General features: G+C 73.0%; 43 protein-coding genes and 1 pseudogene. 36 read left to right on the forward strand and 8 right to left on the reverse strand.

Annotated features, from left to right (window positions below):
* Positions 1–107: 107 nt before the first annotated feature.
* From IE311_RS26710 to IE311_RS26720, 3 genes are all read left to right on the forward strand, one after another.
* The gene (locus IE311_RS26710) at positions 108–1370 is read left to right on the forward strand and encodes an MFS transporter (RefSeq protein WP_229902182.1); all 1263 of its coding nucleotides are present in this window, start codon (positions 108–110) and stop codon (positions 1368–1370) included.
* 209 nt (positions 1371–1579) lie between these two features.
* On the forward strand, positions 1580–1987 hold the full coding sequence (locus IE311_RS26715) for a GNAT family N-acetyltransferase (protein WP_373313983.1): 408 nt from the start codon (positions 1580–1582) through the stop codon (positions 1985–1987).
* 117 nt (positions 1988–2104) lie between these two features.
* Positions 2105–2503 (forward strand): VOC family protein, encoded by a 399-nt coding sequence (locus tag IE311_RS26720; RefSeq protein WP_229902183.1) that lies wholly within the window; start codon positions 2105–2107, stop codon positions 2501–2503.
* Between the two features lie 132 nt (positions 2504–2635).
* Here the strand turns inward: IE311_RS26720 and IE311_RS26725 are convergent, their stop codons facing one another.
* Both IE311_RS26725 and IE311_RS26730 read right to left on the reverse strand, forming a co-directional pair.
* A complete protein-coding gene (locus tag IE311_RS26725; protein ID WP_229902184.1) occupies positions 2636–3883 on the reverse strand; it encodes an ATP-binding protein in 1248 nt (415 codons plus the stop codon).
* A 107-nt stretch (positions 3884–3990) separates the two neighbouring features.
* Positions 3991–4650: a response regulator transcription factor gene (locus tag IE311_RS26730; RefSeq protein WP_189834380.1), complete on the reverse strand. Its 660-nt coding sequence runs from the start codon at positions 4648–4650 to the stop codon at positions 3991–3993.
* Between the two features lie 89 nt (positions 4651–4739).
* On the opposite strand from IE311_RS26730, the gene IE311_RS26735 reads away from it, so the two are divergent.
* From IE311_RS26735 to IE311_RS26775, 9 genes are all read left to right on the forward strand, one after another.
* A complete protein-coding gene (locus IE311_RS26735) occupies positions 4740–5255 on the forward strand; it encodes a hypothetical protein (RefSeq protein WP_189834381.1) in 516 nt (171 codons plus the stop codon).
* Positions 5252–6355, forward strand: a complete 1104-nt coding sequence (locus tag IE311_RS26740) for a peptidoglycan-binding protein (protein ID WP_229902185.1) — start codon at positions 5252–5254, stop codon at positions 6353–6355. The genes IE311_RS26735 and IE311_RS26740 overlap by 4 nt, the downstream gene beginning before the upstream one ends.
* Positions 6352–7071 (forward strand): ABC transporter ATP-binding protein, encoded by a 720-nt coding sequence (locus IE311_RS26745; protein WP_189834382.1) that lies wholly within the window; start codon positions 6352–6354, stop codon positions 7069–7071. The genes IE311_RS26740 and IE311_RS26745 overlap by 4 nt, the downstream gene beginning before the upstream one ends.
* A complete protein-coding gene (locus IE311_RS26750) occupies positions 7071–8270 on the forward strand; it encodes an ABC transporter permease (protein WP_189834383.1) in 1200 nt (399 codons plus the stop codon). Before IE311_RS26745 ends, IE311_RS26750 begins: the two co-directional genes overlap by 1 nt.
* Before the next feature lie 191 nt (positions 8271–8461).
* Positions 8462–9457 (forward strand): endonuclease/exonuclease/phosphatase family protein, encoded by a 996-nt coding sequence (locus tag IE311_RS26755; protein ID WP_189834384.1) that lies wholly within the window; start codon positions 8462–8464, stop codon positions 9455–9457.
* Between the two features lie 74 nt (positions 9458–9531).
* The gene (locus IE311_RS26760; protein ID WP_229902186.1) at positions 9532–9966 is read left to right on the forward strand and encodes a DUF6193 family natural product biosynthesis protein; all 435 of its coding nucleotides are present in this window, start codon (positions 9532–9534) and stop codon (positions 9964–9966) included.
* 12 nt (positions 9967–9978) lie between these two features.
* Complete coding sequence (locus IE311_RS26765; protein WP_189834385.1) at positions 9979–10755, forward strand: hypothetical protein; 777 nt, start codon at positions 9979–9981, stop codon at positions 10753–10755.
* Positions 10756–10898: 143 nt separating this feature from the next.
* Positions 10899–11384, forward strand: a complete 486-nt coding sequence (locus IE311_RS26770) for a pyridoxamine 5'-phosphate oxidase family protein (protein WP_189834386.1) — start codon at positions 10899–10901, stop codon at positions 11382–11384.
* A gap of 118 nt (positions 11385–11502) precedes the next feature.
* Positions 11503–12084, forward strand: a complete 582-nt coding sequence (locus IE311_RS26775; protein WP_189834387.1) for an SMI1/KNR4 family protein — start codon at positions 11503–11505, stop codon at positions 12082–12084.
* A 142-nt stretch (positions 12085–12226) separates the two neighbouring features.
* Here the strand turns inward: IE311_RS26775 and IE311_RS26780 are convergent, their stop codons facing one another.
* Positions 12227–13003 carry a GntR family transcriptional regulator gene (locus IE311_RS26780; protein WP_189834388.1) on the reverse strand — a complete coding sequence of 259 codons (777 nt, stop codon included), beginning with the start codon at positions 13001–13003 and terminating at the stop codon, positions 12227–12229.
* 34 nt (positions 13004–13037) lie between these two features.
* Positions 13038–13805, reverse strand: coding sequence for a GntR family transcriptional regulator (locus tag IE311_RS26785; RefSeq protein WP_189834389.1), 768 nt, complete (start codon positions 13803–13805; stop codon positions 13038–13040).
* Between the two features lie 188 nt (positions 13806–13993).
* On the opposite strand from IE311_RS26785, the gene IE311_RS26790 reads away from it, so the two are divergent.
* The 5 genes from IE311_RS26790 to IE311_RS26810 all read left to right on the forward strand — a co-directional run bounded on the left by IE311_RS26790 (position 13994) and on the right by IE311_RS26810 (position 20098).
* A complete protein-coding gene (locus tag IE311_RS26790) occupies positions 13994–15253 on the forward strand; it encodes an extracellular solute-binding protein (protein ID WP_189834390.1) in 1260 nt (419 codons plus the stop codon).
* Positions 15254–15420: 167 nt separating this feature from the next.
* Positions 15421–16281 (forward strand): carbohydrate ABC transporter permease, encoded by an 861-nt coding sequence (locus tag IE311_RS26795; protein ID WP_189834421.1) that lies wholly within the window; start codon positions 15421–15423, stop codon positions 16279–16281.
* On the forward strand, positions 16278–17111 hold the full coding sequence (locus IE311_RS26800; RefSeq protein WP_189834391.1) for a carbohydrate ABC transporter permease: 834 nt from the start codon (positions 16278–16280) through the stop codon (positions 17109–17111). Before IE311_RS26795 ends, IE311_RS26800 begins: the two co-directional genes overlap by 4 nt.
* A gap of 9 nt (positions 17112–17120) precedes the next feature.
* On the forward strand, positions 17121–18626 hold the full coding sequence (locus IE311_RS26805) for a beta-N-acetylhexosaminidase (protein ID WP_189834392.1): 1506 nt from the start codon (positions 17121–17123) through the stop codon (positions 18624–18626).
* A 47-nt stretch (positions 18627–18673) separates the two neighbouring features.
* Complete coding sequence (locus IE311_RS26810) at positions 18674–20098, forward strand: cellulose binding domain-containing protein (protein WP_189834393.1); 1425 nt, start codon at positions 18674–18676, stop codon at positions 20096–20098.
* Positions 20099–20148: 50 nt separating this feature from the next.
* On the opposite strand, the gene IE311_RS26815 is transcribed toward IE311_RS26810, so the two are convergent.
* Positions 20149–21177, reverse strand: a complete 1029-nt coding sequence (locus tag IE311_RS26815; RefSeq protein WP_229902187.1) for an SMP-30/gluconolactonase/LRE family protein — start codon at positions 21175–21177, stop codon at positions 20149–20151.
* Positions 21178–21533: 356 nt separating this feature from the next.
* Between IE311_RS26815 and IE311_RS26820 the strand changes: the two genes are divergently transcribed.
* From IE311_RS26820 to IE311_RS26840, 5 genes are all read left to right on the forward strand, one after another.
* Entirely contained in the window at positions 21534–22400 is an 867-nt protein-coding gene (locus tag IE311_RS26820; RefSeq protein WP_229902188.1) for an ArsR/SmtB family transcription factor, read from the forward strand.
* A 99-nt stretch (positions 22401–22499) separates the two neighbouring features.
* The gene (locus tag IE311_RS26825; RefSeq protein WP_189834394.1) at positions 22500–24605 is read left to right on the forward strand and encodes an FUSC family protein; all 2106 of its coding nucleotides are present in this window, start codon (positions 22500–22502) and stop codon (positions 24603–24605) included.
* 272 nt (positions 24606–24877) lie between these two features.
* A complete protein-coding gene (locus IE311_RS26830) occupies positions 24878–25528 on the forward strand; it encodes a helix-turn-helix transcriptional regulator (RefSeq protein WP_189834395.1) in 651 nt (216 codons plus the stop codon).
* Positions 25528–26184, forward strand: a complete 657-nt coding sequence (locus IE311_RS26835; RefSeq protein ID WP_189834396.1) for a DUF4255 domain-containing protein — start codon at positions 25528–25530, stop codon at positions 26182–26184. Before IE311_RS26830 ends, IE311_RS26835 begins: the two co-directional genes overlap by 1 nt.
* The gene (locus IE311_RS26840; protein ID WP_189834397.1) at positions 26181–28175 is read left to right on the forward strand and encodes an ATP-binding protein; all 1995 of its coding nucleotides are present in this window, start codon (positions 26181–26183) and stop codon (positions 28173–28175) included. Before IE311_RS26835 ends, IE311_RS26840 begins: the two co-directional genes overlap by 4 nt.
* Before the next feature lie 124 nt (positions 28176–28299).
* Here the strand turns inward: IE311_RS26840 and IE311_RS26845 are convergent, their stop codons facing one another.
* Positions 28300–29949, reverse strand: coding sequence for a COG1470 family protein (locus IE311_RS26845; RefSeq protein WP_189834398.1), 1650 nt, complete (start codon positions 29947–29949; stop codon positions 28300–28302).
* Positions 29950–30426: 477 nt separating this feature from the next.
* Between IE311_RS26845 and IE311_RS26850 the strand changes: the two genes are divergently transcribed.
* From IE311_RS26850 to IE311_RS26915, 14 genes are all read left to right on the forward strand, one after another.
* Entirely contained in the window at positions 30427–32007 is a 1581-nt protein-coding gene (locus IE311_RS26850; protein WP_189834399.1) for a phage tail sheath subtilisin-like domain-containing protein, read from the forward strand.
* Between the two features lie 119 nt (positions 32008–32126).
* The gene (locus tag IE311_RS26855; RefSeq protein WP_189834400.1) at positions 32127–32570 is read left to right on the forward strand and encodes a phage tail protein; all 444 of its coding nucleotides are present in this window, start codon (positions 32127–32129) and stop codon (positions 32568–32570) included.
* Positions 32570–32989 (forward strand): hypothetical protein, encoded by a 420-nt coding sequence (locus IE311_RS26860; RefSeq protein WP_189834401.1) that lies wholly within the window; start codon positions 32570–32572, stop codon positions 32987–32989. The genes IE311_RS26855 and IE311_RS26860 overlap by 1 nt, the downstream gene beginning before the upstream one ends.
* A complete protein-coding gene (locus IE311_RS26865) occupies positions 32986–33138 on the forward strand; it encodes a DUF6760 family protein (protein ID WP_189834402.1) in 153 nt (50 codons plus the stop codon). The genes IE311_RS26860 and IE311_RS26865 overlap by 4 nt, the downstream gene beginning before the upstream one ends.
* Positions 33139–35766: 2628 nt before the next feature.
* A complete protein-coding gene (locus tag IE311_RS26870) occupies positions 35767–36165 on the forward strand; it encodes a hypothetical protein (protein ID WP_189834403.1) in 399 nt (132 codons plus the stop codon).
* A gap of 95 nt (positions 36166–36260) precedes the next feature.
* Positions 36261–36698 (forward strand): phage tail protein, encoded by a 438-nt coding sequence (locus IE311_RS26875; protein WP_189834404.1) that lies wholly within the window; start codon positions 36261–36263, stop codon positions 36696–36698.
* Position 36699: 1 nt separating this feature from the next.
* Positions 36700–37440, forward strand: coding sequence for a CIS tube protein (locus IE311_RS26880; RefSeq protein WP_189834405.1), 741 nt, complete (start codon positions 36700–36702; stop codon positions 37438–37440).
* A complete protein-coding gene (locus tag IE311_RS26885) occupies positions 37437–39251 on the forward strand; it encodes a VgrG-related protein (RefSeq protein WP_189834406.1) in 1815 nt (604 codons plus the stop codon). Before IE311_RS26880 ends, IE311_RS26885 begins: the two co-directional genes overlap by 4 nt.
* Positions 39252–39299: 48 nt before the next feature.
* Positions 39300–39698 (forward strand): GPW/gp25 family protein, encoded by a 399-nt coding sequence (locus IE311_RS26890; protein WP_189834407.1) that lies wholly within the window; start codon positions 39300–39302, stop codon positions 39696–39698.
* Between the two features lie 10 nt (positions 39699–39708).
* On the forward strand, positions 39709–41697 hold the full coding sequence (locus IE311_RS26895; protein ID WP_189834408.1) for a putative baseplate assembly protein: 1989 nt from the start codon (positions 39709–39711) through the stop codon (positions 41695–41697).
* Positions 41694–42254 (forward strand): phage tail protein, encoded by a 561-nt coding sequence (locus IE311_RS26900; protein ID WP_189834409.1) that lies wholly within the window; start codon positions 41694–41696, stop codon positions 42252–42254. The genes IE311_RS26895 and IE311_RS26900 overlap by 4 nt, the downstream gene beginning before the upstream one ends.
* Positions 42255–42397: 143 nt before the next feature.
* Positions 42398–43711 carry an NADase-type glycan-binding domain-containing protein gene (locus IE311_RS26905; RefSeq protein ID WP_189834410.1) on the forward strand — a complete coding sequence of 438 codons (1314 nt, stop codon included), beginning with the start codon at positions 42398–42400 and terminating at the stop codon, positions 43709–43711.
* A 244-nt stretch (positions 43712–43955) separates the two neighbouring features.
* Positions 43956–45080, forward strand: a complete 1125-nt coding sequence (locus IE311_RS26910) for a phosphotransferase enzyme family protein (protein WP_189834411.1) — start codon at positions 43956–43958, stop codon at positions 45078–45080.
* The gene (locus IE311_RS26915) at positions 45080–45829 is read left to right on the forward strand and encodes an NUDIX domain-containing protein (protein WP_189834412.1); all 750 of its coding nucleotides are present in this window, start codon (positions 45080–45082) and stop codon (positions 45827–45829) included. Before IE311_RS26910 ends, IE311_RS26915 begins: the two co-directional genes overlap by 1 nt.
* A gap of 19 nt (positions 45830–45848) precedes the next feature.
* Here IE311_RS26915 and IE311_RS26920 read toward each other — a convergent pair whose 3' ends face one another.
* Together IE311_RS26920 and IE311_RS37435 are read right to left on the reverse strand one after the other, a co-directional pair.
* A complete protein-coding gene (locus IE311_RS26920; RefSeq protein WP_189834413.1) occupies positions 45849–46319 on the reverse strand; it encodes a hypothetical protein in 471 nt (156 codons plus the stop codon).
* Positions 46320–46753: 434 nt separating this feature from the next.
* Positions 46754–47232, reverse strand: a pseudogene (locus IE311_RS37435) (serine/threonine-protein kinase); the annotation flags it as partial.
* Positions 47233–47725 lie beyond the last annotated feature (493 nt).

Below are 47725 nucleotides of genomic sequence, written 5' to 3' on the forward strand. Positions count from 1 at the left end.
GGGCAGGAGTGCCGCGTTCGAAGGGTACTGTAATGGCAATCATTTTCATTAACGACCCCGGGGGCGGTTCCACGACCCGCCTCCCACCTCCGAGGAGCGACCCCAACGTGTCCACCACACCCACGTCGGCGACACCCGAGTCCCCCGCCCCACCCACGCGTTCGGTCCTCCGTGACCCCGCGTTCCTGCGGCTGTGGGCGGGCACCACCGCCTCGGGCCTCGCGACCTGGGCGCTGCCCTTCGTCCTCGGGCTCGCCGTACTCCACCGCGATCTCGGCGCCGCCGGCCTCGGCCTGGTCCTCGCCGCCCGCACCGCCGGCTTCCTCGCCGCCGTCGCCGTCGGAGGCGTGCTGGCCGACCGGCACTCCCGCCGTGCCGTCGTCCTCTGGTCGGCCCTCGCGGCCGGAGCCGCCGCACCTCTGCTCGCCGCCGGCCTCGGCCGCTCGGTGGTGCTGATGACGGCCGCCGCCGCCCTCGCCGGCGCCGGGCAGGGCGCCTGCCGCCCGGCCTTCCAGGCGCTCACCGCCGAAACCGTCGACCCGGATCGGCGCCAGCAGGCCAACGCCGCCATGACCATGGCGGTACGCGGTTCCACTCTCGGCGGCCCCGCCCTGACCGCACTGCTCGCGGCCTTCCTCGACGTCCGGACCCTGCTGCTCGGCATCGGCCTGCTGTGGCTGATCGCGGCGCTGGTCCCGGGCGGCGGCAGCGCGGCAGCGGACAAGGAGCTCCCCGCCCCGGGCGCCGGCGGATTCCGCGCCGAGTTCATGGAAGGCATACGCGAGGCCCGCCTGCACCCCTGGTTCCTCGCCGGCCTCGCCGCCCTCGTCGCCGTCATCGCGCTCGGCTACTCCGCCACCAGCGTCGCGCTGCCCCTGATCAGCCGGGACCGCTACGGCACCGAGTGGGTGCTGGCCGCGGCGATGACCGCGTACACCGTCGGCGCGCTCGGCGGGGCCCTGGTCATCGCCCGCCGGCGGCCGCGCTCCCAGGGGTGGGCCGCGTTCGCCGGGCTCGCCGCGTACGGCTTCGCACCGCTGAGCCTGATGCTGCCGGTGCACCCGGGCGTGGTCGTCGCCGCGTACGCCGTCGCCGGGATCGGCATCGAGCTCTTCAACGTGCCCTGGTTCACGGCCACTCAGCGCGAGGTGGCGCCGGACAAGCTGGCCCGGGTCTCCTCGCTGGACTTCCTGGTGTCCTACGGCCTCGCGCCCGTCGGCCTCGCCCTGATCGCCCCCGCCATCGACCTCTTCGGCGTCACCGCGGTCCTCGCCGGGTGCGCGGCCGCCTGCTTCCTCGTACCGGCCGCGGCGGCCCTCGTCCCCAGCGCCCGTCACTTCGCCCGGACGGATCCGGCGACGAAGGACTGAGGCCGGGGTCGGTGTCCTGGCCGGACCGGCCGGGTGCGCTCCACACGCCGACGGGTCGCTCCCGCTTCCGTGGGAAGCGGCCCGTCGGCGTGCGGTCCTGAGACAGCGTTCAAATCGTTTGCACGGGGCTCCGTCATCTGCGATCGTCACGCCCCGTGAACAGTGATGATCTTGTCCTTCGGCGTGCGGACGACTCCGACGCCACCGAGATGGCCGATGTGTGGCTGCGTTCCTTCGCGTCCGCGCTTCCGACCGTGCGTCGGGCGCATGACGACGACGCGGTACGGGACTGGTTCTCCTACGTGGTCGTGAAGCAGTACGAGAACTGGGTGGCGGTCGCCGAGAACCGCGTGGTGGGGCTGTTGGTGCTCGACGACGGCGATCTGGAGCAGCTGTACCTCGACCCGTCCTGGCGGGGCAGGGGGCTGGGCGACCGGTTCGTGGAGCTGGCCAAGCGGCAGCGGCCGAGCGGGCTGGGGCTGTGGACGTTCCAGGTCAACGAAGGCGCGCAGCGCTTCTACGAGCGCCACGGCTTCGTCGCGGTCGAGCGGACCGACGGCCTGCGCAACGAGGAGCGCGAGCCGGACGTCCGCTACGTCTGGCAGCCGCAGGAGTAGCGCGGGCAAGCCCAGGGGAAGCCCGGCGATCAGGTCGGCGGTCAGGATGGCGGCCGAATCCGATCGGCCCCTCATCTAGGTCGGAAACCGACCTAGATGAGGGGCAGACTGCTCTGCATGACGAAGACCTTCCGCGGCCTCGCGACCATCCGCTACCACGCCGCCGACCTCGACGCCGCCCGCGCCTGGTACTCCGAAGTCCTCGGCATCGAGCCGTACTTCGAACGCCCCGAGTACATCGAGTTCCGGCTCGGCGACCACCGCCAGGAGCTCGGTATCTCCCGCACCCCCTCCGCCCCGGCCGGGGTCGTCGCGTACTGGCACGTGGACGACGTCGACAGCGAGATGGACCGTCTCCTGAGCCTCGGCGCGAAGGAACACGAACCGCTGCGCGACTACGGGGACTTCCGTGCCGGAGCGGTGCTCGACCCCTTCGGCAACATCCTCGGCATCATGCGCAACCCCCACTACCTGGAGGTGCTGGAGGAGGAGCGGCGGACCGGCTCCGCCGGCTGACGAGCTCCACGGCCGCGGACGGGGGACGACGGCTCCGGACGCCTGATGCGAGGCGCCCGGCGTCCGGCGGCCGGCGCCCGGGAACCGTCGGGCGCCCGGCGTCCGGGACCGTGGGGCGTGGGGCGTCCGATCTCACTCCCCCGCGCCGAACCTCACCCTCACCGTCAGACCCCCGCCCTGCTCGTTCGGATACGCCTCCGTCGTGGCGTCGTGGGCCCGGGCGATCGATTCGACGATCGAGAGGCCCAGGCCGACTCCCTCGCCGGGGCCGTGCGTGCGTGCCGTCAGGCGGCGGAAGGGTTCGAAGAGGAGGGGGACCGTGTCCTCCGGGACCTGGGGGCCGGTGTTCGTCACCTCGATGCCGCCCGGCCCGGTGCGGAGCTCCACACGGCCGTCCGGGACGTTGTGGCGCACCCCGTTCACGAGCAGGTTGTGCACCAGCCGGTCCAGCAGCACCGCGTCCCCGTCGACGGTCAGCGGCGCGGCCCGCACCACCACCGTCACCCCGTGCTCCGCCGCCTCCGCCGCCAGCCCGTCCGCCGCCTGTCGGGCCACTTCGTGGACCGCCACCGGCCGCCGTTCCCGCAGGCCCTGGTCGGAGGCGGCGAGCAGCAGGAGCCCCTCGATGATCCGCTCGCTGTCGTCCGCGACCTCGATCAGCTTCGCCCGGATCCTGGCGACCCGCTCCGGCGACGGCTCCCCCGCGAGCCCGATCTCGGCGGCCGCCCGTTGGACGGCCACCGGCGTCCGCAGCTCGTGTGCCGCGTTCGCCGCGAACCGCTGCTGGGCCGAGACCAGCCCTTCCATCCTTCCCAGCATCCCGTCGAACGTGTCGGCGAGCCGTTTCAGCTCGCCCGGCGGCCCGTCGAGTGCGATCCGCTCGTGCAGGTTCTCGCCGGACAGCCGTCGTGCCGTCTCCGTGATCACGCCCACCGGCCTCAGCACCCGCCCCGCCATCCACCACGCGAGCGCCACCGACAGCACCGCGTACACGACCAGCACGGCGAGCGAGACCGTCAGGAGCCGCTCCAGAGCGGCGGACTCCGCCGCGTCACTCACCGTCCGCGTGATCGCGAGGACCTCGCTGGGCAGCGTCGCCGCCGCGCTCGAGTCGGGGCGGGCGGACGCCGGACTGGCCGGTGCGAAGGTGGGGAGATGCGTCGGGGAGGTGGTCGGCAGCTCCTCCAGCCTGCGGGCGGGTACGGTTCCGGTGACGGCGAGGCTGATCGACGAGTAGAGACCTTCCTTCACCAGGAGGTACACGACGCCCGTCAGCAACGCTCCCGCGAGGAGCAGGAGACCGCCGTACAGGGCGGTCAGGCGGGCCCGCTCCCCCGAGACGACCCCCGTCCGTACCGATCCCGTCGCGGGGCTCGTCACCGGTTCCGCCGGGTCCGTGGCTCCCCGCTTCCGCATCCGACCCCGGCCCCGGCCCCGGCCCCGGCCACGCTCCCCGAACGGCTTCTCGGCTCTCCGCCCGGCTCCCCTCATGACGCGATCCGGTAGCCCGAGCCCGGGACCGTCTCCACCACCGGCGGTTCGCCCAGCTTGGCCCGCAGCTTGCTGAGGGTGACCCGTACCGCGTTCGTGCGGTAGCTGGTGTTCTCCTCCCAGACCTGCTCGATCAGGTCCTCGCCGCTGACCACCGCCCCCTCCGCCCGCAGCAGCGCCTCCAGGACCGCGAACTCCTTCCGCGACAGTTGCAGATGGCGTCCGTCGCGGCTGGCCTGGCGGCGGGCGGTGTCCAGGACGATGCCGGCCCGTTCCAGTACGGGGGGCAGCGCCGGCCGGGCACGCCGGCCGAGGGCCAGCACCCGGGCGAGCAGCTCGTCGTACGCGAAGGGCTTGGCCAGGTAGTCGTCGGCGCCGAGGCCGAGTCCCTCGACCCGGTCCCGTACCGTGCCCGCCGCCGTCAGCATCAGCACCCGGGTCATCAGCCGCTGCTCGACCACACGGCGGCAGACGTCGTCGCCGTGCATCCCGGGCAGATCACGGTCCAGGACGAGGACGTCGTACTCGCCCAGCTGCATCTTCCGGAGCGCTTCGAGGCCGTCGGCCGCGATGTCCACGGCGAGCGCGTCACGGCGCAGCCCCTCGGCGATCATCTCGGCGAGAAACGCCTCGTCCTCCACCACCAGTACGCGCATGACCCCTGTGTATCCGAAAGGGACCTTTCGCCGGTGTAAACGAAACCGCTGAGAGAAACGAAACATCCCTTCGCGGCACGCTCCACGCCATGACGATTCGACGGATCACCCGGGCGGCCGCCGCCACCTCCCTCGCCGCCGCCCTCACTCTTCTCGCCACCGCCTGCTCGGGCTCGGGCTCCGACACCGCCTCCTCCGGGAGCGGAAGCAAGGACGGGAGCGTGAACGAGGAGGGCAAGAAGGCCGACCAGGCCTTCGAGCACCGCAAGTGCCTCCGTGAGCAGGGCCTCGACGTTCCCGAGCCCAAGCCGGGCGAGCAGGGCGTCGGGCTCACCATCGGTGGCGACGGCATGTCGAAGGAGAAGATGGAGAAGGCGTTCAAGGCCTGTCGGGACAAGGCGGGCGGCGCCGGTTTCGGCAAGGAGCCGACACAGGCCGACAAGGACAAGGCCCTCGCATACGCGAAGTGCATGCGGGAGAACGGCTTCAACATGCCCGACCCGAAGTTCGACGGCAGCGCGCAGGCCGCCATGCCGATACCGCAGGGAGCGGAGAAGCAGAAGTTCGACAAGGCCGCCAAGGCGTGCGAGAGCGTGGCCCGATGAGCGGCCACGAGCGCCCGATGGCCCGGCGGCGGCTGGTGCTGACCCTCGCCGCGATCGTCGCCGTCGCGGGCGGCGGCGCCGCCGTCACCGCCGTCACCGCGGTGTCGGCGCCCGACACGTCGCAGGACGGCTCCGGAAGTTCCGCCGGCTCCAAGGGGCTGCCGCCCGCGACCGCCCCCGTCACCCGGGGCGAGCTCAGCGACAGCTCGCAGCAGGACGGCACCCTGGGACACCTCGGCGAAAGGAAGATCAACGCCGGCCCGGCCGGAGTCCTCACCTGGGTCGCGTCGCCCGGCTCGGTCGTCGAGCGGAACGAGCGGCTGTACGAGGTCGAGGGCCGTCCGGTCCGGCTGATGTACGGCGCCGAACCCATGTACCGGACGCTGAAGACCGGCGACGAGGGCAAGGACGTCCGCCAGCTGGAGGAGAACCTCGCCGCCCTCGGGTACATCGGCTTCGACGTCGACGAGGAGTACACGGCGAAGACGGCCGCCGCCGTCAAGCGCTGGCAGAAGTCCCACGACCTGAAGCAGACGGGCACCGTCGGACCGGACCAGATCGCCTTCGCGGGCAGTGCGGTACGGGTCAAGGAGACGGGCGCCACGCCCGGCGACCGGATCGCCCCGGGTGGTCCGGTGCTCACCGTGACCGGGTCCGAGCGGGTCGTACGCTTCAAGGTTCCCGTGTCGGAGGCCCGGTCGGCGAAGACCGGGACCCGGGTGAAGGTCCGGCTGCCGGACGGCACGGAGCTTCCGGGCAGGGTGTCGGCCGTCGGGAAGACCGCCTCGGCGGGCGACGACCCGCAGGACAGGACCCCGAAGATCGCCGTCACCGTCTCCTTCGACGACCCGCGGAAGGTCACGGGCATCGACCAGTCCCCGGTCACCGTCGACCTCACGGGCGAGACGCGCAGGGACATCCTGACCGTCCCCGTCAACGCGCTGCTCGCCCTCCCCGGCGGCGGCTTCGGCGTCGAGGTCGTCGAGAACGGGACCGCCCGCGAGCTGAAGGTCGAGCTCGGCATGTTCGGGCAGGGCCGGGTCGAGGTCAGCGGTGCCGGGCTCCGCGAGGGCATGAAGGTCGGGGTGCCGTCCGCATGACCACGGTCGTACGACTCCGCGGAGTCACCAAGGAGTACGCGGGCGGCGTCCGGGCTCTCGACGGCGTCGACCTCACCGTCGGCGAGGGCGAGTTGCTCGGCATCGTCGGGCCGTCCGGCTCCGGCAAGTCGACGCTGCTGCACATCGTCGGGACCCTCGACCGGCCCAGCTCCGGGACGGTCGAGATCGCCGGCCACGACATCGCCTCGCTGACGGACCGCAGGCTGTCGGCGCTGCGTGCCCGCCGTATCGGCTTCGTCTTCCAGGCCTTCCATCTCGTGCCGGGCGTGGGCGCCCTCGAGAACGTCGCCGAGGGGCTGCTGTACTCCGGACTGCCCCGGTCGCGGCGCCGGAGGATGGCGGCGGAGGCGCTGGCCCGGGTGGGCCTCGCCGACCGGCTGAGGCATCGGCCGCACGAGCTGTCGGGCGGTCAGAAACAGCGTGTCGCCATCGCGCGCGCGGTGGTCGGCGAACCGGCCCTGCTGCTCGCCGACGAGCCGACGGGCGCGCTGGACTCGGCGTCCGGGGAGGCGGTCATGACGCTCCTGCACGAGCTCCACGCGGAGGGCGCGACGATCGCGGTCATCACCCATGACACGGAGATCGCGGGACGGCTGCCGAGGCAGGTACGGATCCGGGACGGGCGGGTGGTGGAGGACACGGGACGGAGGGCCGTCGAGCCCCTGGACTCCGGTGCCGGGGAGGTCGCGGCCTGATGCCCCGTACGAAACTCACCGCCGCCCGGCTCGGCCCGCGTGACGTCCTCCATGTCGGCTCCGCCGGGCTGCGGAGCCGCCCCGTACGCGTGGTGCTGTCCGCGCTGGGCATCGCCATCGGAATCGCCACGATGATCGCCGTGGTGGGTATCTCGGCCTCCAGCCAGGCCCAGTTGCTCCGGCAGCTCGACGCGCTCGGTACGAACATGCTGGTCGCCAAGCCGGGTGAGGGGATGTTCACCGGCCAGGAGGTCGAACTGCCCAAGGACGCCGTGGGCATGGTCGGCCGGATCGCGGGGGTCGAGAAGGCCGCGGGGACCGGCGACCTGAGGAGCTCGGTGCGCCGCTCCGAGAAGATTCCCGCGGCCGAGACCGGCGGGATCGCGGTGAAGGCGGCCACCGAGGGACTTCTCGACGTGCTGCGGGGCGGTCTGGCGTCGGGCACCTGGCTGAACGCCGCCAACGGCCGCTATCCGTCCGTGGTACTCGGCCATGTCTCGGCCGAGCGGCTCGGCATCACACGGCCCGGCCAGCAGGTCTGGATCGACGACCGGTACTTCACGGTCATCGGCGTCCTCGACCCGCTGCCGCTCGCGCCCGAGATCGAACGCTCGGCACTGGTCGGCTGGGAGGGCGCGGGGCGGCTGCTCGGCTTCGACGGGCATCCGACGACGGTGTACGAACGGTCCACGGACGCGTCCGTGGACGAAGTGCAGAAGCTCCTCGCTCCGACGATCGACCCGCGGAACCCGCAGAACGTCTCGGTCGGCGACCCGTCCTCGGCGCTGAAGGCGAAGGCGGCGACGGAGGGCGCGTTCTCCACGCTGCTTCTCGGACTGGGCGGGATCGCGCTCCTGGTCGGCGGGGTCGGCGTCGCCAACACCATGATCATCTCGGTTCTCGAACGACGCCACGAGATCGGTCTGCGCCGGTCCCTGGGCGCGACACGGGGCCAGATCAGGATCCAGTTCGTGACGGAATCCCTGATGCTGTCCGGCCTGGGAGGCCTCGCGGGCGTGGCGCTCGGCGGAGCGGCGACGGGCGTGTACACGTCCACGGGCGGGCTCCCGTGGGTGGTGCCGCTCTGGGCGGTGGGCGGAGGCTTCGCCGCGACGCTCGCGATCGGGACGGTGGCGGGGCTGTACCCGGCGGTCCGCGCGTCACGGCTGTCTCCGACGCTGGCGCTGGCGGCCGCGTAGGGGTGGCGGCGCGTTCGTAGCCCGTGGGCCGCAGTCCGCAGAAGGCCGGCTCCCCGACGGCTCGGCACCGCCGAGCCGTCGGGGAGTTCGGCGTCGCGGGTCGAACTCCCTGCCCGCGGAACGGCAGGCTCCTGAGGGGCCTGTGGCACGATGCGTCACGTCCAGCAATCGATCATGAAAGGTGATGTGCCATGCGTGCGCCACTCAGAGCGTTCTTAGCGACACTCTTCTCCGTCTGTCTGCTCCTCGCGTCGGGCCTCACCACCGCCCGGGCCGACGAAGTGACTCCGACGAACGCGCCCAAGCCGCGCTTCATCACCTACAACGTCTGCGGCGCGTCCAAGACCTGCGACTCCCACCACGACAAGGCCAAGTGGCTGGCCGATGTCACGGGGGCGATCGACCACTGGGAAGCGGATGTCGTCATGCTCCAGGAGGTGTGTTACGAGCAGTGGAAGCTGTTGCGCACCCACTTGGCCGGCCGTTCCGGGACCACGTACGACGCGGTCTGGGGAGCGGCTCTTCCGTCGATCGGCAACTGCGCTCGATGGGACCCCGACCCCAACGACTCGATCGCCCCGGACCTGCGCTTCGGTCTGGCCATCCTCGCGAAGGGCGGCCCGAAGACCATCGACCTGACCTCCCGGACCGTCGACTTCCTTCCGGAGCCCCTCGAAGCGACGGGAACGGCCACCGAGAACCGGATTCTGCTCTGCGCCAAGAGCACGGTGACGGGCCGTACCGTCCGTACCTGCAACACCCACATCGACTGGCACGCCGGGAACAAGACCGCCCAGATCGCCAAGGTCGCGCAGATCACCCGCGGATTCGCCGAAGCGGGCGAGCCGATCGTCCTGGGCGGCGACTTCAACCAGACGCCCGGGCACGCCGACATGAACCCGCTCTACAGCCACGGGGCCGGATCGACGGGGGTGTTCCAAGAGGTCGACGAGAACGACAAGGACGAGTTCCGGGGCGGCGACTGCCCTCAGACCCAGGACCAGTGCCGCAGTGGCGAGAACACCGCGAGCACGGAGTGCTCGCCGCACACCACGGAGAACGCGAAGATCGACTACATCTTCCTGAGCTCCTCGTGGTTCACGACGCTACGGGGCGACGCGGCGGCCTGCTCCGGCGTCGCGGACCATCACCTTCTCCGCGGTGCGGCGGCTTGGGAGAGCCAGTAGCTCCCCTCCGCATCACAGGAGCCGCCGTCACGTGACCTCTGATCACAGGGCCGCGGGACCCGCACAATGACGGCATGACCAACACCGTCGACGCGTCCTGGCACGAGATCCTGCACACCTACGGCGAACCGTCCCGGCCTTCGGAATCACCACTTCTGGCACCGTTCGCCGAGCTGGTGCGGGTCGCACACGCCGAGCCGCTGCTCCGCCGGCTCCGCCCCTGGACCGGGATGTGGGAGCTGCACTTCAGCAGGTGCACGGAGATGGACTACACCTGGGACGTGCCGTACATCGGCACGTTGAGGGACGGCCGGTACTACGTCGAAGGACCGCACCGGAGCAGCCCCCGGATCGCCGAGACCGACAGCGCGCAGGCCGCGGTGGCGATGGTCGTCGATCGTCTGCCGCCCGGCTGCGGTCCCGCGTTCGCCGGCAATGCCACGGAACTGGCCGCTCACGGTCAGCGGTGGCACCGGGAGCCGGACCGTCGGCCGGTGACCCTCCCGTAGGCTGCACCGGCCATGGATACGTACGCCGAACCCGAACCGACCCGGCACGACGCGATCGCTTCCGGTCCGCCGATCCGGAAGCTCTTCCGGGACGTCGTCGCCGATCGCCTGCCGGACCACAGGCCGCCCCAGGCCGCGATGCTGTTCGACGCCGGGGCCGACCCCTGCCGGGACGACCGGAGCTTCCTCGCCGACTTCTACAACGAGATCTTCCACCAGGACACCTGCCGACCCGCCACCGCCGAGGGCCTCGTTCTGCTCGCTGCCCTCGCCGGCGACGACCGGATTCGCGCCCGCCACCGATTCCAGGCCGTTCAGCTGCTTCTCAAGGCCGCCACCGTCGCCGAGCGCCACCTCGCCGACACCTGGCCCGCCACCCCGCGACACGCCGATCCCGGCAGCGAGGTCAGGGCCCGCGACGCGGTCCGGGCCCTCACTCCGGATCTGCTGAGCCGCTGGTCGGCCGAATGCCCCGCGGTTCGCCTCGCCCTCGCCGGCCTCGCGGTCGTCTTCCCGACGGCCCGCACCCTGCCCGCCCTGACACCGCGCCTGGGGACCTTCACGCATCAGCACCCCCGGGGCACCGACATCGGCGACTACGTGCGGTTCGTCCTCGTGCTGGCCGCCCGGGACGAGGATCGGATCCTCACGGCGACGGAGCAACTCACCGACGCCTACTGGACGGGCACGGCGCGCGGAGCGCCGACTCGGGCACGAACCCTCCACCTTCTCGCGCAGATGCTGACCCGGGTCGGAACCGGATTCGACCGGCCACGCGCCCCTCGGTGACGCCTCGCGGACTCGACGGGCGCGGCACGGATACCGTGGACGTGGACGGCGATGCGGCCGCGGATGTCGAGAACGTCGCAGCGGCTCCGTCCCCGGGACAGAGCGGCCACGGACGGCCGCGCGACAGTGGAGGACGACCCACCATGGACCCCGAGCAGATCGCCCAGGAGCTGGCCGACGCCCACGAACTGCTGAGCCGGGCATCCATGGCGCGGCTGGCCTACAACGGGCTCGACGGACTGCCACGCGTCGTCCCGATCGGGATCTTCTGGACCGGTACCGAGATCGTCATGTCCACCGCGGCCACGGCGCCCAAGGTACGAGCACTGTCCGCCCGCCCCGAGATCGCCCTGACCATCGAGGCGGGCGACGGCCCCGGCTCGGCCAGGACGCTGTCGGTGCGCGGGGTCGCGCACCTCACCTTCGTCGACGGGGTGGTTCCGGAGTACCTCGAGGCCGCGCGGAAGAACTTCGACGCCGAGTACGCCGCCGAGTTCGAGCGGAACTGCCGGGCCATGTACGACCGGATGGCGCGTATCGCGGTCGAGCCGCGGTGGGCGCGGTTCTACGACTTCGGCACCGGCCGGGTGCCGCAGTTCCTCGCCGAACTCGCCAAGAAGGCGAGGTGACCCCCTCGCCACGGGAGTCAGGGGGATGACTGACGACCCCGCCCGTCCTCTTCTTGATCACCGCGGCCGCGGCCGACTACCCTGGCCGTCCGGTGGTGACGATCAAGCAGGTGGGCGTATGGCGGGCATGGACGATCTGGTGCGACTGTTCGGCCCGCCCCCGGTCCGGACCCCCTCCCCCGACGACTGGGCCGAGGTCGAGCGTCATGTCGGCTCGGCGCTGCCGGCCGACTTCAAGGCGTTCCTCGACGCCTACGGCACCGGTTCGATCTGCGGAGAGCTGGTGGTGTTCCACCCCCGGGGGTCCAGCCCGCTGCTGGATCGGATGCGGCAGATCCACGATTCGTTCGGCCGGTCCTGGCGACGCGAAGCGGACGCGTACCCCTTCCGGTTCCACCCCGACCCGGGCGGTCTGATCTCCTGGGGGTACGACCACTCCGGCGACGAGCACTTCTTCTGGCCCTGCGACTCGGACCCCGACCGCTGGAAGATCGTCACGAACATCAACGGGGCCGAACCCGAGGTCTTCGAGAAGTCGTTCGTCGACTTCGTGCTCGACTTCGTCATGCGCCTGCGCGACGTGGATCAGTACCACGGGATCGACCCGGACACCCTCGAGTTCCTCGAGCCGGAAGACCTGGACGAACTGGTGGAGCGCGGTGAGATCGGGCCGGTCGAGCCGAGCTTCGAACCGTTCTGATCAGGTTCGGATCAGGTTCGGATCAGGCCCCCTCCGTGGCCGTCGGTCCGGAGCGGGTCCGGGGACTCTTCGCGATCACCTGGTTCGCGAGCCGGATGAGAGCCGCCGGTCGGCCACCCGGGACGAGACCGACCCACGGCGCTCACTCCACCGTCCCCCACCACGTCCCGCCCCTCGCCGCGTCCGCGGCCGCGTCGGCCGCCGGGTCGCCGGTCGTGTCGTCGCCGAGGGCGAGGCGGGAGACGATGCGGTAGCGGTCGCCCCGGTAGAGGGAGCGGACGTACTCGACCGGCCTGCCGTTCGTGTCCGAGGTGGTCCGGTCGAAGAGCAGGGCGGGTGACAGGACCGGCACCTCGAGGAGGGCCGCCTCCTCCTCGCTCAGGACGGTCGGCTCGATCGACTGGACCGCGTGCGCCGTCCGGATGCCGCGCCGCTCCCGCAGATGGGCGTAGAAGCCGCCTTCCATGTCGGCGGCGGTGAGCCCGGGGACGAGGTCGGCCGGGACGTGGAGGTGCTCCAGGGCGATCGGGGCGCCGTCGACGTGCCGGAGGCGGGTCACGTGCACCAGCTCCGCCGCCGGGGAGATCGCGAGTCTGCGGCCGATCCGCGCACCCGCCCGTACGGTGCGGAGCCGAAGCACCGTGCTCGTCCAGTCGCCCCGGCTCCGGGGGGCGTCCGCCGCCCGGTGTTCGGCGACCAGTTCCTGGGTGATCTTGTCGGGTGCGACGAACATGCCCCGGCCGTGCTCCCTGACCAGCAGGCCCGTGGCGACGAGTTCGTCGACGGCGGCACGCAGGGTGGGGCGGGAGACGCCGAGGGTGGCGCAGAGGGTGCGCTCGGACGGGATGGCGTCGCCGGGGCGCCGGCCGTCGATCACGCCCAGCAGGTGCTCCCGTACCCGCTCCCGCTTGAGCTCCATTCCGTGACCTTTCCGCCGCGCCGTCCGCTGCGGGTCAGTATGCATCCCCCTCGGTGGAGGAGGTCACGAGGCCGTCGCGGGTGAAGTCCAGGCGGGAGACGATGCGGTAGCGGTCGCCGCGGTAGACCGAGTGGACGTACTCGACGGGGCGGCCCCCGGTGTCGAGGGTGAGGCGTTCGATCAGCAGGGCGGGCGAGAGGACGGGGACGTCCAGGAGGGCTGCCTCGTCCTCGCTGACGACGGTGGGCTCGATCGACTGGGTGGCCTCCTGGACGTGGACCCGGTGGTGCTCCCGCAGGTGGTCGTAGAGGTCTCCGGCTTCGAGTTCCTCGGGGGTGAGCGCGGCGCCCACCAGGTCCGCCGGGATGTGCAGGTGCTCGATGGCCATGGGTGAGCCGTCGACGAGGCGGAGACGGGCGACGTAGAGGAGTTCGGCGGCGGGCGAGAGGCGGAGCCTGCGGCCGATCCGGGCTCCGGCCCGGATGGTGGCGGACTCCAAAACAGTGCTGGACCAGGTGCCGGAGGCGCGGGGGACGGTGAAGGCCGCGTCGTCCGGGGCGAGGCGCTGGGTGATCTTGGCGGGCGCGACGAACATGCCCCGGCCGTGCTCCCTGACCAGGGCGCCGGTGGCGACGAGTTCGTCGACGGCGGCACGCAGGGTGGGGCGGGAGACGCCGAGGGTGGCGCAGAGGGTGCGCTCGGACGGGATCGGGTCGCCGGGGCCGCCGGCTTCGATCAGGCCCAGCAGATGTTCCCGTACCCGCTCGCGCTTCAGCACTCCGCTGGAGGAGCTGTCCTTCATGCCTCGCCCTTCATGCGGCTCTCCCTGACTGGTCAACTGGTAAATCCGATACTAGCCGGATCACACGTCCTGTCACTGGGTGAACAGCCCATGTTTTTCAAGGGATTGACGGCCACAGCCGTCCGTGCCACCTTCTGGTCACACACCTGACCACTTGACCAATTGGTCAACCACTCCTTGAGGTGCCCGTGAAAACTCGTTCCCTCGCCGGCCCCGTCGCCCTCGCGGCGACCGTCGCCCTCACCGCCACGGCATGCGGCGGAGCGGGCGACCCGGCAACCACCGGCGGGCCGCAGAAGGTCACCGTCTGGATCATGAAGGACAGCGTCACCGACGCCTTCCTCGCCCGCTTCCGCACCGGCTTCGAGGCGGAGCACAAGGACATCGACCTCGACATCCAGATCCAGGAGTGGGACGGCATCGGCGAGAAGGTCACGGCCGCCCTCGCCAGCAAGGACGCCCCGGACGTCATCGAGGTCGGCAACACCCAGGTCGCGCAGTACGCGGCGAGCGGCGGCGTGCGGGACCTCAGCGACAGGACGGCCGAGCTGAACGGCGCCGACTGGCTTCCCGGACTCGCGGAGCCCGGGAAGGTCGACGGCAAGCAGTACGGCATCCCCTGGTACGCGGCCAACCGCGTCGTGATCTACCACAAGGACCTCTTCGCCCGCGCCGGCGTCACCGCTCCCCCGAAGACACAGGCCGAATGGCTCGCCGTCACCGCGAAGCTCAACCGGGGCGCGACACAGGGCATCTACCTCCCCGGGCAGAATTGGTTCACCCTCTCCGGGTTCGTCTGGGAGGCGGGCGGCGACCTCGCCGTCAAGGACGGCGCGGGCTGGAAGGGAGCCCTCGACACCCCGCAGGCCCTCGCCGGCATGGACTTCTACCGCCGGCTCCAGGCCCTCGGCAAGGGGCCGAAGGACGCCGACGAGGCCAAGCCCCCGCAGGCCGAGGCCTTCGCCAAGGGAGACATCGCGCAGATCATCGCCGTACCCGGCGGCGCGAGGATCGTCGAGGAGATCAACCCGGCGCTCAAGGGCAAGCTCGGCTTCTTCCCGGTGCCCGGCAGGACGGCGGACAAGCCGGGTGCCGTCTTCACCGGCGGCTCCGACTTCATCGTGCCGGAGGCCTCGACCCACCCCGAGGCCGCGTACGAGGTCGTCAAGGCGCTGGCCGGCGACACATGGCAGACGGACATGGCGAGAACGATGAGCTACGTCCCCAACCGCACCTCCCTCGCCCGGGTCATCCAGGACGACGAGGGCACGGCCGCCATGGCCGCCGGCGCGGCGCAGGGCCGGGCGACGCCGAACTCCCCGCAGTGGGCCGCCGTCGAGGCCACCAACCCGATCAAGCAGTACATGACGGCGGTGCTCACCGGGACCGATCCCGCACGGGCGGCCGCGAGCGCGTCGCAGAGCATCACCAAGACGCTCGGCTCGTGAGCCGGCAGAGCGGGATCGCGAGACGGCCGTACGGAACCGTGCGCCGGCCCGACAAGCTCGTGAAAGGGGCGACCGGAGCCACGGGGCGGCCGAGTGGGCCCGCGGGCCCGCCGAAGGGGACCGGTCGCCCGGGCAGTCCGAGACGGTCCGCCCTCTGGCCGTACCTCCTGGTCGCCCCCACCGTCCTCGGCGGTGTGCTCCTCCTCGGATATCCCCTCGTCCGCAACCTGCTGATCTCCTTCCAGGAGTACGGCATGGGCGAACTCATCCGCGGCGAGGCCGGTTTCGTGGGGTTCCGGAACTACCGGACCGTGCTGGCCGACCCCGAGTTCTGGGAGGTCGTCCGCCGCACCTTCTGGTGGACCCTGGTCAACGTCGTGCTCATCATGGTGATCGGCACGCTGGTCGCCCTGATGATGCAGCGGCTCGGGCGCCGGATGCGGATCATGGTGACGACCGGTCTCGTCCTCGCGTGGGCCAGCCCGGTGATCGCCACCACGACCGTCTTCCAGTGGCTCTTCGCCTCCCGGCTGGGGGTGGTCAACTGGGTGCTGGTCGAGCTCGGGTTCGAGTCCTTCGAGGGGTACTCCTGGCTGGCCGACGGCCCCGCCGCGTTCACGGTCCTGGTGCTGCTGGTGGTCTGGCAGTCGGTGCCCTTCGCCGCCATCACCCTGCACTCCGCGCTGCTGACCGTCCCCGCCGAGCTGTACGAGTCGGCCCGGCTCGACGGCGCCGGAAGCCTGCGGATCTTCCGCTCGGTCACGCTGCCCCTGCTGCGGCCGATCTTCGGGCTCGTCCTCTGCCTCGAGGTCATCTGGGTCTTCCGCTGCTTCGCCCAGATCTGGGCGGTGACCAAGGGCGGACCCGGCGAGGCGACGACCACGCTGCCCGTCTACGCCTACCGGGTGGCCCAGTCGCTGCACCGCTACGACCTCGGCGCGGCCGTCTCCACCCTCACCGTCCTCCTCCTCGTGGCCGTCCTCATCGCCTACTTCCGCCAGATGCTCCGACAGGAGGCCGACCGGTGACACCGCGCACCCTGCGCCGACTCCCCCTGAACACCGCGGCGGCGCTCGTCTTCGTGCTGGCCGTCTTCCCGGTGTACTGGATGGTCCTCACGGCCTTCCGGCCGACCCGGGACATCCAGTCGGAGACCCCGCGCTTCCTGCCCGGGTCCGTCACCCTGGAGCACTTCAGGAACGCCGTGTCCGCCGACGGCTTCTGGATCTTCTGGCGCAACAGCCTGCTGGTGACCGCCGGGTGCGTCCTGCTCGCCCTCGTGGTGGCGCTCGCGGCCGCGTTCGCCGTCGCCCGGATGCGCTGGCGCGGCCGGCGGGCCTTCATCCTGATGGTCTTCCTCGCCCAGATGGCGCCCTGGGAGGCGCTGTTGATCCCGATGTACGTGATCGCCCGGGACGCGGACCTGCTCGACCGGCTCGCGACCCTCAGCCTCGTCTACTTCATGATCACACTGCCCTTCACCATCGTCACCCTCCGCTCCTTCCTGGCGGCGGTCCCGGCCGAGCTGGAGGAGGCGGCCCAGGTCGACGGCTGCACCCGCGCCGCCGCCTTCCGCCGGGTGACGCTCCCCCTCCTCGCCCCCGGGCTGCTCGCGACCTCGCTCTTCGGGTTCATCACCGCCTGGAACGAGTTCGCCTTCGCCAACATGCTGATCATCAAGAACCAGGACGACCGCACACTGCCCGTCTGGCTCTCCTCCTTCTCCAATGTCTTCGGCACCGACTGGGGCGCCACCATGGCCGCCTCCACCCTCTTCGCCCTGCCCGTCCTCGTCCTCTTCCTGGTCCTGCAGGGCCGGGTCGCCGCCGGAATGACCGGCGGAGCCGTGAAGGGATAACGCACCACGATGCCCCACCCCCGCCTCGTACCCGAACCCACCCATCTCCAGCTCCTGCCCGGCAGGTTCACCTTCGGCGCCTCGACCGCGCTCAAGGTCTCGCCCGGCGCCGAGGGCGCCGCCCGGCTGCTGCGCACCCTGCTCGGGCCCGCCACCGGTCTGCCGCTGCCCGCGCGCCCCGACGGCTCCGTCGTCCTCGCCCTCGACCACGCCCTCACCGGCCTGGGAGAGGAGGGATACGGCCTCACCGTCGGCTCCGAAGGGGTCCTGCTGCGGGCCGCCCGCCCCCAGGGACTGCTCGCCGGCATCCAGACCCTCCGTCAGCTCCTGCCCGTCGAGGCCCTCGCCGCCGAACCCGTCTCCGGCGTCGCGTGGTCCGTCCCCTGTGTCCAGATCACCGACACCCCCCGATTCCCCTGGCGCGGCTCCATGCTCGACGTCGCCCGCCGCTTCCAGCCGGTCTCCTACCTGCGCCGGTACGTCGATCTCCTCGCCCTCCACAAGCTCAACGTCCTCCACCTCCACCTCACCGACGACCAGGGCTGGCGGATGCCGGTCGCCGAGCTCCCCCGGCTCACCGAGGTCGGCGGTGTGCCGCACGGCGGCGCCTACACCCGGGACGAACTCACCGGGCTGGTGGCGTACGCGGCGGAGCGGGGCGTCACGGTCGTGCCCGAGATCGAGATGCCCGGCCATGTCCGTGCCGCCCTCGCCGCCTACCCCGAGCTGGGCAACCATCCCGGCCGCAGCTATGACGTCTGGGACCGGTGGGGGGTGTGCGACACGATCCTCGGCGTCCACGACGGGGCCCTCGAGTTCTGCCGGACCGTCCTGGACGAGGTGATGGAGGTCTTCCCGTCCCCGTACATCCACATCGGCGGCGAGGAGTGCCCCACCACCGAGTGGCACGACTCCCCCGCCGCGCGCCGGCGGGCCGCCGAGGAGGGCCTGCCGGGGCCCGCGGCCCTCCACGGCTGGTTCATGGAGCGGATCGGACGCCACCTCCTCGCCGCCGGTCGCAAGCCGCTGAGCTGGACCGAGAACGGCGCCGACCTCCCGCCGTACTTCACCGTCATGCCCTGGCGCGACGCCGACCACGGTCGCACCGCGGTCCGCCGCGGACACCCCGTCATCATGGCGCCGCACCGCACCACCTACCTCGACTACCCCCAGTCCGCCAGCCCCACGGAGCCGCCGGGCCAGGCCGGCGAGATCGTCGACCTGCGCACCGTCCACGGCAACGATCCGGCTCCGGCGGACTGGAGCCCCGAGGAGGCCGCCCGGGTCCTCGGCTCCCAGGTCCAGCTCTGGACCGAGTACGTGCCCACCACCGCGCACGCCGAGTACCTCACCTTCCCGCGGCTCTGCGCCCTCGCCGAGGTCGTCTGGACCGGCCGCCACGACTGGTCGGGCTTCCAGGAGCGCCTTCACCACCACAGGACGCGGCTGGACGTCCTGGGGGTGCCGCGCCGTCCGGCCTCCGCTCCGGAGCCCCTCCTCACGCCCACTCCCTGACCCCGCCCGTACAGCCGGAACCACTCCACCCGAAGAGAGGAACAACCATGAACCACCCCACCAGGAACAGGAACCTGCGGATCCGTGCCACGCTCGCCGTCGCCGCGGTGACCGGGCTCGGTGCCACCGCCCTCACCGCCCTTCCGGCGGCGGCCGCCGGTGAGGCCGTCACCGTCCAGTACCGGCAGAGCGCCACCGGAAGCGACCAGGTCGAGCCCTGGCTGAAGGTCGTCAACACCGGCGCGTCCAGCGTCCCGCTGAGCCAGGTCAAGGTGCGCTACTACTTCAAGGCCGACGCGGGGGCCTCGTACACCTATGCCTGCTCATGGGCGGTGAAGGGCTGCGCGAACCTCACCGGCACCTTCGGCAGCCTGGCGAATCCCACCGCGACCGCCGACCGGTACCTCGAGATCGGATTCACCGCAGGTGCGGGCTCGCTCGCGCCGGGCGCCGACACCGGCGACATGCAGCTCCGCTTCCACCGCTCCAACTGGCAGCCGCTGAACCAGAACGACGACTACTCCTTCGGGCCGGCCCAGACGACGTACGCCAACTGGTCGAAGGTCACGGCGACCGTGGGCGGCGTTCCGGTCTGGGGCACCGCCCCCGCGGGCAACGAGCCGACCCCCACGCCGACCGGCCCGACCACTCCGCCGCCCACCGGGGCCGCGCTCTTCGACGACTTCGACTACACCGGCCACACGGACCCGGCGATCAACGCCCACGGCTGGAGCGTGCGCTCCAACTCCGGCGGCCCCGGGGTGCCGGGAGCCACCTGGGCCCCCGAGAACGTCACCTTCGCCAAGGAGGGGACGAACTCGATCATGAACCTGCGGAGCTCGACGGCCGGAACGGGCGAGTCCACCCGGCACACCGAGATCCTCACGCGGGCCTCCAAGTTCAAGAACGGCACCTACGCGGCGCGCGTGCGCTTCTCCGACGCCCCGGTGTCGGGCCCGGACGGCGACCGTGTCGTGCAGACCTTCTTCACCATCAACGACCTCAAGGCGCCGATGGCCGACGACTATGCCGAGTACGACTTCGAGTACCTCCCCAACGGCGGCTGGGGCGAGCCCGCGAACATCCTCTACACCACCTCGTGGGAGACCTACCGGCCCGACCCCTGGGAGGCCGTCAACCAGCACTCCGAGTCCCGGACGAGCTACGCCGGCTGGCACGACCTCGTGCTGACCATCGACGACAGCACGATCGTCTACTACGTCGACGGCCAGGAGTTCGGCCGGCACGACGCCCGCTACCTCCCCGAGCGCCCGATGTCGATCAACTTCAACCAGTGGCTGATCGACCTCGCCGGGCAGACGTCGACGACCCCGCGCTCCTACGACCAGAAGGTCGACTACGTCCTGCACGTCAAGGACCAGGTCCTGACCCCCGCGCAGGTCGCCGCCAAGGTCGGGGCGTACCGCTCGGCGGGCACGGCCTTCGAGGACTCCGTACCGGCCGCGCAGTAGGCGGCCCCGGTGGGCCGTCGTCCGGAGGGACGGCGGCCCACCGGAAGGAGTCAGGGGGTGCGGCAGGTCGGGTCGTCGACGGCGCTCACGGTGTACGGGGGCCGGCCCGGCGGCTCGTCCAGCTGGCTGTTGACCACGTAGAGCCGGCAGCCGTGGCGGGCGAGCGTGGTCGGCAGGTCGAAGGGTTCCCCCGTGAGGCGGTGGGTCACCGTGCCCGTAAGCAGCTCCGCGTCCAGGCGGGCGATGTAGACGCCGTGCGGGGCGCCGTGGTTGAGGACGGCGTAGAGGGTCCGGCCGCGCAGGACCATGCCGTCGGGTCCGAAGGACTCCTCGCCGAGATCGAGCCGGGTGACCTCCTTGTCGGCGGTGTCGATCCGCCAGACCGCTTCGGTGCCGTTGGACGCGACCAGCAGGGTGGTGCCCGCCTCGTTCGCGACGATTCCGTTCAACAGCCAGTACTGGGGCGGGAACTGCGGGAAGGCGGCGCGGATGTCGAGCCAGGGTTCGAGGGGGCCGAGGGTTCCGCCGCGGATCTCCGCCCGGTACACGACGGGGTTGGCCCAGTCCGTCACGTACACCGCGTTCCTCGTCACGACGAGGTCGTTGAGATCGGATCCGCCGAGCGGTCCCCCGCCGGCCGTGCGGGTGGCGAGCAGCCGGCCGTGCCGGTCGTGGACGGTCAGGCTCGCACCGCCCACCGAGAAGATCCGGCCGCGACGGTCGGTGTGGACGCCCAGGCTGCTCGGTCGCCGCTCCAGGCCGCGCGCCGGGAAGGGTCTGAGTTCCGGGTGGTCGATGTGGCCCCGGTAGAGGGCGCCCGTGCCGTCGGACGACACGTACAGGGTGCCGTCCGGGGTGACGGCGATGCCCTCGGGGAGCACCCCGGGTGCCCGGGAGACGACATAGGTGCCGGGCAGGTCCCGGGCGACGGCGGGGCCGGGCGCGCCGGCGAGGGCGGTGAGCAGGACCGCGGCGGCGAGGCAGGCGGTACGGGCGGGGACGCGGCGCATCGGTGTGGCCTCCGGAGGGAGCGGTGAGGTGGACACCGGGAGCGTGCTCCGTCCGGCTGTCGAACGCATCGCCTTTCATCCCTGGGTGAAAAGGTCCGCCGGGCCGATAATCGGTCGACATGATCCGTCTCCACTTCACGGCCGCCGATCTGCGGAGGGTCACGCTCGCTCCGGTGGCCGACGCGCTCTCGGAGACCGCGCTGAGTCTCCGCCTCGGCCTGCGCGCGGCGGGCTCGCGGGATTCGGGCGCACGTCCAGCGGCCTCGCGTCCTGCGGCCTCGCGGGATTCGGGCGCGCGTCCTGCGGGCCCGCGACATGCGGACGCACGGTCTTCGGAAGCGCGACCCGGCCCACTTCCCGACCCGCGGCCGGGACGTGGGCACAGCCGTGTCAGCGGTGGCAGTGGCGGTCTGCGGACGCAGTGGGTGCGGCCCGCCGCCCTGGAGTGGCACCGGTCGCTTCGGGGCCGGGCGGTCGCCGGGGCCGGTGTTCTCGCCGAGCTGGTGACCGAGGACGGATTCGTTCCGGACTTCCTGCTGCAGCCCTCGGCGCGCGACTTCGACGAGGCCCTGGAGGCGGTCGCCTCGACGCCCGCGGAACGGCTCGCGCTCGATCTGGGGTTGGCCGGGGCTCCCGGCCGGAACGGCGGTCCCGGACGCCCCGGCCGGTGGGCGCACGACCTCGCGCGGGGCGTCCCGTCCGCCTCCACCGCGCTGGTCGAGGACACACGCCGGTACTTCCGCGAGTCGGTCGAGCCGCTCTGGCCGCGGATCCGCCGCGACGCCCTGACCGATCGGGCGCTGCGGGCGGAGATGCTGCTGCGCGGTGGCGTCGACGCCCTCCTGACCACGCTGGGCACGACCTGGCGCTGGGAGCCGCCGACGCTGCACCTGCCCTCGGGGTCGACGTACGACGTCCCGTTGTGCGGTCGCGGGCTGCTTCTCGTCCCCTCGTGGTTCGCGACGGGTCCGATGGTGATGTACCGCCCCGAGGCGGCGACCGTGCTCGTCTATCCGATGTACGACGACGGTGTGGGCCGGGCGGACGGGTCCTCCGACCGGCCGGAGGCGCTGGCCGCGCTGCTCGGCCGCACCCGGGCGCAGGTGCTCGGCCTGCTGCGTTCCCCGGCGACGACGACGGCGCTGGCCGAGCGTGCCGCCGTCTCGCTCGCGGCGGCCAGTCAGCACGCGGGGGTCCTGCGGGGCGCGGGTCTGGTCGCCACCGTACGGACCGGCTCGTCGGTCCTCCACAGCCTGACGCCGCTGGGCGCGTCGCTGCTGGCCGGGGGCTGAACCCTGCGGGCCGCCGGACCCACCCGGGTCCGGCGCGCGTGCCGGGTGGACCGACCCGGGGGATGCTGGGGGTATGGGTGGCGCTCCCCGGGGGCGGCTGTGAAGCCGCTCCCGCCCGTCTACGCCGCGGCCGTACGACGGTCGGTGCGGGTCACGCTGGCCGCTGCCGCCGGCTTCTATCTCTTCCTCTACGGCTTCGACTCGCCCGTCGCCGCCACGTACGCGCTCTTCGCCGCGGTCGCGATGGCGGGTCTGTCGCACATCCCCGGCACCGGCCGGCAGCGTGCCGCGACGCTGGTGCCCGTGGTGCCCGCCTGCTGGGTGCTCATCACGATCGGCACCTATCTGTCCGTACGGACGTGGAGCGCTGTCCTCGGCATGCTGGTCGTCGGGTTCACCCTGGCCTTCATGGCCGTGGGCGGGCCGCGGCCGGCCGGCGCCGCGCCCGGGCTGCAACTGATGTACATCCTGCCGTCCTTCCCGCCCTACGTCCCCGAGTCGCTCGGCGAACGGCTGGTCGGAGCGACGGCCGGCCTGGCCCTGCTGATCCTCGCCGAGGCCTTCGTCCTGCCCGATCGCGCGCGGACCGTCCCGTACCGGGAGCTGGCCGCCCGGGCCGCGGACAGCGCGGGGCGGTGCGCCGACGCGCTGGGCTCCGCCCCGTACACGCTCGGCGACACGGCGCTGCGGGCCGCCCGGGAGTTCAGCGGAGGGCTGCGGTCCTCCCGGGTGCCGGAGGCGGAACGGCCCGCTGGGCCGAGCGTCCGGGCCAGAGGCCTGGCCCACACCGGTCTGGCCGCCCGCACCCTGCTGGGACGGCTGACGTCGCTGCCGCCGCTCTCCGGCGACCCCTCGGCGGGCCGGGCCGGGCCGGAGGTGCTGCTCGCGGTGCGCGACGCGTCCCTGGAGACCGCGGCCCGACTGCGCGGCCGGGAGAACGCCGTGGCCGCCCGCTCGCGGCTCCGGGAGGCCCGTCAGGCCTTGGCGAAGGGGCCCGGGCCGGATGCCGCACCCGCGGCGCTGCGCCGCCAGGCGGCGGTCCTCGAGGTGGCCGACGCCGCGCTCGCGATGTCCGCGGCGGCGGAGATCGCCGTACGGGGCAGAGCAGCGTCGGCGGCGGCGCCCGGGCGGTTCTGGTACGCCCGGATGCGGGCCCCCCAACTGTGGTGGCGGCGGCTCTCGGGGCACGCGGGGCAGCGGTCGGTGTTCTTCCAGAACGCGGTGCGAATCGCGCTGGCCCTCGCGGCGGCGCGGACGATCGCCGGCCTCGACACGCTGCCGCACGGCTTCTGGATGCTGCTCGCCACGCTCACCCTGACCCGTACGACGGCACGGCAGACCAGGAGCACGGTGCGGGCGGCGCTCACCGGGACCCTTGTGGGAGCGCTCGTCGTGGCCACCCTGCTGGCGCTGGTCGGGACGGACACGGCGGTGTACGCCGCCGCGTTGCCGCCGCTGATGCTGGTCGCCTTCACGCTGGGACCGGTGAAGGGGGTCGGGTGGGCGCAGGCGATGTTCACCATGGTCGTCGCCCTGGTCTTCGCCCAGCTGGCGCCCGCGACCTGGCAGCTGGCCGAGTTCCGGCTCCTCGACGTGGTCGCGGGCAGCGCGGTCGGTGCCGTGTTCGGGCTGCTCGCCTGGCCCCGGGGTGCCCACGACGAGCTGCGGCGTGCGGTGGCGACGATGCTGCGGAGCGCCGCGGAGACCGTGGTGGCGACGACCGCGCAGCTCGCCGCGGGCGGGGCGCGGGCACCGGTGGCCACCGCGCCGGGCCACCGGTCGTTGCAGCACGCTCTGATCATGGCGGAGTCGGCGTACGCGCAGTACCGGAGCGAGCCGAAGGAGCCGGCCGCCCCGGAGGACGCGCGGGACTGGCAGGCCGCTCTGATGTCCGGCCACCACACCCTGTGGGGTGCGGACCGGCTGCTCGTGCCGCCGGAGCCGGCCGTCGCCCCTCCCCTCGACCGGGAACCGGCCGAGGCGGTCACGCGGAGCGGCGACCGGGTGGCCGCGGGCATGCTGCTGCTCTCCGCCCGTCTGGACCCCAGCGGTGACACGCCCGGCAGGCCGGTGGCCCTCGGCGCCCGCTCCTTCGCCGACTTCTCCGCAGAGCCACCGGGTGCGCCCCGGCCGTACTACGCGGCCGCCGAGTGGCTGGAATCGCTGATGACGGATGTGGAGCGGGTCGCGGGCGACCACAAGTGAGCCGTGCCACACAGGGATTGGCTGTTCAGGGTCCGAACACCGGGTTCGGGAGCGCGACAGCGAAGCGTTAGCACGACGGCAGTGGGACGTGAGCGGCGCGCGGCAACCTGGGAGGGACCACCGTGGCCGGCGAGCCGGCCACGGACCAGCAGTTCAGCAGACCACGGGGACCTCACCATGCGTGTCGACCAGCGGCCGGGGGACGACGGTACGACCGTCCGGCCGGCCTCGTCGGGACGGTCGAGGCGAGTGAGAAAGAGCAGGTAGCGGAAGTGCTCACCAAGCGGGTGACGGTGACCGTCCACGCATCCGATCCACTCAGTCGGGCCGGGCTCATCAGCCACTTGCGGCACCAGCCGACGGTCGACGTCGTCCCCGACCAGGACGACGGGAGCCGTGACGGCCCGGCGGTGGCCGTGATGCTCGCGGAGCGGATCGACGAACCCACCACGGCGGAACTGCGGCGCCTGCTGCGCGGGCGGGACCAGCGGGTCGTGCTCGTGGCACGCGAGCTGCGCGAGCCCGATCTGCTGGCGGTGGTCGAGTACGGGGTGCGGGCCATCATCTGGCGGCACCAGGCCACCGAGCAGCGGCTGTTGAGCGCCGTGCACAGCGCCGCGCGCGGCGAGGGCGAGCTGCCGCCGGATCTCGTCAGCCGTCTGCTGAACCAGGTGGGCCGGTTGCAGCGGGCGACGACGGCGGGAGCGGCGACCGGCGGGGCGGCGCCGCTCTTCGGGATGGCGCCGCGCGAGGTGGACGTCCTGCGCCTCCTCGCCGAGGGCCTCGACACCCGGCAGATCAGCGAGAAGCTCGCCTACTCCGAACGGACCGTCAAGAACATCCTGCACGCGCTGATGACGCGTCTGCAGCTCACGAACCGGGCGCATGCCGTCGCGTACGCGCTCCGCGAAGGCTACATCTGATGATCCATGAGATCGACGAGGCACTGCGGGGGCTGCTCGCGCCCGCCGTCACCGGCGACGTCGCCTTCGAGGCGCCGACGCGTGACTGGGCGGCCCGCCGCAACGCCCCGACCCTCAACGCCTATCTGTACGACATCCGGGAGGACGTGGCCCGCCGGGAACGCGGCGCGTACGCCGAGCGGGACGCCCAGGGGATCGTGACGCGCCGGCGCCAGCCGCCGCGCTGGTTCCGGCTCTCGTACCTGGTGACGGCCTGGACGTCTCGCCCGGAGGACGAGCACCGGCTGCTCTCGGGCGCGATGGCGCTGCTGCTGCCCCACGAGATGCTCTCCGGCGCCGCCGTGCCGGAGTCGGTGCGTCCGATCACGACGTCCCTACCGCTCTCCGTCGCGGTACCGCCGGCCGAGTCGCGGTCGCTCGCGGACATCTGGTCGGCGCTCGGCGGTGAGCTCAAGCCCTCGCTGGACGTCGTGATCACCACTCCGTTCCCGGTCACCCCGGTGTACGAGGTGGCGCCGCCGGTCATCGAGGGGGAGATCGTGGTGCGCGGGGCCGACGGGGTGCCCGCCGGATCGAGGCCCCGGAAGATGCGGCGCCCGGTGGTCGAGGAGACCACCGTGACGGCCTCCGGCGCGAAGGGCGGGGACAGGGCATGAGCGATCCTCACGGTGTGATCGAGCTGATCGTCTCCCTCCGTGCGCGGGTCGCCGCGCTCGTGGAACTCCGCAGCGCCTGCGATCCGACGGCCGGTGATCCGATGCGCGGGCTCTTCCTCACCGGGGAGACCGTCCGCCGGATCGCCGCGGGGCCGGTCCACGAGGTGGAGTACGGCGCAGGCCTCGAACTGCCGGACCTCGGCCGGGGGGACCGGCTCGGCTCCCTGGCGGCGGCCTTCGGGCTGTCCGCGCTCGACGCGCACATCCTCCTCGCGGCGCTCGCGCCCGATGTGGACCGGGGCTTCGAGGGGCTGTACGGGTACCTCAACGACGACGTCGGCCGGCGCCGCGCCACGATGGCGCTCACCCTCGACCTCGCGGCCGTCGACCCGTTCGACGCCGCCGCCCGCGACCGCTTCCATGCGGGGGCGCCGCTGCGGTCAGGGGGGCTGCTGGAGATCGAGGAGGAGGACCGGCCGCTGCCCGGCAGGGCGCTGCGGGTGCCGGAGCGGGTCGTGGCGCATCTGCTGGGCGACGACAGCCGGCTGGACGCCCGGCTGTCGGGTGCCGGTGTGGAGCTGCTGCCCGCCGTCGGCACGGACGGGGCCGGGGCGCCCACCGCGCTGGGCGCTCGGGTCGCCGCCGCCGGATCCGTCACCGTCCACCTGCGGGAGCGCGTCCCCGGGGCCGCGACCGACGCGGTGGTGGCCGCGCTGCTCGGCGCGGGGCGGCCGGTGCTGCGCTACCGGCCGGATTCCGTCGACACGGTGGTGGCACGGGTGCTGCTGCGCGAGGCCCGGCTGCGCGGCGCCGCCGTCGTCGTCGAGCCGCTTCCGCCGCAGCCCGGTCCCCTGGTGCGCGTACTCGCCGGCTCGGGTACGACGGTGGTACTCGCCGGAACCGACGCGCCGGACCCCGGCTGGGCACCGGACGCGGAGCTCCTGGCCCTTGACGCGCCGACGGACCGGGCCGGCACCGGCGATCTGTGGCAGCGCGAACTCGGCTCGCTGGACGGCGACTTCGATCTGGACGAGGCCACCGCGCCGTACCGTCTCAGTGGTGACCAGGTCCGCCGGGCGGCCCGTACGGCGCGGGCGCTCGCCGAGTTCGAGGGCACTGCGGTGACCCGGGCGCAGGTGCAGCGCAGCGCTCGGCTGGTCTCCGCCCCGCTGCTCGACAGCCGTGCGCGGCGGATCCGGCCGGCCGTCGGCTTCGCCGACATCGTCCTGCCCGAGGAACCCCTGGGGCTGCTGCACGAGTTGACCGGCCGGGCCCGTCACCGGGACCGGGTGCTCGGCGAGTGGAGGCTGCGGACCGGCGGCGGGCGCGGTCGGGGTGTCGTCGCGCTGTTCGCCGGCGAGTCGGGCACCGGCAAGACGCTCGGAGCCGAGGTCGTCGCGGGCGAACTGGGCCTGGACCTGTATGTGGTGGACCTCTCGGCGGTGGTCGACAAGTACGTCGGAGAGACCGAGAAGAACCTGGAGCGGATCTTCGTCGAGGTGGACCGCACGGACTGTGTGCTGCTCTTCGACGAGGCCGACGCGGTCTTCGGCAAACGTTCCGAGGTGAAGAGTTCGCACGATCGGTACGCCAATCTGGAGAGCGCCTATCTGCTCCAGCGTCTTGAGGCGTTCGACGGGATCGCGGTGCTCACCACCAATCTGCGGGCCAATATCGACGACGCGTTCACGCGCCGGCTCGATCTGGTCGTGGACTTCCCGTTCCCGGACCCGGAGCAGCGGGTCTCGCTCTGGCACTCCTGCCTCACCGGTACCCCGAAGGCGGAGTGCGTGGACGAGGAGATCACGCGCTGTGCGGAGGAGTTCGAACTCGCGGGCGGCGCGATCCGTTCGGCCGCGGTGACGGCCGGGTACCTGGCCGCGGCCCGTGGCTCGGCGGTGACCGGGGCGGATGTACGGGCCGGGGCGCGGCGGGAGTACCAGAAGGCCGGGCGGCTGGTCCTGGACGCAGGCGTGCCCTGGGCTCCGTAGCGGCGGCGCGAGGACGGGAGAGGGGGCCACCCGGTGCGGGTGGCCCCCTCTCCTGCGCTGCCGGGTCCCTCGGCCCAGGTCGTCTCCTTCGGACCAGGCAAGATCCGGAAGAGACGGCCCCGGCTCACATGACGCTGCCGCCGACCATCTTCTGGAGGGTCGCCCAGTCGACCTTGCCGCTGGCGGGCAGGCCCACGGCCGACTGGTAGGCGCTGATGTACCGCGCGGTCGTGTCGCTGTACTTGGTGAGCGTCTGCTTGTCCGTGCGGAGGTAGTCGATGCCGGCCCGTGCGTAGTTGCGCGCGTTCTGGAGGTCCCTCGGGCTGGACTGGCGGTTGTACGCCCACCAGAACGCCGCCATCAGCTGGGTGTTCTGGTGCGTGCTGGATCCGGGCTTCACCGTGTCGGGTGTGATGCGCTGGGCCCAGAGCGAGACGAGGGTCGCCCGGCCGAGCTCGCCCTCGTTGTCCGTCAGGAAGATCGCGGCGGAGTTCTTGTTGTTCTCCTCGCCGTCCTTGACGACCGCGCGCTGGTAGCAGACGAGGGAGGAGCGGGTCGGCGCGTCGATCACGCCCTTGGTCCAGCCCGGCTTCAGCGTGCAGCGGTTGGAGGCCCCCAACGCCGCGAGGCGTTCCTGGGCGAACTCGACCACCAGGTCCTTCGGGTAACCGGTGCGCCAGGGCGGCACGGTCACCGGGGCGGCGGGCGGGGCCGTGGTCGGCTGGTTGCCGCCGCCACCGGGATTCGATCCGCCCTGGGTCGGTCCGCCGCCGCCACCGCCGTTGCCACCACCGCCGCCGCCGGACGAGCCGCCCTCGGTGGGTCCACCGCCGCCGGCTCCTGAGCCGTCGTCGCCGGGGGGCGGCGGGAGGTCCTGCGTGAGGGGCGGGAGGTCGCTGCCGGGCGGCTTCCCGCCGGGCGTGGGCCCTCCGGTCGAACCGGGCGGAGGCGGCGCGTCGGGAAGCTCGTCGCCGGTCCCCTGCGGCGCCGGCCTGGGCACGTTGGTCGCCTTGATCTCCTTCGCCGCGCTCACGATCTTCGGCGAGAAGTTGAACCAGAGCACGATGAAGGCGATCACGGCGGTCAGCAGGAGTCCGCCCACCACGACGAGCCAGTTCCCGAAGACGGGGCGCTGGTCGAAGGTGGCGTCGAGGTCGAGCGCGGTGTCGTCGCCGGCCCGCCGTACGGCCACGGTGAACCGGTGCTGCTCCTCGGCACCGGTCCACCGCACGGTCTGGGGCCGCACCACGAGCTCGCCGAACGCGGCGCGGCCCGGGGCGATCTGCACGGCGTTCGGCCGTACGTCGAGGGTGAGCCGGTTCGCCTCGTCGCGCGCCACGAGCGAAGCGGTCAGCGGGGTGTTGCCGAGGTTGTCCACGGCGATCCGGGCGCGTCCGCGGAAGCGGCCGAGGAGCGCGGGCGGGAGCAGTTCGGCACGGGTCTCGGTGAAGGGAGTGACGGTCAGCCGGCCCTCCACCACGTCGCGGGCGCCGGAGTTCTCCCGGGGGTCGACACGGATGCCGTACGGGAGGGGTCCGGCCTCCACGTCCGAGGAGCGGGGCGGGGCGAAAGATATCTCGGCGGTTCCCTCGCTGCCCGGGTAGAGACGGAGCACGTCCGGCTCGATCCGGGACCAGCCCGAGGGTTTGCCGACGAGGGAGAGGCGGTATTCCTCGACGGTGTCGCCGGTGTTCCGCACCCGCAGTCGGGCGCCGGCCCGTGCTCCGGGCTCGACGGTCACCTCGGCCGGGTCCAGAGAGGTCCACATGGTCATGGGCGAACGTTAAGGGCGCGGGGGTGGCTTCCGGCTGCCCGAAAGTCCCTGCCCGGGGGCAGCGCCGGGTGCCCCCGCGACGTCCTGTCCAGGCATCCCCGGCCGCCCCGCGCCCCCGGTGCGCCCGGTACACGGGTGCGGTGTCCGCGAGGGCAATCGGCACTGCCCTCGCGAGCGCCCCTTCCTCCCTGGTCGGGGCGGCGGGGCTCGACGAGAGTCGGTGGTGTTCGACCGCTGCCCACAGCCGAGGGCAGGCCGCGCTGCGGCGGACCTCGGAGGTGTCCTGGCGAGCCCTGCCCGATCGACAGGACATCCCCCGGGGGAACGCGGCGTTCGCGGCGCCGGTACGGCAGCGGTGCGGCGGGCGGCGGGAGTGGTGGTCCGCGGACCACGTTCCCGCCACCGCCCGCCCCGCGCCGCGACACCGCACGACCACCGCATTCCGCAGAACCACGCCCTCCGAGGAGACCACGCACCATGCCCACGTACCTGTCCCCCGGCGTCTACGTCGAGGAAGTCGCCAGCGGCTCCCGTCCCATCGAGGGCCTCGGGACCTCTGTCGCCGCGTTCGTCGGGCTCGCGCCCGTCGGGCCGCTCAACGAGCCGGTGCTCGTCACGAACTGGTCGCAGTACGTCGCGTCGTTCGGTGACTTCGCGGACGGGTACTACCTCGCCCACTCCGTGTACGGGTTCTTCAACAACGGCGGCACCGCCGCGTACGTCGTGCGCGTCGGTGGCGGGGACGCGCAGGGCGCGACCCGGGCCGTCGGCTCCGTCGCCTCCGCCGCGCCGCAGCTCGTCTCCGGCGAGGCGGTCGCGCTCGGCACCTTCAAGGTCGCCGCGATCGCCGCCGGATCCGAGGCCGGCGGGGCGCTGACCGTCGAGGTGCAGGACGTCGAGGGCGAGACCGAGCGGTTCAAGCTGGTCGTCAAGGACGGCGAGAAGGTCGTCGAGAGCTTCGACGCCTCCGCCAAGAAGAGCGCCCGCAACTACGTCGTCGCGCAGGTCAAGCAGCGTTCCAAGACCATCGTCCTCGAAGAGGCGACCGCGGGTGCGCAGCTCGCCAAGCCGGACGCGCAGTCCGTGACGCTCGCCCCGCCCGTACAGATTCCGGCGCAGGTGACGACGCAGGCCGAGGCCGGCGCGGCACTGGAGTCGAAGCAGTTCATCGGCGACTCCGCCGACCGGACCGGTTTCGGCGGGCTCGAGGCGTACGACGAGATCAACATGGTCGCCGTGCCCGACCTGATGGCCGCCTACCAGCAGGGGCTCATCGACCTGGAGCAGGTCAAGGCCGTCCAGCTCGGTCTCATCGCGCACTGCGAGCTGATGGGCGACCGGATGGCGATCCTCGACCCGCCGCCGTCGCTGAACGCCCGCGACATCCGCAAGTGGCGTCAGGAGTTCGCCGGTTACGACTCCCCGTACGCGGCCCTCTACTACCCGTGGATCAAGTCCTTCGACCCGGCGAGCGGCCAGACCCGGGTGGTGCCGCCGTCCGGCCACATGGCCGGCGTCTGGGCGCGCAACGACGCCGAGCGCGGTGTCCACAAGGCCCCCGCCAACGAGATCGTGCGCGGCGCCGTCGACCTGGAGCTCCAGATCACCCGTGGCGAGCAGGACCTGCTCAACCCCATCGGTGTGAACTGCATCCGCGCCTTCCCCGGCCGCGGCATCCGGGTGTGGGGCGCGCGGACCCTGGCGTCCGACCCGGCGTGGCGCTACCTGAACGTCCGCCGCTACTTCAACTACCTCGAGGAGTCGATCCTCGTCGGTACGCAGTGGGTCGTCTTCGAGCCCAACGACCAGTCGCTGTGGGCCCGTATCCGCCGGAACATCTCGGCCTTCCTCGTCAACGAGTGGCGCCAGGGGGCCCTGTTCGGCCAGCGCGCCGAGGACGCCTTCTACGTGAAGTGCGACGCCGAGACCAATCCGCCGGAGTCCGTCGACCTCGGCCGCGTGGTCTGCGAGATCGGCATCGCCCCGGTGAAGCCCGCCGAGTTCGTGGTCTTCCGCCTCGCCCAGATCCAGGGCGGTGGGGGCGAGCTGGAGGAGTAGTCCTCCCCGCTCTCTCCGCCCCGGCTGCTCCACCGCCGGCCTGCCCTCCCCCGGCCTTCCGACCTCGGTCCGTGCGCCTGCCGCGCGCGGATCCACCCCTCGAACAGGAGTGAACCCCCATGTCCCTCGACACCGGTGACGCCCTCACTACCCATAATTTCGGCCTGCAGATCGACGGCGTCATGGTCGAGACCCTGCAGGAGATCAGCGGCCTCTCGATGGAGCAGGACGTCATCGAGTTCCAGCAGGTCTCGGCGGACGGCAAGCCGATCATCAAGAAGCTCCCCGGGGTGAAGAAGGCCGGTGAGTGCACGGTGACCCGCGGCGCGACCCAGTCCGCCGCCTTCACCGAGTGGATCTCGTCCTCCATCGCCGGAGACATGGGCTCGGCCCGCAAGGACGCGTCCATCATCTTCCTGGACTACCAGCTCACCGAGGTCAAGCGGTACAACCTCCGCAACGCCTGGTGCACCAAGGTGGAACTGAGCGCCACCAAGGCCGGCGACGCCGCGGCGTTGACCGAGCAGGTCACCATCACCTTCGAAGAGCTGACGCTCGGCTGATGCGACGCGAGGGATCGGCGGGAGCGCAGCAGGGCCGCCGACAGGAGCCGCTCCGCACGGAGTTCGAGTTCGAGCTGCCGCGCGGGTTCGTCGACGAGGCGGGCACCGTGCACCGCAACGGGGCGATGCGGCTGGCCACGGCCAGGGACGAACTGCTCCCGCTGCGGGACATCCGGGTCCGTGAGAACCCGGCCTACCTGTCCGTGGTGCTGCTCGGCCGGGTGATCACCCGGCTGGGCACGCTCCCGTCGGTCCACGACGGGACGGTGGAGAACATGTTCGCCTCCGACCTGGCGTTCCTCCAGGACTTCTACCGGCAGATCAACGCGGAGGGGCACACCAGGGCCGCCGTCGCCTGCCCGCACTGCGAGGAGTCCTTCGAGGTCGAGCTGGCCGGGAGCCGCCTGGGGGAATCGTGACGTACCCGGCCGACCGGATCGAGGAGGAGACCGCGTACCTCGCCTTCCATTTCCACTGGGGCATGGACGACATCCTCGATCTGGAACACGCGGACCGGCGCGGGTACGTGGCCCAGGTGGCCTCGCTGGTGGAGCGGTCGCAGGCGTAACGGCAGGACAGGGAAGGGAGGTTGGAGGAGACCGTGGGGATGTTCGAGAAGTGGCGGGTGGCGCGGTCCTCGCGCGGCGGGGATTCCGCCGGGCCCGAGGAGAGCACGGCGCCGGTCGCTCCCGCGACGGCGTCCGGGGACGCGTGGCGTGCGCTGCCGCCCGTGCAGCGGGTGCTGGACGGCGGACCGCGCACGGTCGCGGAGTACGGTTTCTCGTCGTCCCTCGCGACCCACTGGAACCCTTCCTTCCAGAGCGACCTGGGCCACGGCGCGGTCCCGGACGCCCCGGGGGGCGTCATGCTCGACGCGGTGCGGGCCGTTCCCGCACCCGTGCAGAAGTCGGCGGCCCACTCCCGTCCGACGGAGCTTCCGGGGCTGCGGCTGCCGGTGGCGGCATCGGGGACGGTGCCTGGTCCGGGGCCGGGAACCGAGGCGGGTGGGGGCGCGGCTGTGGCTTCCTCGACCGCCTCCCCTGCGGGCGGTGGCGCGGCGGTGCCCACACGTGCGGGTGGTCGTCGTGGCGCCACGCAGTCGGCCGTCCAGCGGGTGGCCTCGGCACCGGACGCTCGGAGCGGGCACACCGCTCGTCCCGGCCGGGCCGAGGCCGGCAGTCCCCCTCGGGGTGCGGCTGCTGCCGCTCCGGTACGAGGTGACAGCGCGCCGCCCGTGAACGCGACCTCGGGCACGCCCGGTTCCTCGTCCCGGTCCGCCCGGTCCGTCCCACCGGTCCCCTCCGTCCCGTCCGTTTCTCGATCCGCGCCCGCATCGGGACCGGTTTCCCGGCCGGCGTCCGGGTCCGGGTCTCCGGCGATTCAGCGCGCTGCCGCGCCCGCCGGTGGTCCCGACCGGACCGCACGGACGTCCGCGCCGCCGAAGACCGGCGGCGCGACCGCCGGGGGCGTGCCGCATGCGGCAACGCCGTCCGTCGCCGCCATGCCGCCCGGACCTGTACGGCCCACGCCCGTTCGGCGCTCGCCGCTGGTGTCGGCCCGGCCCGTACAGCCGCCGCGACAACTGGCTCCCGCCGGTGCCGTACGGCCCACCGGGACGACGGCACCCGGCACGTCAGCCGTCCAGCGGGCGGCGGGTCCTGCCCCTGCGCCCCCGAGCGGTACGCACCCGACCACCGCACCCTCCACCGCCGCACCGGAGCCCTCGGCTGCCGGGCGGCCCCAGAACGTCCCGGGCCTTGCTTCCCCCGTGGGGCCCGGGACTCCCGACGGCGCTCCCGTCACGCCGGCCACTCCGGTCGCTCCGGCCACTCCGGTCCAGCGCCGCCCTCCGGTACGCCGTTCGCGGCGCGCCCCGGGCGCCGACTGGAACACGACGGCATCCACGCCGCCGGCGAGCCCGTCCGCCCCGGAGTCAGCGGCACCGGCACCGAAGGCGAGCCCCGCGGGCTCTCCCCGGCCGGCGCCGGCCGCTGCCCCCACCCCTCCTGCGGCTCCGACGGCAGGCACCCGTTCCGCCGCTCCGGCACGCCCTTCCAGCCCGGCGACTCCGGCGCCTCCTGCGGTCCCGGTGGCTCGGAGCGCCGTCACCACGCCCGCACCCCCGAAGGCTTCGGCACCGCGGGACTCCTCGGGCAGCCCCGTCGCAACGCCTTCGCCCACGCCCGTGTCGACACCGATGCCTGTACGGCCTTCGGCGTCGGCGCCCTCGGCGAATCCGGCACCCGTGATCGCGCGGGCGCCCGCCGCCCCGCCCGCGCCCTCGCCGATACCGACGACGCCCGCACGCCCGGCGCCCCCCACGGCCCCCACGGCCCCCACGGCCCCCACGACCGCGACAGCTCCTACGTCCCGGTCGACCCCCGCGGCCGCCGCCTCACCCGCCGTCCCGCAGGCCCCGACCACTCGGCCGAGTCGACCGAGCTCACCGGCCCCGACTCCCCCGGCCCGGCCGGGACTCGGTGCCCCCGTGCAGCGGGCCACCGTCTCGACGCCCGCGCCGCACGCGAGCGCCTCCCCCCGACGGTCCCCGATCGGGGCACCGATCACGCGCACGGTCGCGCCGGTGGAGGCATCCGCCCGTCCCACGGTGTCGACCACCCCGGGGAGCCCCACGGCCGCCCCGGTCCCGAGTGCGGCCGATCCGGCTCCCGTCCAGCGAGCGGCAGCACCCGGGGTTCACTCCCGGCCCACGGCGCCGGACGTCCCCGGCGCGCCGCCCGCCACGAGTAGGCCCACCACCCCCGTGGCCCCCGCCCCCGCCCCTTCCTCCACCTCCACCTCTGGGCCGGTCCCGCCCACCCCCTCCCCGGCGTCCACCCCTCCCCCCGTGGTCACCGTCACCGACGTCCCCCGGGCCACCGCCCCCGCCGTCCAGCGCCGGGCCACTCTCCCGCTCGCCAGTACCCGGCCGCTCATCCCGAGCCTCCCCGGCGCGGCGAACCCGCCGAGCGCCGCGAGCGCGCCCGACTCTCCCCGTACTCCCCTCGGCCGGGCCCCGAGCTCCGCACCCGGTGGCGGCCGTCCGGCCGCACCCCTCGCCGCCCCCGCCGCCGTTCCCCTCGTCAGGCCGACCGCCGCCGCTGCCCCTTCCTCTTCTCCCTCCTCAGCTGCCCCCTCCCCCGCCGTGCAGCGTGCCTCCGCCACCCCACCCACCGGCGGAGTCCCTCGCCCCGGCGTGCCCGTCGTGCCCATCTCCCCGCCCTCCGCGGCGCGCCCGGTCGCCCGACCGGTGGTCGTCCAGCGCCAGAGCGCCCCCGAGACCGGCGCGGCGGCCGCCCCAGGCCCGGTCACCCCCGTGGTGACGCCCACCCCGCTCCAGCGGTCCTCGCCCGCGCCGGCTCCGCTTCCTCACGCCCCACGTGCGGCGACGGTCACCCGTACCGCGCCCGCCCAGACCTCCGTACAGCGGACAGCCGCCGACACCCCGGCCGCCCCTCGCACCGCCGGTTCCGAATCGCCCACCCAACTGGACGAGTTGGCCCGCCGACTCGTCACCCCGCTCTCACGGCTCCTGCGCGCGGAGCTCCGTGCCGACCGCGAGCGCGTGGGCCGCCTCCGCGACCACGGCCGCTGACCCCGCGCCCCGATGCCGGCCCCGACCGTCACCGGAGCCGCACCCGACATCGAGATCGACCCCGACACCACCCACGATCCGAGAGACCCGCCATCATGACCCAGCAGCTGGACCCCGCATCCACCGTCTTCTTCAAGCTCACCATCGACGGCGAGGACCTCGGCCTGTTCAACAGCTGCGACGGTCTCTCCTCCGAGGTGGAGGTGGAGCAGCGCCGCGAGGGCGGCAACAACGGCTTCGTCTGGCAGCTGCCCACGCGCGTCACCTTCTCCACCATCCGTCTCACCCGCCCCCTCACCCCCGAGACCGCGCGTGTGGCGGCCTGGATCTCCTCGCTCGCCACCGGTATCTCCCGCCCGACGGCGCAGATCGCGGCCCTGCGTGCCGACGGATCGATCGTCGCCCAGTGGGGCCTGGTGGAGGTGCTGCCGGTCCGCTGGACGGGCCCGACCCTCGATCCTGCCAATCCGGCCGTCGCGACCGAGACCCTGGAGATCGCGCACCACGGCTTCACCGACGCGGGAGGCGCCTGAGATGGCCCCGTCCTTCGCCGGGCTCGCGGCCAGCGGGCTCTCCCGCGCCTCGCTCGCCATCCACCAACCGCCGACCGACCTCTCGAACTCGTACGGGGGCAAGCTCGGCGAGGTGAAGTTCGAGTTCAATCCGGACCAGCTCCAGCTCAGCCGGTCCGCGCACTGGTTCACCGAGCAGGCCGTCGCCTACGACCGGGGCGCGCCACCGAAGTTCACCGGCAGCGAGCCCGCCCAGCTGCAGCTCGAGGTCTTCCTCGACCGCTCGGCCGACCCGTCCTCCAACGACGTGCAGCAGCAGGTGGAACTGCTGCTCTCCTGCTGCGAGGTCACCCAGCAGAGCATCGCCGCGAAGGCGCCCTCGCCACCGTGGGTGCAGTTCTCCTGGGGGTCGTTCTCGACCGTTCGCTTCGTCGCGTACGTGACGTCCGTGTCGGCGACGTACACGCTCTTCAGCCCCAGCGGCATTCCGATCCGTGCCACCTGCTCGCTCTCGCTCACCGAGATCGCCGGCGCGACCAAGAAGCAGAACCCGACGTCCGGCGCGCTCTCGGCGCGCCGGGTGCACCGCACGGTCGCCGGGGACTCCCTCGCCTCGCTCGCCTGGCGCGAGTACGGCGACGCCACCCGTTGGCGGGTCATCGCCGAGGCCAACCGCATCGACGATCCGATGCGGCTGCGGCCCGGCACGGAACTGCTGCTCCCGTCCACCACCGAAACGCCGGAGACCGAGGGCGCCTCATGAGCGAGAAGACCTTCACCACCGTCCTCCACGTGCAGCTCGACGGCACGCCGCTGCCGGACCCGCTCGCGGTCCGCCTCACCGAGGGGTGGGTGGACGCCAGTGTCAACGTCCCGTCCGCCTTCCAGCTGACCTTCAGCGACAAGGACGGCACCCTCACCACGAAGTTCCCGTTCCTCAAGGTCGGCGCCATGGCGGTGCTGTCCCCCTTCACCGACGGCAGGCTCGGTGAGCCGATGCTCACCGGCGAGGTGACCGCGGTCGAGGTGGACGCGACGCCCGGCCACGGCAGGTACCTGATCGTGCGTGGTTACGACCCCGGCCACCGACTGCTGCGCAGCCGGCGCGTCGAGGGCTACCCGAACATGACGGCCTCCGACATCGTCCGGAAGCTCGCCGGGCTCAACCGCATCCCGATCGGCAGGATCGACGCGACGCCGACCGTGTACGAGCTGGCCACCCAGCCCAACATCACCGACTGGGACTTCCTGTCCCGGCTCGCGCGGGAGAACGACGTCCGGCTCTCCCTGGACACGGCGGGCCGGCTCGTGTTCGCCGCGCTGCCGCCGGCCTCCTCGGCGCCCGCCGACACCACGCCCGCGGCGGTCAGCCCGTACGTCCTGGACTTCGGGAGCAACACCCTGCAGAGCCGGGTGTCCGTGACGGCGGCCGGTCAGGTCGGCAAGGTCGATGTGCGGGGCTGGGATCCCCGGACCAAGCAGGCCCTGTCCTCGCCGACGCCTGCCGCCACGAGCAGGGAGATCGTCTCCGACATCACCCCGGCTCAGCTCTCCGCCCCCTTCGGACCGGCCGAACTCGCCGCCACCGAAACGCCGTTCACCACGCAGTCGGAGGTGACGCAGGCGGCAACGGCGCTCGCCGACGACGTGACGGGATCGTTCGCGGAGGTGGAGGTCGCCGTCACCGGCAATCCTGCTCTGAAGCCGGGGCAGCCGGTGGCCGTGAAGGGGGCGGGGTTCCCCTTCGAGGGACGCTACACCGCCACGGGTGTCCGTCATGTCTTCGCCTCGGGGCGGCAGTTCGCGACCTGGCTGACCGTGTCGGGACGCCAGTTCCGTTCGCTGTACGGGACGGCGTCCGGCGGTGGGGAGACGGCGCCGCCGATGCCCGGTGTCGCGGTCGCCCTGGTCACCAACACCAAGGACCCGCTCTCGCTCGGCCGGGTCAGACTGCGATTCCCCTGGCTCTCGGCGACGTACGAGAGCGGCTGGTGCCGGGTGGCCCAGCTCGGCGGACGCGGTGGCGGCGGGCTCATGCTCCCCGAGGTGGACGACGAGGTGCTGTGCGCCTTCGACCGGGGGTCGCTGGAGCACCCGTACGTCCTGGCGGGGCTCTACAACGGTGTCGACAAGCACACCCCGGCCACCGACCGGGTGCCGCCCGTCGACCCGACCAGCGGCCGGGTGCAGTGGCGGGCCATGACCTCGCGCACCGGTCACACGGTGGAGTTGCGCGAGGAGGGCGGCCGGACGCGTGCCTCGCACGGCATCCGGCTGCGCACCGCGAAGGGCGGTCTGAGCGTCGAGCTGAACGAAGCCCGCACCACCCTGACGATCGACAGCGACGGGACGGTGACCATCACGGGGGCGCGGGGAGTGACGGTCGAGTCGGGGATGGATCTGACGCTCTCCGCCAAGGGGCGGATCAAGCTCGACGCGGGGCTGGGCGTGGACATCAAGGCGGGGGCGAAGTTCAAGGTCTCGGCGCTGACACAGGCCGTCGTCAACGCACCGGCCTTCGTCACCTCGACCGTCCCGATGCCCAATCCCGTCGTGGCGAACCTGCCGTTCTGATGACCGCCCCCACCCCGTCTCTCTTGGAATCCAGAGGAGGACCGTCCCTTGAGTGAGCACTTCGTCGGCGCGGGGTGGGCCTTCCCCCTGCGCACCGGACCGAGCGGCTCCATCGCGCTCGTCCGGCGCGACCGCGAGATCGAGGAGTCCATGCGCCTGGTGCTCGCCACGGCACCGGGCGAGCGGCCGATGCGTCCCGAATTCGGTTGCGCCGTGCACGAGTTGGTGTTCGCGCCGGTCAACGACTCGACGATGGGGCGGGTCCGGTACGAGGTGATGTCCTCGCTCGACCGCTGGGAGCCGCGCATCGAGGTGGAGGAGGTCACGGTCACCCCCGCGCCCGGGGAGCCGACCACCCTCTACATCGACATCGGCTACCGGGTGCGCGGTGCCAACAACCCGCGCAACCTCGTCTTCCCCTTCTACGTCATCCCCTCCGAGGACTGAAAGAGCCGCCATGGCCCTGCCCGCACCCCATCTCGACGACCGCCGCTTCCAGCAGTTCGTCGACGACGCCAAGCGCTACATCCAGCAGGCGTGCCCCGAGTGGACCGACCACAACGTGTCCGACCCGGGTGTCACCCTGGTCGAGGCGGTCGCGCACATGGCGGACCAGCTCGTCTACCGCCTGAACCGGGTCCCGGAGAAGAACCATCTGGCCTTCCTCGACCTGCTCGGTGTGACGCTGTTCCCGCCCGCGGCGGCCCGCGCAGAGATCACCTTCCGCCTCTCCGCGCCGCAGCCGGAGCCGGTGGTGCTGCCCACCGGCACGGAGGTGTCCACCGGGCGTACGGAGACGGAGGAGGCGGTCGTCTTCGCGACCACCGCCGATCTGACCGTGGTGCCCTGCTCGCTGACCCACGTCCTGCGCCAGGAGGCCGGGGGCACGCCCGAGGACCGCTCCCAGGACCTGCTCGGCGGCGAGGACGTCCCCGCGTTCTCGCCCCTGCCGCGCGTCGGTGATCTGCTGCTGCTCGGGCTTTCGGCGGCCGTGCCGGACTGTGTGCTCGTCCTCGATCTGGACAGCCGGGTGGACGGCGTCGGCGTGGACCCGCGCAGGCCTCCACTGGTGTGGGAGGCCTGGACCGGGACCGAGGGCTGGGTCGGGTGCGAGGTCGACGAGGACACGACGGGCGGGCTGAACCGTCCGGGCGAGGTGGTGCTGCACATGCCGGCCGGGCACGCGGTCTCCCGGCTCGGGGGGCACGAGGCGGGCTGGGTGCGCTGCCGGGTGGTGGAGCCCGCGGAGGGCCTGCCGTCGTACAGCGAGTCGCCGACGGTACGGGCGGCGGCCGCGTTCACCATCGGCGGCACGGTGCGCGCCGCGCACGCCGAGGCGGTGCTGAACGAGCAGCTGGGAGCGTCGGAGGGCGTCCCGGCGCAGCGGGTGCGGCTCGCGCACGCGCCGGTCGTGGACCGGCCGCCGCTGCTGCTCCAGGTCGCCGAGCGGGCGGACGGCGGCATGGACGAGGAGGACCCCGAGGCCGGCTGGGAGGAGTGGAGCGTGGTCCGCGACTTCGCTTCCTCGCGCCCCGGTGACCGGCACTTCACCCTGGACGCGACCACCGGCGAGATCGCCTTCGGCCCGTGTGTCCGCCAGCCGGACGGCACCTTGCGGCAGTTCGGGGCCGTGCCGCCGAAGGGAGCGGCGATCCGCGCGGTCCGTTACGGCACCGGCGGCGGCCGGGCGGGCAACGTGGCCCGCTCCACGATCACCGTCCTGCGCAGCTCCATCCCGTACATCGCACGCGTGGAGAACCGCGAGGCGGCACGGGGCGGAGTGGACGGGGAGACGGTCGAGGAGGCCAAGTCCCGCGCGCCGATCAGCCTCCGGGCGCAGGAACGGGCGGTCACCGCCCGGGACTACGAGGAGCTGGCGCGCCGGGCGGCGCCCGAGGCCGCCCGCATCTCCTGCCTGGCGGCGGACTCGGCCGAGTCCGGTGACAACGCGGTCCGGGTCCTGGTCGTCCCGCAGGCCGTACCGGACCGGGGCGGCAGGCTGCGCTTCGAGCAGCTCGTCCCGGGCGAGGAGCTGCTGTCCCGGGTGACCGGATTCCTCGACGAGCGCCGCCCGCTGGGCACCCGACTGGCCGTCGGACCGCCTTTCTACCAGGGGGTGACGGTGGTGGCGACGCTCCACTCCTTCCGCGCGGCCGAGGCGGAGCGCGTACGTGCCGACGCCCTGGACACCCTGTACGCCTACCTGGACCCGCTGACGGGCGGGGCGCACGGCGAGGGGTGGCCGTTCGGCCGCCCGCTGCGGGCCGGTGAGGTCTTCGCGGCGCTCCAGCGGGTGCCCGGGGTGGAGCTGGTGGACGAGGTGCTGCTGCATCCGGCCGATCCGCTGACCGGCCGCAGGGGCGACACGACGGACCGGATCGAGCTGGCACCGTCCGCGCTGCTCTTTCCGTTCGACCACCGCGTCCGTGTGATCGAGGCCCGGTGAGCGGGTCGGCGCGGGGGACGGTTCCCGGTCTTGCGACCCCGTACCCGCTGGGGGCGGCGCTGCCCGCCGTCTACGCGGAGGACGACTTCGGGCAGCGGTTCGTGTCCGGGCTGGACGTCGTCCTCGCTCCCCTGTTCAACGTGCTGGACTCGTTGGAGGCGTACTTCTCGCCCGCGCTCGCTCCCGCCGACTTCGTGGACTACCTGGCGACATGGGTCGGCGCGGAGGTGGACGGCAGCGAGTCGCTCGCGCTGCGCCGCCACGCGGTCGCCTCGGCCGTGGCGCTGCACCGGGTGCGCGGCACCCGGCAGGGTCTCGCGGCGGCGGTCCGGCTGGCGTTCGGTGTGCCGCCGGAGATCACCGAGAGCGGGGGCGCGAGCTGGTCCGCGGCGCCGCTCGGCCCGTTCCCCGGCTCTCCCGTGGCCGGGCTGCACGTCGTCCTCCGGGTCGCCGATCCGTCCACCGTGGACGCGCACCGGCTGCGCGCGGTCGTGGCGGCGGCCCGGCCGGCGCACCTGCCGTTCACGGTGTCGGTGACGGCGGCCGGTACGCCCTAGGGGCCGTCTCCTCCGGAGCCTGCCCGACCCGCGCCGGGTGATGTGCCCTCCGTCCCGGCGAGCCGTTCCGTACCCCCGGGGGCGACCACTGCCGGTTCGCCCACCGCGACCTCTTCCCGTACACCCGAAGGAGCTTGACCCTCATGAGTGACGCGCCCCAGTCCCGTCCCTGCCCGGACTGCGCGAGCCCGGTGCGTGCGGCGGACCAGTCGTTCTGCGACAGTTGCGGAGCGTTTCTGCGGTGGGACAGCCCGGCCGGAGCGGCGACGCCGTCCGGTCCGTCGACCGGCACTTCGGCCGATCGGGCCGCCGCCGGCCCCGGCGGAACGCCGCCGGCAGGCGGGGCCCCGGACCGGGAGGAGTCGGTGCCCACCGCCGCGGACGAGCACACGCCCGGCCTCCCGGAGCGGTCCGAGCCGGCCACGCCGCCCGCTTCGACGCCCGGCACCGATGTCGCGGTGGACGCCGAAGCCGACCCGTCGGACTCCCGCGCGCCGGACGGCCGCTCCGCCGTCGACCCGGAGGAGGTCACCGCCCCGCTGCCCGCGGTCGACTCGACCTCGACGGCGCCGCTGCCGGCCGCCGTACCGGAGGCGCGGCCCGCGACCGAGGGGCCGTCGGACACTCTCGTACGGTCCCTCCTCGTCCCGGTCCCCGGGAACCGCCCCGCGGAACCGGCCGTCGCCGCGCCCGTGCTCCCCGCCCGCCCGGAGGCCGCGCGGCCGACGGTCCGGGCCGCAGAGGGGCCCGCCCCGGTCGCGGGCGGGACCCCGTGCCCGGCCTGCGCGCTGGCCAACACCCCGGGCCGTCACTTCTGCCGCTTCTGCGCGACCCCCATGGTCCCCGAGCAGCTCTCCACGGCCGAGGGCCCGTACGCGGGCCGACGCCCCGGGCTCGGCCGCGACCGCGGCCGCTGGATCGTCCGCGCCCTGATCGCCGCGGCCGTGGTGACCGTGGTGGTAGGCGGGATCGTCGGCGGCCCGCCCGCGGCCCGCGCGGTCCAGGACCACTTCGCCACCCGGGTCCCGGTGCACCCCGTCGCCTGGGCCGCCACCCACTCCGCGCCGAGGCAGGACCCGAGGCTGGCGGGCGACGGGTACTCCAACACGTGGTGGGGCACGGGGTACGCGGGTGACTCCGCGGGCCAGTACCTGGAGGCCCGCTTCGCGGAGCCGACCGATCTCCTGAGCGTCCTGATCACCCCCGGCAGCTCGAAGAACACCACCCAGGCGGACGGCCAGGCGACTCCGCGCACCTTCGAGCTCGTGGTCAAGGACTCCTCGGGAGAGACGCATCTGTCCCAGCACCGCATCAACGACGGGGGCACCCAGCGCGTCGACGTCCGGGTGCGTGACGCCCTGACGGTGCAGCTGGTGCTGCGCACGGCATGGCGGGCCGACCCGCAGAAGCAGGTGGCCGTGGCGGAGCTGGAGTTCTTCGGCAGGTCCGTCTCCTGAGCCGACCCGGGCCCCGGGAGGGGCCCTCACCGGCATCAGGGCCGTCACGCTCAAGGTGTCCGGGCGCTCCGCCGAGGACGCCACCCGTTTCGAGGCGATGTTCACCGCGGCACGCTCGGAGGACTGATCTCCTCGGCGATCTCCTGTTCGAACCTGTCGCAGTCCGCGAGGAACTCCGGCCTCGGTGACGGCGGTCGGTGACGTCGGTGGCGTATATCGCCGTGTCCAGCGGGAAGGCTGTGGCGTGACCATCAGCTCCCGCGCGCGCCTCGACCGAGTGACACTCCTGCTCGCGGGCGAGTTCGGTATCGTTCCGGCCTCCCTCAGCGAGGGGCCGGCGGGTACCGAGACCCGCAACTACGTGGCGCGGACGGCCGCGGGCGACCGCTGGTTCGTGAAGACGTACGCGGCCGGGACGGATCTCGCGCGGGCCGAGGGCGCGGCCCGGCTCAGTGAGTACGCCCGGCTGTGCGGCGTACCCGTCGCGCGGGCCCGCCCGGTCGTCGACCAGGAGCGGCTGGTCGCCTCGTACAAGGGCACGACCCTGTCCGTGACGGCTTACGTCGCGGGGGCGGTCACGGCCGACGGGCAGCTCACGGGCCGGAGATGGGAGGCGGTCGGCGCGGCGGTCGGACGTCTGCACCGGGGCCTGGCCCGCCACCCGCTGGGCCCGCCAGCGCTCGGCGCACGGGACCGGTCCTTCGACCCGGGGCGCGCTCGCCGGCGGCTCATGGATCTGGTCCGGCGGTACGAGGCGGAGCCGCCGCGCAGCGGCTTCGAACAGTGGGCGTCGAGGACCGCACGGGAACGGCTGGCCGCGCTGCCGCTCGTGGAACGGCTGCTGGAGAAGGCGCCGTCGGAGACGACCTCGCAGATCGTGCACGGGGATCTGTCGGGGCCGAACGTGCTGCTGCGCGGCGCCCGGGTCGCCGCCGTGATCGACTTCCGTCCGCCGGGCCGGCGCGACCCCATATGGGAACTGGGTCGCCTGGCGCTCGATCCGCGCACCGTGCTGACCCACGCGGACTGGCCGCAGGGCCTCGCACGGCTCGTCGCCGCCTACCACGAACTGCACCCGACGCTGCCGGTGCGGGAGCTGGTGAGCGTGGTGCGGCTGGCGGCTGCGTACCTCGGGTGCACGGTCTATCCCTTGAATACCGTCGTCGACGGGCTGGGACCCGTCACCCCGTCCCTGGAGGCGTACGCCCGGAACCGTGCCCTGGCGGCGGTCGAGCTGCGCGAACGGCTCGACGAGGCGGAGGAGCTCCTTCGCGACCGGCTCGGACCGCCCGGCCCACCACCTCGGACGCCCCGGAAGGTCTCCGGCGGGGGCCGGTCCCTTCTCCCCGACGACAGGTCGCACCCCTGATGAACGAAGGTCCCGCGCAGCACCGTCCGATCGAGCCCGTCGAGTTTCTCGATGCCCACCGGATCACCTTCGTCGAACATCCGCCGCCCGCGTTGTCACCGAGGGAGCGGAGGGAAGTGAACCGGATGTGGGTGGACACACGGGCCCGCCACCCCCACACCTTCGACGGCCCCCTGGTCGCGAGCCTGGGCGCCGATCTCCCCGCACCCGGTGCGCTGGTGGTGCGGTGGGCGCGGGTCACCTACCGATACCGGGCGCTGCGACGGCTCCGGCCTCCCGAGGACGTACCCGGGTCGGTGTTCGTCACCGTGCTCATGCCCACCGAGGCGGGTCTCGTGGTCGGACGGGGGTCCTCCGCCACTGCCGCCGCCGGCAGCTGGACCCTCCCGGGAGGCTCGGTGGAACCGCCGGCGGACGGTCACCCCCTCGACGCGGGAGTCCTGCGACGGAACGCGGTGCGTGAGCTGACCGAGGAGATCGGGATCCGGATCCCCGACGAGGACGTGCGGTTGTTCGCCGTCACCCGGGGACGCCGCTTCGGCAGCCTCGGGTTCCACTTCCTCGCCCCGCCGGTGACCCGCGCCCTCGTACTCCGTCGGCACGCCGGGCTCGTGGCCGCGGAGACCGGGCGGGGCGCCGGGCCCGAGCTCGACGAGGTCGCGTTCGTCGCCTCGCCCGCCGCGGCGGACCGCCTCGGCAGGGGCGCGGACCATCTGCGCCAGGTGCTCCACCGTTACGTCTCGGCATGAACCACGGGCGGCGCACCCGTCAGACCGTCGGTACCCGCGTACGGAACGACCGGAGGTCCTGCCAGAGGAAGGCGGCGAGGCCCAGGAAGGCGCCGGCGTGGAGGAGCCACCAGCCGCCCTCGTACGAGAAGGTGGCGCTCTCCATGACACCGGAGGGAAGGGAGCTGGTCAGGTCTGGCAGTTCCCACCACAGGTCGGCCACGACGAGGCGCACCGGGAGGGCGAGCGCACAGGCGTACCCCAGCAGGCGCGGGACGGTGGCGGGCGTCCGGCGCGGCCCGGTGGCCCGGTGCACGAGGACGGCCTGCGCGAGGAGTGCCGTCAGCAGCCAGGACCAAGGCAGCAGGCCGTCCTGCGGGGCCGGGTCCGGGAAGCGGTCGAGATCGAGCAGCTCGTAGGTCGACTGGTTCGCGTCGACGCTCCGCCCGTCGCCGGTCCACAGGTGGAGCTGGAAGGCCATCAGCGGCAGGGCGCCTCCCCAGAGTCCCATACATGGCGACCACGGTCAGCGCCGCTCCCACCAGGGCGCCCCGCCGGACCCGCCGCACCTCGGCGCCGGGCTGTGTCGGCAGCCCCTCAGCCGCCGGAGCAGCGGCGGATGCCGGCTGTCGTGGTGCCGGCAACACCGCGGCCGGTTGTGTGGGCCCCGCGTATCCGGGGACCGGTGCAGCCGGAGGGGGCGCCGCCGGCTTGTCGTACACCGTTGGCGTCGGGGGAACGAGGTGCGGTTCCGACCCCGACCCCGGCCCCGGCTCCGCCCTCGACCCAGGCCTCATCTCCGGCCCCGGCCTCGCCTCCGGCCGCGGTTCCGGCATCGGCCCCGGTTCCAGGTCGAGCAAGCGGGCCGCGTGGCTGCCCAGTCGGGCCAGAACCTCGCTCGGCAGCCAGATCCCGGCGGGCAGGTCTCCGGTCGCCTCGGCGATCTGCGTCCAGGGCGCGGGCGATCCCGAAGTCGATGACACGGGGCCCGTCGACGGTGACGAGGACGTTGGAGGGTTTGAGGTCGCGGTGGACCAGTCCGGCGCCGTGGATGTCCTGGAGTGCGCGGGCCAGCCGGTTGGCGAGGGTGCGCACGGAGTGCTCGGGCAGCGGTCCGTAGTCGCGGGAGACGACGGTGTGCAGATCGGGGCCGGGGACGTACTGGGTGGAGACCCAGGGCACGGCGGCCTCGATGTCGGCGTCGAGGACCGCGGCGGTCCATTCCCCTCCGACACTGCGGGCGGCGCGAACCGTCGCCGGAACTCGGGGTCCCGCGCGTACTCCGGCTTGACGACCTTGACCGCGACGGTGCGCCCGCTCTCGGACCTCCCGAGGTACACCCGGCCCATTCCGCCCTCGGCGAGCAGGCCGAGCAGCCGGTGGCGCGCGATGTGTGTCGGATTGTCGGGTGTGAGCTGCCGCATGTACGTCCCCTGTGCCGGGCCGGCTCCTCACGTCCCCTCGGCCGGGCGCCGATTGCGTGACGCCGGTCAAGCTACCGGACGGGGCTTGGCCGCTCCCGGCACCGGTGTCGGCCCCGGGAGCGGCCACGGCGTCACCCCACGGAAGGTCGGGTGCGCGGCCACACCGCCGTGTCGGCGGGCAGGCGGCCGTCCGCGCCGAGGTAGATCGTGAGCCGCCGGCTCGGAATTCTGCCTCTCATACGGGTCTTTCGGCCTGCCGGGCTGCGACTCGGAGTCGACGCAGGGCCTCTCACCAGGAACCCGGCGGCACTCCGACAACTAATGACGGCGATATTCGCTATTCTTGAGCTTTTCTGTTGATGATTTGCATCACCGAGGTGTCCGAATTCCCTCGCGCCGTCAACAGCGGCGAAAGAAAGGGAGGTTGAGCCGCCCCACCCCGCAGATCAACGACATACGGCTCCGGCGCCGGGGGAGGCCGGGTGGGCCTCCC

It is taken from the genome of Streptomyces zaomyceticus, assembly GCF_014656215.1.
GTDB classification, from domain to species: domain Bacteria; phylum Actinomycetota; class Actinomycetes; order Streptomycetales; family Streptomycetaceae; genus Streptomyces; species Streptomyces zaomyceticus.

What these genes read in the sequence shown, in the direction of transcription:
- IE311_RS26715 (WP_373313983.1), top strand. Translation starts at nt 1,580, where the DNA reads ATGGCCGATGTGTGGCTGCGTTCCTTCGCGTCCGCGCTTCCGACCGTG.
- IE311_RS26720 (WP_229902183.1), top strand. Translation starts at nt 2,105, where the DNA reads ATGACGAAGACCTTCCGCGGCCTCGCGACCATCCGCTACCACGCCGCC.
- IE311_RS26730 (WP_189834380.1), bottom strand. Translation starts at nt 4,650, where the DNA reads ATGCGCGTACTGGTGGTGGAGGACGAGGCGTTTCTCGCCGAGATGATC.
- IE311_RS26735 (WP_189834381.1), top strand. Translation starts at nt 4,740, where the DNA reads ATGACGATTCGACGGATCACCCGGGCGGCCGCCGCCACCTCCCTCGCC.
- IE311_RS26740 (WP_229902185.1), top strand. Translation starts at nt 5,252, where the DNA reads ATGAGCGGCCACGAGCGCCCGATGGCCCGGCGGCGGCTGGTGCTGACC.
- IE311_RS26745 (WP_189834382.1), top strand. Translation starts at nt 6,352, where the DNA reads ATGACCACGGTCGTACGACTCCGCGGAGTCACCAAGGAGTACGCGGGC.
- IE311_RS26750 (WP_189834383.1), top strand. Translation starts at nt 7,071, where the DNA reads ATGCCCCGTACGAAACTCACCGCCGCCCGGCTCGGCCCGCGTGACGTC.
- IE311_RS26755 (WP_189834384.1), top strand. Translation starts at nt 8,462, where the DNA reads ATGCGTGCGCCACTCAGAGCGTTCTTAGCGACACTCTTCTCCGTCTGT.
- IE311_RS26760 (WP_229902186.1), top strand. Translation starts at nt 9,532, where the DNA reads ATGACCAACACCGTCGACGCGTCCTGGCACGAGATCCTGCACACCTAC.
- IE311_RS26765 (WP_189834385.1), top strand. Translation starts at nt 9,979, where the DNA reads ATGGATACGTACGCCGAACCCGAACCGACCCGGCACGACGCGATCGCT.
- IE311_RS26770 (WP_189834386.1), top strand. Translation starts at nt 10,899, where the DNA reads ATGGACCCCGAGCAGATCGCCCAGGAGCTGGCCGACGCCCACGAACTG.
- IE311_RS26775 (WP_189834387.1), top strand. Translation starts at nt 11,503, where the DNA reads ATGGCGGGCATGGACGATCTGGTGCGACTGTTCGGCCCGCCCCCGGTC.
- IE311_RS26780 (WP_189834388.1), bottom strand. Translation starts at nt 13,003, where the DNA reads ATGGAGCTCAAGCGGGAGCGGGTACGGGAGCACCTGCTGGGCGTGATC.
- IE311_RS26785 (WP_189834389.1), bottom strand. Translation starts at nt 13,805, where the DNA reads ATGAAGGACAGCTCCTCCAGCGGAGTGCTGAAGCGCGAGCGGGTACGG.
- IE311_RS26805 (WP_189834392.1), top strand. Translation starts at nt 17,121, where the DNA reads ATGCCCCACCCCCGCCTCGTACCCGAACCCACCCATCTCCAGCTCCTG.
- IE311_RS26810 (WP_189834393.1), top strand. Translation starts at nt 18,674, where the DNA reads ATGAACCACCCCACCAGGAACAGGAACCTGCGGATCCGTGCCACGCTC.
- IE311_RS26815 (WP_229902187.1), bottom strand. Translation starts at nt 21,177, where the DNA reads ATGCGTTCGACAGCCGGACGGAGCACGCTCCCGGTGTCCACCTCACCG.
- IE311_RS26835 (WP_189834396.1), top strand. Translation starts at nt 25,528, where the DNA reads ATGATCCATGAGATCGACGAGGCACTGCGGGGGCTGCTCGCGCCCGCC.
- IE311_RS26840 (WP_189834397.1), top strand. Translation starts at nt 26,181, where the DNA reads ATGAGCGATCCTCACGGTGTGATCGAGCTGATCGTCTCCCTCCGTGCG.
- IE311_RS26845 (WP_189834398.1), bottom strand. Translation starts at nt 29,949, where the DNA reads ATGACCATGTGGACCTCTCTGGACCCGGCCGAGGTGACCGTCGAGCCC.
- IE311_RS26850 (WP_189834399.1), top strand. Translation starts at nt 30,427, where the DNA reads ATGCCCACGTACCTGTCCCCCGGCGTCTACGTCGAGGAAGTCGCCAGC.
- IE311_RS26855 (WP_189834400.1), top strand. Translation starts at nt 32,127, where the DNA reads ATGTCCCTCGACACCGGTGACGCCCTCACTACCCATAATTTCGGCCTG.
- IE311_RS26860 (WP_189834401.1), top strand. Translation starts at nt 32,570, where the DNA reads ATGCGACGCGAGGGATCGGCGGGAGCGCAGCAGGGCCGCCGACAGGAG.
- IE311_RS26875 (WP_189834404.1), top strand. Translation starts at nt 36,261, where the DNA reads ATGACCCAGCAGCTGGACCCCGCATCCACCGTCTTCTTCAAGCTCACC.
- IE311_RS26880 (WP_189834405.1), top strand. Translation starts at nt 36,700, where the DNA reads ATGGCCCCGTCCTTCGCCGGGCTCGCGGCCAGCGGGCTCTCCCGCGCC.
- IE311_RS26885 (WP_189834406.1), top strand. Translation starts at nt 37,437, where the DNA reads ATGAGCGAGAAGACCTTCACCACCGTCCTCCACGTGCAGCTCGACGGC.
- IE311_RS26895 (WP_189834408.1), top strand. Translation starts at nt 39,709, where the DNA reads ATGGCCCTGCCCGCACCCCATCTCGACGACCGCCGCTTCCAGCAGTTC.
- IE311_RS26905 (WP_189834410.1), top strand. Translation starts at nt 42,398, where the DNA reads ATGAGTGACGCGCCCCAGTCCCGTCCCTGCCCGGACTGCGCGAGCCCG.
- IE311_RS26915 (WP_189834412.1), top strand. Translation starts at nt 45,080, where the DNA reads ATGAACGAAGGTCCCGCGCAGCACCGTCCGATCGAGCCCGTCGAGTTT.
- IE311_RS26920 (WP_189834413.1), bottom strand. Translation starts at nt 46,319, where the DNA reads ATGGGACTCTGGGGAGGCGCCCTGCCGCTGATGGCCTTCCAGCTCCAC.